The organism is Streptomyces sp. McG3, from assembly GCF_018619185.1.
Lineage (GTDB): Bacteria > Actinomycetota > Actinomycetes > Streptomycetales > Streptomycetaceae > Streptomyces.
Genome location: NZ_JAAXYC010000031.1, coordinates 1 through 43,977, shown reverse-complemented (window position 1 = coordinate 43,977; position 43,977 = coordinate 1). Strand labels below are relative to the sequence as shown.

The 43,977-nt window shown below is 69.0% G+C and carries 44 protein-coding genes and 4 pseudogenes; 39 read left to right on the top strand and 9 right to left on the bottom strand.

The window, feature by feature from the left end:
- Positions 1 to 243: 243 nt before the first annotated feature.
- A pseudogene (locus HET64_RS08115) lies at positions 244 to 411 on the bottom strand (pirin family protein); the annotation flags it as partial.
- Between the two features lie 88 nt (positions 412 to 499).
- Between HET64_RS08115 and HET64_RS08110 the strand changes: the two are divergent.
- Complete coding sequence (locus HET64_RS08110) at positions 500 to 1,654, top strand: tyrosine-type recombinase/integrase (protein ID WP_251144963.1); 1,155 nt, start codon at positions 500 to 502, stop codon at positions 1,652 to 1,654.
- A 60-nt stretch (positions 1,655 to 1,714) separates the two neighbouring features.
- On the opposite strand, the gene HET64_RS08105 is transcribed toward HET64_RS08110, so the two are convergent.
- Positions 1,715 to 1,906: an AlpA family transcriptional regulator gene (locus HET64_RS08105; protein ID WP_215103369.1), complete on the bottom strand. Its 192-nt coding sequence runs from the start codon at positions 1,904 to 1,906 to the stop codon at positions 1,715 to 1,717.
- Between the two features lie 227 nt (positions 1,907 to 2,133).
- On the opposite strand from HET64_RS08105, the pseudogene HET64_RS40025 reads away from it, so the two are divergent.
- Together HET64_RS40025 and HET64_RS08100 are read left to right on the top strand one after the other, a co-directional pair.
- Positions 2,134 to 2,548, top strand: a pseudogene (locus HET64_RS40025) (IS5/IS1182 family transposase); the annotation flags it as partial.
- 76 nt (positions 2,549 to 2,624) lie between these two features.
- Positions 2,625 to 7,055: a hypothetical protein gene (locus HET64_RS08100; RefSeq protein WP_251144962.1), complete on the top strand. Its 4,431-nt coding sequence runs from the start codon at positions 2,625 to 2,627 to the stop codon at positions 7,053 to 7,055.
- Positions 7,056 to 7,384: 329 nt separating this feature from the next.
- Here HET64_RS08100 and HET64_RS08095 read toward each other — a convergent pair whose 3' ends face one another.
- Positions 7,385 to 8,173, bottom strand: coding sequence for a DUF5677 domain-containing protein (locus tag HET64_RS08095; protein WP_215103368.1), 789 nt, complete (start codon positions 8,171 to 8,173; stop codon positions 7,385 to 7,387).
- Positions 8,174 to 8,347: 174 nt separating this feature from the next.
- On the opposite strand from HET64_RS08095, the gene HET64_RS08090 reads away from it, so the two are divergent.
- Positions 8,348 to 9,283 (top strand): DUF5655 domain-containing protein, encoded by a 936-nt coding sequence (locus HET64_RS08090; protein WP_215103374.1) that lies wholly within the window; start codon positions 8,348 to 8,350, stop codon positions 9,281 to 9,283.
- A gap of 97 nt (positions 9,284 to 9,380) precedes the next feature.
- On the opposite strand, the gene HET64_RS08085 is transcribed toward HET64_RS08090, so the two are convergent.
- Positions 9,381 to 10,127 carry a DNA methyltransferase gene (locus HET64_RS08085; protein ID WP_215103367.1) on the bottom strand — a complete coding sequence of 249 codons (747 nt, stop codon included), beginning with the start codon at positions 10,125 to 10,127 and terminating at the stop codon, positions 9,381 to 9,383.
- 578 nt (positions 10,128 to 10,705) lie between these two features.
- On the opposite strand from HET64_RS08085, the gene HET64_RS08080 reads away from it, so the two are divergent.
- From HET64_RS08080 to HET64_RS07945, 28 genes and pseudogenes are all read left to right on the top strand, one after another.
- Positions 10,706 to 11,833, top strand: a complete 1,128-nt coding sequence (locus HET64_RS08080; protein ID WP_215103366.1) for a C40 family peptidase — start codon at positions 10,706 to 10,708, stop codon at positions 11,831 to 11,833.
- Positions 11,834 to 11,924: 91 nt separating this feature from the next.
- Entirely contained in the window at positions 11,925 to 12,233 is a 309-nt protein-coding gene (locus tag HET64_RS08075; RefSeq protein WP_030578070.1) for a DUF6112 family protein, read from the top strand.
- Positions 12,233 to 12,919, top strand: a complete 687-nt coding sequence (locus tag HET64_RS08070; RefSeq protein ID WP_215103365.1) for a hypothetical protein — start codon at positions 12,233 to 12,235, stop codon at positions 12,917 to 12,919. The genes HET64_RS08075 and HET64_RS08070 overlap by 1 nt, the downstream gene beginning before the upstream one ends.
- Before the next feature lie 27 nt (positions 12,920 to 12,946).
- Positions 12,947 to 14,329 carry a type IV secretion system protein gene (locus HET64_RS08065; RefSeq protein ID WP_215103364.1) on the top strand — a complete coding sequence of 461 codons (1,383 nt, stop codon included), beginning with the start codon at positions 12,947 to 12,949 and terminating at the stop codon, positions 14,327 to 14,329.
- A 144-nt stretch (positions 14,330 to 14,473) separates the two neighbouring features.
- Complete coding sequence (locus HET64_RS08060; protein ID WP_215103363.1) at positions 14,474 to 15,946, top strand: SCO6880 family protein; 1,473 nt, start codon at positions 14,474 to 14,476, stop codon at positions 15,944 to 15,946.
- A gap of 36 nt (positions 15,947 to 15,982) precedes the next feature.
- Positions 15,983 to 16,435, top strand: a complete 453-nt coding sequence (locus HET64_RS08055) for a DUF6238 family protein (RefSeq protein WP_215103362.1) — start codon at positions 15,983 to 15,985, stop codon at positions 16,433 to 16,435.
- 25 nt (positions 16,436 to 16,460) lie between these two features.
- Positions 16,461 to 17,966 (top strand): ATP-binding protein, encoded by a 1,506-nt coding sequence (locus HET64_RS08050; protein WP_215103361.1) that lies wholly within the window; start codon positions 16,461 to 16,463, stop codon positions 17,964 to 17,966.
- A 338-nt stretch (positions 17,967 to 18,304) separates the two neighbouring features.
- Positions 18,305 to 18,937 (top strand): hypothetical protein, encoded by a 633-nt coding sequence (locus HET64_RS08045; protein ID WP_215103360.1) that lies wholly within the window; start codon positions 18,305 to 18,307, stop codon positions 18,935 to 18,937.
- 133 nt (positions 18,938 to 19,070) lie between these two features.
- Positions 19,071 to 20,222, top strand: coding sequence for a hypothetical protein (locus HET64_RS38875; protein WP_251144961.1), 1,152 nt, complete (start codon positions 19,071 to 19,073; stop codon positions 20,220 to 20,222).
- A 94-nt stretch (positions 20,223 to 20,316) separates the two neighbouring features.
- The gene (locus HET64_RS08030) at positions 20,317 to 21,084 is read left to right on the top strand and encodes a hypothetical protein (RefSeq protein WP_215103358.1); all 768 of its coding nucleotides are present in this window, start codon (positions 20,317 to 20,319) and stop codon (positions 21,082 to 21,084) included.
- A 26-nt stretch (positions 21,085 to 21,110) separates the two neighbouring features.
- Positions 21,111 to 21,608, top strand: a complete 498-nt coding sequence (locus HET64_RS08025; protein ID WP_215103357.1) for a hypothetical protein — start codon at positions 21,111 to 21,113, stop codon at positions 21,606 to 21,608.
- Positions 21,609 to 21,812: 204 nt separating this feature from the next.
- Positions 21,813 to 23,087: a hypothetical protein gene (locus HET64_RS38870; protein ID WP_251144960.1), complete on the top strand. Its 1,275-nt coding sequence runs from the start codon at positions 21,813 to 21,815 to the stop codon at positions 23,085 to 23,087.
- A gap of 89 nt (positions 23,088 to 23,176) precedes the next feature.
- Entirely contained in the window at positions 23,177 to 23,500 is a 324-nt protein-coding gene (locus HET64_RS38865) for a hypothetical protein (RefSeq protein ID WP_251144959.1), read from the top strand.
- A 45-nt stretch (positions 23,501 to 23,545) separates the two neighbouring features.
- Positions 23,546 to 23,869 carry a hypothetical protein gene (locus HET64_RS38860; protein ID WP_251144958.1) on the top strand — a complete coding sequence of 108 codons (324 nt, stop codon included), beginning with the start codon at positions 23,546 to 23,548 and terminating at the stop codon, positions 23,867 to 23,869.
- A gap of 95 nt (positions 23,870 to 23,964) precedes the next feature.
- Positions 23,965 to 25,750 (top strand): annotated as a pseudogene (locus tag HET64_RS08005) (type IV secretory system conjugative DNA transfer family protein).
- A gap of 227 nt (positions 25,751 to 25,977) precedes the next feature.
- Positions 25,978 to 26,235: a hypothetical protein gene (locus HET64_RS08000; RefSeq protein ID WP_308369905.1), complete on the top strand. Its 258-nt coding sequence runs from the start codon at positions 25,978 to 25,980 to the stop codon at positions 26,233 to 26,235.
- Entirely contained in the window at positions 26,232 to 27,401 is a 1,170-nt protein-coding gene (locus HET64_RS07995; RefSeq protein WP_215103355.1) for a DnaB-like helicase N-terminal domain-containing protein, read from the top strand. Before HET64_RS08000 ends, HET64_RS07995 begins: the two co-directional genes overlap by 4 nt.
- 40 nt (positions 27,402 to 27,441) lie before the next feature.
- A complete protein-coding gene (locus tag HET64_RS07990) occupies positions 27,442 to 28,023 on the top strand; it encodes a hypothetical protein (RefSeq protein WP_215103354.1) in 582 nt (193 codons plus the stop codon).
- A 1-nt stretch (position 28,024) separates the two neighbouring features.
- Positions 28,025 to 28,207: pseudogene (locus HET64_RS38855) on the top strand (DNA cytosine methyltransferase); the annotation flags it as partial.
- 121 nt (positions 28,208 to 28,328) lie between these two features.
- A complete protein-coding gene (locus HET64_RS07985; RefSeq protein WP_374105546.1) occupies positions 28,329 to 29,225 on the top strand; it encodes a DNA cytosine methyltransferase in 897 nt (298 codons plus the stop codon).
- A 93-nt stretch (positions 29,226 to 29,318) separates the two neighbouring features.
- Positions 29,319 to 29,918, top strand: a complete 600-nt coding sequence (locus HET64_RS07980; protein WP_215103353.1) for a DUF4913 domain-containing protein — start codon at positions 29,319 to 29,321, stop codon at positions 29,916 to 29,918.
- The gene (locus HET64_RS07975) at positions 29,915 to 30,682 is read left to right on the top strand and encodes a glycosyl hydrolase (RefSeq protein ID WP_215103352.1); all 768 of its coding nucleotides are present in this window, start codon (positions 29,915 to 29,917) and stop codon (positions 30,680 to 30,682) included. Before HET64_RS07980 ends, HET64_RS07975 begins: the two co-directional genes overlap by 4 nt.
- Positions 30,679 to 31,149: a hypothetical protein gene (locus HET64_RS07970; protein WP_215103351.1), complete on the top strand. Its 471-nt coding sequence runs from the start codon at positions 30,679 to 30,681 to the stop codon at positions 31,147 to 31,149. The genes HET64_RS07975 and HET64_RS07970 overlap by 4 nt, the downstream gene beginning before the upstream one ends.
- A complete protein-coding gene (locus tag HET64_RS07965; RefSeq protein ID WP_215103350.1) occupies positions 31,146 to 31,808 on the top strand; it encodes a hypothetical protein in 663 nt (220 codons plus the stop codon). The genes HET64_RS07970 and HET64_RS07965 overlap by 4 nt, the downstream gene beginning before the upstream one ends.
- On the top strand, positions 31,805 to 32,605 hold the full coding sequence (locus HET64_RS07960; RefSeq protein WP_215103349.1) for a large ATP-binding protein: 801 nt from the start codon (positions 31,805 to 31,807) through the stop codon (positions 32,603 to 32,605). The genes HET64_RS07965 and HET64_RS07960 overlap by 4 nt, the downstream gene beginning before the upstream one ends.
- Before the next feature lie 23 nt (positions 32,606 to 32,628).
- Positions 32,629 to 33,471, top strand: a complete 843-nt coding sequence (locus HET64_RS07955; RefSeq protein ID WP_215103348.1) for a helix-turn-helix domain-containing protein — start codon at positions 32,629 to 32,631, stop codon at positions 33,469 to 33,471.
- 124 nt (positions 33,472 to 33,595) lie between these two features.
- Positions 33,596 to 34,540 (top strand): DUF317 domain-containing protein, encoded by a 945-nt coding sequence (locus HET64_RS07950; protein WP_215103347.1) that lies wholly within the window; start codon positions 33,596 to 33,598, stop codon positions 34,538 to 34,540.
- Positions 34,541 to 34,599: 59 nt separating this feature from the next.
- Positions 34,600 to 35,091, top strand: a complete 492-nt coding sequence (locus tag HET64_RS07945; RefSeq protein WP_215103346.1) for a hypothetical protein — start codon at positions 34,600 to 34,602, stop codon at positions 35,089 to 35,091.
- A gap of 4 nt (positions 35,092 to 35,095) precedes the next feature.
- Here HET64_RS07945 and HET64_RS07940 read toward each other — a convergent pair whose 3' ends face one another.
- Entirely contained in the window at positions 35,096 to 35,386 is a 291-nt protein-coding gene (locus HET64_RS07940; RefSeq protein ID WP_215103345.1) for a hypothetical protein, read from the bottom strand.
- Positions 35,387 to 35,601: 215 nt separating this feature from the next.
- Between HET64_RS07940 and HET64_RS07935 the strand changes: the two genes are divergently transcribed.
- The 5 genes from HET64_RS07935 to HET64_RS07915 all read left to right on the top strand — a co-directional run bounded on the left by HET64_RS07935 (position 35,602) and on the right by HET64_RS07915 (position 37,725).
- A complete protein-coding gene (locus tag HET64_RS07935; protein ID WP_215103344.1) occupies positions 35,602 to 35,949 on the top strand; it encodes a DUF317 domain-containing protein in 348 nt (115 codons plus the stop codon).
- A 111-nt stretch (positions 35,950 to 36,060) separates the two neighbouring features.
- Positions 36,061 to 36,405, top strand: coding sequence for a winged helix-turn-helix domain-containing protein (locus HET64_RS07930; protein WP_308369901.1), 345 nt, complete (start codon positions 36,061 to 36,063; stop codon positions 36,403 to 36,405).
- 132 nt (positions 36,406 to 36,537) lie between these two features.
- Positions 36,538 to 36,777, top strand: a complete 240-nt coding sequence (locus tag HET64_RS07925) for a hypothetical protein (protein WP_215103342.1) — start codon at positions 36,538 to 36,540, stop codon at positions 36,775 to 36,777.
- A gap of 32 nt (positions 36,778 to 36,809) precedes the next feature.
- Entirely contained in the window at positions 36,810 to 37,022 is a 213-nt protein-coding gene (locus tag HET64_RS07920) for a hypothetical protein (protein ID WP_215103341.1), read from the top strand.
- A 307-nt stretch (positions 37,023 to 37,329) separates the two neighbouring features.
- Positions 37,330 to 37,725 carry a hypothetical protein gene (locus HET64_RS07915; protein WP_215103340.1) on the top strand — a complete coding sequence of 132 codons (396 nt, stop codon included), beginning with the start codon at positions 37,330 to 37,332 and terminating at the stop codon, positions 37,723 to 37,725.
- Between the two features lie 599 nt (positions 37,726 to 38,324).
- Here HET64_RS07915 and HET64_RS07910 read toward each other — a convergent pair.
- From HET64_RS07910 to HET64_RS07900, 3 genes are read right to left on the bottom strand one after another with little or no spacing between them, the layout of a single operon-like run.
- Entirely contained in the window at positions 38,325 to 39,344 is a 1,020-nt protein-coding gene (locus HET64_RS07910) for an ATP-binding protein (RefSeq protein WP_215103339.1), read from the bottom strand.
- Positions 39,341 to 41,407 carry a Mu transposase C-terminal domain-containing protein gene (locus tag HET64_RS07905; RefSeq protein ID WP_215103338.1) on the bottom strand — a complete coding sequence of 689 codons (2,067 nt, stop codon included), beginning with the start codon at positions 41,405 to 41,407 and terminating at the stop codon, positions 39,341 to 39,343. Before HET64_RS07905 ends, HET64_RS07910 begins: the two co-directional genes overlap by 4 nt.
- Positions 41,404 to 42,165, bottom strand: a complete 762-nt coding sequence (locus HET64_RS07900; protein ID WP_308369899.1) for a TnsA-like heteromeric transposase endonuclease subunit — start codon at positions 42,163 to 42,165, stop codon at positions 41,404 to 41,406. Before HET64_RS07900 ends, HET64_RS07905 begins: the two co-directional genes overlap by 4 nt.
- A 151-nt stretch (positions 42,166 to 42,316) precedes the next feature.
- On the opposite strand from HET64_RS07900, the gene HET64_RS07895 reads away from it, so the two are divergent.
- Positions 42,317 to 42,535 carry an esterase gene (locus HET64_RS07895; RefSeq protein WP_308369898.1) on the top strand — a complete coding sequence of 73 codons (219 nt, stop codon included), beginning with the start codon at positions 42,317 to 42,319 and terminating at the stop codon, positions 42,533 to 42,535.
- 243 nt (positions 42,536 to 42,778) lie between these two features.
- Positions 42,779 to 43,102 carry a hypothetical protein gene (locus HET64_RS07890; protein ID WP_215103336.1) on the top strand — a complete coding sequence of 108 codons (324 nt, stop codon included), beginning with the start codon at positions 42,779 to 42,781 and terminating at the stop codon, positions 43,100 to 43,102.
- Between the two features lie 324 nt (positions 43,103 to 43,426).
- Here the strand turns inward: HET64_RS07890 and HET64_RS07885 are convergent, their stop codons facing one another.
- A complete protein-coding gene (locus HET64_RS07885; RefSeq protein ID WP_215103335.1) occupies positions 43,427 to 43,831 on the bottom strand; it encodes a hypothetical protein in 405 nt (134 codons plus the stop codon).
- Positions 43,832 to 43,977: the final 146 nt, after the last annotated feature.

Below are 43,977 nucleotides of genomic sequence, written 5' to 3'. Positions count from 1 at the left end.
GGGCGTGAGGGGCGGGGCGTGATGTACGAGCCCGACCGCGTCGCCTGCTCCGGGGCGCTCAGGCGCTGACGGATGCGGCAAGCCCGACAAGAAGCTCCTGCGGGCCGCCGCGGCCCCGGCCAGAGCCGACCGCTGCCTGCGCTCGGCAGGACGGGGACTCGCACCGAGGTCGTCGCGGACCTGCCGGAGCGAGGACCTCGGCCATCCCCGGGCCGCCGGCCAGGTCTCGGACGTTCCCGTGGATCAGCGCACCCTCCCCCGCGGCTTCAGCGGCACCGCCGGCAACTCAGGGGCAGGCAGCGGAGCCCCGTCGTAGCCCTTGACCTGCCCGAACCGGGTCCCCTCCATCCAGTCCCGGCGGGCCTGTTCGATCTCCTCCTGCGAACGTCCGATCCAGTTCCAGAACATAACATCGATTTTCCGTTTCATCCCAGCTCAGGGGCTTGATCGATCATCCGGGGTCAGCAAAAGGTCAGCAAGACGCCCGGGAGTCGACAACATGGCCACCATTAACCTCGTCCGCGGCATGGGAAGCTTCTTCAAGGAGTGCGAGCACCCTGAAAGCCGATGGCCGAAGTGCCCGCACGATTACAAGATCCGCTACCGCAACGCGGCCGGACGGCAGGCCGAGGAATCCGGCTTCTCCACCCAGGAGAAGGCGAAGGCCCGCCTCGCCGAGGTCTACCAGGCCCGGAAGAACAGCCCACAGAACCAGCACAAAGCCGAGCGCATCCAGAAGTACGGCCCGATGCGGTTCGAGCAGTACGCCACCGAGTGGAAGGCCAGCCAGCGCGACCTCAGCCCCAGCTCCCGGCGACACCTTGACTCGCTGCTCGTACACCACCTCTACCCCGCTTTCCGGAGCCGCCGGATGGGCACCTTCGACCACAAGGTCGTCGAAGCCTTCATCCAGTCCATGGAGCGCAACGGCGTCGGCCTGGCCACTCAGTCCAACGCCTTCGACAAGCTCAAATCGATCCTGCTGGACGCCCACCGGCTCGGCCTCTACGACGACAACCCGCTCGACGGCGTCAAGCCCCCGCAGTACGACCCCAAGCGCGCCGTCATCCCCTCCCCCACCCAGCTCCACGGCATACGCACCGCCGGCGACGACGTGTTCCGCCTTGTCGCCGGCCTCATGAGCGGCTGCGGTATGCGCAACGGGGAAGCGCTGGCCGTCAACATCAACAACATCGTGGCCGACGACGTGTACCGGATAACCGAGCAGGTCAACCAGACCACGAAGGCCTACGCCCCCCTCAAGCATCGCAAGGTCGGCGACTACCGCGACGTCCCGCTCCCGGCACAGGTTAAGCACTCCATCCAGTGGTACGCGGACACGTACGGCACCATCGACGGCTACCTGCTCCGCAGCCCGCGAGACCTGACCAAGCCGATGCTCAACTACTGGATCGGGAACCAGTGGCAGCGCATGAAGAAGGCCGGCCTCGTCGAGATCCCCGAAGGCATGGTTGTCTACGGCTTCCGCCACTTCTTCGCCTCCAACTGCCTCACCCACAACATCCCCATCACCGACGTCGCGGAATGGATGGGCCACCGCAGCCTCGACATCACCTTCAAGATCTACCGCCACCTCATGCCCGGCTCGATCGGGCGCGCCGCCAAGGTCCTGAACCTCGACCTCGCCGCCTGAACGTGCGAGGCCCCCTCCGCGGCCAAGGAGGGGGCCTCGCACACATCGGATCAAGCGACCTCAACTGCCCGACAGCCGCTGCTGTTTCACCCAGGCTTGAACCTCCGCCACCTTGAACTGAAGCTTGGCGTTCCGCCCACTCCCGAACTTATACGGAACGAGGCCCGCGCGGACGGCTTCGCGATACACCCACGGCACCGACATGTTCAGATACTTCGCGGTTTCCTTGGCACTCAAGAAATTCTGGCTCACTGGGCTTCCTCTCGACGACAGTCAGCAACTGCCGGAGAGAATCACGCGCGAAGAGCCGTTTGGCTAAACCGAAAGTCTACGCTAACGAGCCTTCCACACCCCCAAATAGCCAATGATGAAGGGGGCGGCGGAGCCTGGAGTCGCCAGGGGCGGGACTTGGTCAGGTCGCGGGTAAACCCCAGCCTAAAGCGAACGGCAGAAGGCTGCGGTACGGGTAGTTCCCCTGCATGGGTGGGGTGTTGAGAGCTGAGCTGTTGTGGGTGGAAACATGCACTGGGGTTGCGGATTCGGCAGTCTGATCGACTACCGGACGTCGCCCAGGAGCGGGACGGGGGTGGGCCCGCCAGAGGGCGGCCATTGGTCCTTGCGCTGGCGGACCAGGTCCTGCTGGTGGCCGTGCACAACCCAACCAACCTCGCGATGCGGCAGCTCGCGCCGCTGTTCGGATGCTCACCGACCACCGAGTGCCTGGTCATCCAGCCGCTGGGGCCACTTCGGGCAATCGAGCCCGCGGCACGCTCCGCCAACGCAACGGACCGCCCGTGGATCGTGGGCCGACTCTCCGCACCCGTGCAGGTCATCGTCGACGCCGACACCAGACTGGTGATCGCAACGGCCCGTCCCGCGCCCGGCAACACCGCGATGCCAAACTACGGTGACAATTCGTGCATCACGCACAGGGCGAGGACGGGAAGCCGTCCGGCAGCAAGGGGGACCGATGGCTCCGGAGCCAGGCGGCAAAGCGGATAAGTTGGGCAATCGCTACGAGAGCATGTGGACGATCAGACATGCCCTCTACGTCCTGCGCGGTGAGGGCGAATCGATCACTCTCGAACCGGACGGCATCCTGGGCGAGGGAACCGAGTTCGTCTACCGCTCCAACGGCCGAACCGAGGTACATCAAGTCAAGCGGCAGAACCGGAATGCCAATAGCTGGACTGCGGCTTCGCTCCACGAGAAGGAGATTTGGCGGCATCTCCGCACACACGCCGAGGCCGGTCACGACTTCCACTTCGTGTCCACGGTACCCGCCCGGCCACTCCAGGAGCTCAGCGACCGGGCCCGCAACTCGGATGACTATGCTTCCTTCGTTCGTCACCGGCTGGCGGCCGAAGATCTTGAGACAGCCTTCAAAAAACTCTCCTCCTCGAAGATCTACGGCACCCCCGAGGCGGCATGGCGCATGCTCCGCTCTCTGTGGGTGGAGTGGCCCGACGAGCGGGACATCATCTCGATGAATGCCACCCTCGCGGAACAAGTCCTGGCCGGCGCCCCCGGCCACGTGGCAGCCCTCGCGCTGGGGGATCTTCTCAACGACGCACTGGGCGTTCGTCTCGACGCCGCGGCCATCACCGCCCGGCTCCCGAGGTACAGGCTGCGGCGCGTGCGTCTGCTGGACGGCGGGACCGTGGCCGACGCGGTAGGCGAGGCCACACAGCGCTGGGCAGCGAGCGCCGAACGGGATCTCCTCCAGCAGGTCATCCCCCGCCCGGAGGCTGCCCTGCTGACGGAGCGAGCGGCCGACGGCCCCCAGCTCACCCTGCTCACGGGCGCCGCCGGGGCCGGCAAAAGCGCCGTGCTGTACCAAGCGTTCACCGGTCTGAACGTCGAGGACACTCCGGTGCTGGCGTTCCGGCTCGACCGACTGGGCGCCTTTTCCACCACGACCGAGCTGGGCAAGCGCATCGGCCTGACCACATCGCCTGTCAGCGCGCTCGCCACCTTGGCGGACGGGCGGCCGTCTGTCCTGATCGTGGACCAGCTCGACGCCGTCAGCGTGATGTCTGGGCGCATCCCGAACACCTTCGACGCCGTCGCCGATCTGGTGCGTGAGGCGAGTGCCTATCCCACCATGCGGATCATCCTCGCCTGCCGGGGGTTCGACGCCGAGCACGACCACCGCATCCGACAGCTCACCGATCCGGAGCGCTGCGCCCGCGTCACCGTCGGGGAGCTCGACGACGAACAGATCGACTCGGCCATTCCCGCCATGGGGCTCGATACAGCTGACATCGGCCCTGATCAGCGGCGGCAGCTGCGGTCTCCGCTGCATCTGGTACTACTCGCCCAGGTTGCCGACAAGGAAGGAGCGCTGACCTTCCGGACCACTCAGCAACTCTTCGATTCTTTCTGGAATCACAAGGAGAGGGAATGCCGACGCCGCAATCCAGACGCACGATTCCAGGAAACGGTCTCCACTATCGCCGAGGCCATCAGCCGTCGACAGCAGTTGTCAGTCCCTCACACCATCCTTGACGGAGACGGTCTCTCTGTCAGCAGGGACACGTTGGTTTCGGAGCACGTACTCGTGCATGACGGTCAGCGGATCGCCTTCTTCCACGAGAGCTTTTTCGACTACGCATTCGCACGCGGCTGGGTGCACCGCAACGAGACCCTGGTCGCTTTCCTCACAGGCAGCGAACAGGAGCTCTTCCGACGCAGCCAGGTTCGCCAGATTCTCAGTCATTTGCGGGAGTTGGATCGCGAGCGGTTTGTCGAGGAGTTCGAGGCGCTGCTGTTGTGCCAGGACATCCGCTACCACATCAAGGAAGCGACACTCGCGCTGCTCGGCAGCCTGGAGACGCCGACGGCCGAGGAGTGGGAGGCCGTAGCACGAGTGCTGGAGACTCGGCCCGCTTACCTGGATCGTCTGGTGCACACCCTCACCTGCGTCGGCTGGTTCGCCTGCGCCGACGCCGATGGGGTGATCGAGGACTGGCTCGGTGGGCACGATCCGCAGGCGCGTGCGTGGGCGCTCAGGATCATGACCGGCGCCGTCAAGCAGTACCCCGATCGCGTGGCCGAACTCCTGGCGCCCCACACCGCGCATCCGGAATATCTTCCCTGGTTGCTCGGGATCACTCGTTTCGCCGAGGTTGGAGACAGCAGGCCGCTCTTCGACCTGCTGTTGAGCGCAGTGCGGGCCGGCCGGTGCGCGGCCTACGAGCGCCCTCTCTGGATCTCCGTACGCGACCTCGGCAAGCAGCAACCGGAGTGGGCGGTCGATCTGCTCGTCGCCCATCTCTCTGAGCGACCGGACGCTCTACGGCTCGACGATCACCGACGAGTCACCGCTCTCCTCAGCAAGGATCACTTTGCCCTGCGCTTGGTGGAGCACGCCTCCACCGGTGCTCCCGCATCCTTTTGTACCCGTCTACTGCCCGTTCTTCTGAAGGTCATGGAAGCCACCGCTCATCCTGCGCGAGCCGGCTGGCCTGTCAGTGACGGCCACTTCGCCTTCCGCTGGCCGGACCAGGAGGCCGGGGCGTTGGACTCTGCCCTGCTCAACGGTGCGACCGCGGCACTGCGAGCCAGTGCCCTTGACTCCCCTTCTCAGCTCCGCCCGCTCCTGGAGGAACTGGTGGCCACCCCGTACGAAACGGCACAGTGGCTTCTGTACCAGGCTCTGGATGTTGCGGGAGAGGCCCTCGCCCCATGGTCGGCCGAGCTGTTGCTTGAAGGCCGGCACCGCCTGCTGGCCGGGTATGCGAATCACGCGGTCTGGGGTGCACGCCAGGTCATCCGCTCCGTCAGCCCTTGCCTCCCCAGCGAAACCCTCCGACAGCTTGAGGCAGCCGTGCTCCACCTCCGCCTTCCCCCCAAGGAGGAGCTCTCGCCCTGGGACGAGTTCGCACTGTTGTCCGCGTTGCCCGAGCCGAAGCTCTCGGAGCGAGGGGCTCGGCGCCTGGGGGAGCTCCGCCGCCATGGTGGTGTACGCGAGCCAGAGGAGCCGACGGAATTCACCGTAGGAACCATCGAGTCTCCCATCGCCGAAGAGGCAGCCCGGCGGATGACCGACGCCCAGTGGTTGCGGGCCATGAGAAAGCACCGTGAGGACCACACCGACTGGAAGACTCACACAGGGGGCGTCGGTGAGCTGCGCCAAGTGCTCGAGAGCCAAACGGTTGAGCAACCTGAACGGTTCGCCCGGCTCGCGCTCGACCTGGACCGCGAAATTCACCCCGCGTACGGCGCTTCACTGCTCTTGGGGCTCGGCAAGGCCGAAAAGCTCCGCGACCCGGCACCGGTCTTCGCCGCGGTAAGGCATCTCGGCAGCCTGGGGCTGCCAGAGCACGATCGTTGGCTCGGCCGACCGTTCCAGAAGTACCTGGGGGCCGTACCGCCTGATCTGGTCGAGCTCATCCTCAACAGGGCTCTCCAATCCGACCACCCGGGAAACGAACCAATTGAGCACAGCAACCCTGATCTGTACTTCATCGGCATCAACACAGTCCGAGGAAGTGCCTCCGAAGGCTTGGGCGATTTACTTCTCTACGACTCGGACGGCTCCCGCACCGCGCTTGTGGCTCCCCATCTGCATCGCATAGCGGCCGATCCGTCCCTTGCAGTCCGCTCCTGCTCCGCCCACATCCTCCTCGCCGCCATGCGCCATGCCGGCCCTCAAGCCACCGCAGCGTTCCACGTGCTCATCCGAGCAGATGATGCACTGCTCGCCACTCCGCGAGTGGTGCGCCTCACCGTGGCCGTGGGCTACGAAGATCCTTCCGTGGTCAAGCCGGTGATCCAGCGAATGCTGTCATCCGCCGACGAAGATGTACGGCGCTCGGGCGGATTCCTCGCGGCGCTGGGGGCGATGCAGTGGGACATGCCGGTCCTGTTGCGAGCGGTCCTCGAAGGTGACGACAGCGCACAGCGCGAAGGGGCCGCCGATCTGTGTGCGCAGAGGCTCTCCAGCACCGGCGATCTCGCCCTGGCCCACGAAGCGCTCAGCCAGTTCTTCCACGACCCGAACCAGCAAGTGCGTGAGGCCGCAGCAGCAACAGCTTCAGCCCTGCGGGGCCGACGACTTCGCCCGTTCCGGAAGCAACTCACCGACCTCATGGCTTCGCCGGCCTTCAGCCATGCTCTCCCCCAACTGTTGATCACTCTGGAACAGGCGCCTGATCGAGTCGACGCTCTGATCCTGCAATGCGTCCGTCGCTTCATCGAAGAGCACGGCGCTGATTCCGGGGACATTTCCACCCGTGCAGCAGCAGACGCACACCACATCGGCGAGATACTTGTCCGCGCCTACACTCAAGCTGGCACCGCCTCACGCCGCTCCGACATCCTGAACCTCCTGGATGAATTGCTCCTCAACGGGGCACAGGGGTTGACCGAAGCAGTCAACAGCGTCGGTCGCCCATGAGTCAGACCACACGGATCAACACCAACCCGAAACCTACGCATTACGAGACCGTGAGCGATCATGCTACGTGATGCCTGGCCGTACTACAGAGTGACGTTTTACCTGATCAGAGCATGCGCGGCTGGTTAGTCTGTCCTCGCTGAGGTTACGTCGTCCAAAGGCGTCCGGCCATGGGAGAACGCGTCCATAGCGTCAGCATGGGGCTTCACGCAGCTTGTGGATCCTCTACAGCAACCTGCCTGCGCGCCTCTGCACGCGTCCGCACACCCCCTCCTGCGGGGCCGCGCCAGACCGAAGGGCTACGCAAGGGAATGCCCTGCCGGCCGGGCCTACGGGCGCGGGGCAGCACAGGACTTACGACGGGGCCGCAGATCACCAGAGATCCCCAGGTCGCCCATCGCCTTCTCCAGTAACTTCCTCATCGGGTCGCCCTTGATCGTCGGCCCTATCGCCTGTGCTGCGGTGAACACGGAGACCGCCATGTACACCTGATCGGTCAGGCTGTCCTCGGTAGCTTCGGCTGTGAACCCGACGCGCCCATCGGCCCCAACCGTGATGAAGGCGTTCGCCGTCTGAGCAGAGGTGTGGGCGTATGCGCTGTGCATCCGGTACAGCGGGTAGGCCATCGGAACGTTGTACGCGGCAACCATGTTGGCGAAGGACGTGATCTCACCCACCAGTTTCTGGTGCCAGCGGCGCTCCTCCGAGGTCTCAAAGACTCGAAGGACGACTGGGCGAGGAGACTCGGGGAGCGGATACTTGATCTCCACCAGGTTGTTGGTGAAGGACTGCTGCTGTTTTTCCAGGTAGGTGTGGACCGCCTGAACGGCGGCGGGACCGTTGTCGACGAGCCAGCTCATCGCGAAGGCGTGGGCGAAGAGGTTACGCGCCAACGGCTTGACCTCAACCGTGAAGCCCTGTCGGTACAGGTGAATCATCGCTGCAGCCGTACTGTGGGTGAACAGCCACCAGCCCATGAGGAGCGGGAAGATCTCCCTATGCTCCTCCAGCGTCATCACCTCGTCGCTGAGCACTTCGTTGGCACTGTCGAGAAAGCTGGGCAGCACCGTATCGACACGGCGCGCACACTGCCGGTTGGCGCCGAACTTGTACGTCATGACTCTGACGGTACGGACCGAACAGCCGGACCACCGCCGAATTTCGATTCCGCGGAGGTGGCGCTGGCGTCCTCGGGGCTTTCCGAAGCCAGTTCACGCGAGTCGACCGCAGGCGGAATATCGAGCGCGTTCGTTTGATTGGTTCCCTTGCAGAGATCGCGGGAGGGGGCGCTGGTGGCCGAGCTGATGTTGTTCCGGCAGGGCGTGGACGGGCGGGACGTAAAGCTGACCGGATCGACGGTGGCACTGGAGGTGGAGCTGCAGCGGCGGGTCGAAACCGGTCTGGAGCAGATGCTCGGTATCCGGTTCCTGGCGTCGGAGTACACGACCGGGCCGTGGCACCGGGGGCGGATCGACACGCTGGGGCTGGACGAAAACGGTGCCCCGGTGGTGATCGAGTTCAAGAAGGGCTCCGACAGCGGGGTGCTGTCGCAGGCCGTCTCCTACCTGTCCTGGCTGGACTCGGCGCACCACGAGTTCGAGGCGCTCGTCCGGAGGGTGCTGGGCGCGGAGGCCGCCGAGTCGATCGACTGGCGTCGACCGCGGATGGTCTGCATCGCGGCCGAGTTCTCCCACCACGATCGCGTGGCCGTGCAGCGACTGCCCGAGCGGATCGACCTGGTGCGCTACCGCGTCTTCGACGGCGGCCTGCTGAGCCTGCTGCTCGTCGACTCCTCGCCCGGCTCCCCGAACCCCGCTGCGTCCCGGCGGCACCGGGAGCGGGAGGCCGCAGTCGTCAACGCGCCGACGGTGCCGGTAGATCCAGCGCCGGGAAGCGCCAGCCTCGTCCCGGAGTGCCTGCGGGACCTGTACACGGAGCTGGACGACGCCCTAACGGCATGGGGCGAGGTCGAGGTGGCGGCCCTGCGGCATTACATCGCCTACCGGCGGCTGGTGAACGTGGCGTCGGTGCTGTTCCGTCCGAGGCACGAGGTGATCCTGGTCTACCTCAGACTCGACCCAGGCTCGGTCGTGCTGGAGGAGGGCTTCTCCAGGGACATGCGCGGCATCGGGCACCTGGGGACCGGGGACGTGGAGCTGCGACTCGCGTCGGCGGGTGACCTGGAGAGGGCAACGCCGTTGATCCGGAAGGCGTTCGAGGCGGCCTGACGTAAAGAGAAGGCCGGCTGGAGCATCGGTTCTCGATGCTTCAGCCGCCCTTCGGCGTCTGCGGCCCGTTGGCCCCAGGCTCTCTTCGCTCTCATGATCATGCCTCCGGTCCGGCCAGGGCGACGTCGTCCTGGGTCAGCTCGGCGTGGAGCCGCTGCTCGGCCACGTCGGCGTAGTGCGAGGACAGTTCGACGCCCACGAAGCGGCGGCCTTCGCGCAGGGCCGCGACGCCTGTGGAGCCGCTGCCGGTGAACGGGTCGAGCACCGTTCCGCCTTCGCGGCAGATCTGTACGAGCTGCTGCATGACCTCGACCGGCTTCTGGGTGATGTGCACCCTGCCCTTGCGGGGCTGGGACGCGATGAAGTGGCCGGGCAGGTAGAGGTCCCGGCCCTTGGCGAGACTGCCCTTGACTCCCCAGGTGATGAATTCGGCGGACTGCTTGAACCCGCCCTTGCGGGGCCGGCTGGCGGGCTTGATCCACGGGATAGTTCCGCTCCAGGTCCACCCCGCCATCTGCAGAGCGTCGGACGTCGTCGGTTCCTGGCGCCAGTCCGAGAAGACGACGGCGACCGCGTGCTCGGTCGATGCCCGGTATGCCTCGGTCAGCAGCTCGGTCAGCCAGGAGCGGTACGAGCGCTGATCACGGTTCTCGCCGGGGAAGGTGGCGAGGTCGTGCGCCGAGTTGCTGGTGACGTACTTGGCTCGCGCCGTACGACCGGTGCGCTCGGAGCTGGTTCGGCCGCCGCTGTTGTACGGGGGGTCGGTGATGACGGCGTCGACGCTCTCGTCCGGGAGGGTCTTCATCACGGTGAGGGCGTCGCCTCGGTGCAGCGTGTAGCTCATGTGGAGGGCCTCTTTCAGGGCATGACGGGGCTGTTTCCGCTCCGGACAGTGCGCAACGGCGTTCGTCTCGGGCGGGGTTGTTCCGGAGGTTAGCCGTGATCTCCGGCCGGGCCTAACGAGGTGTGCCGTGCTGCGGCGCCGGGTCCGGGAGTCGTTTGGTGCGGCCGGATTCCCGGTCTACTGTCTCGCCGTGTCACCGGGACGAAGCCTCGTTTCATCCCGGCTGACCTGTGCTTATCCGTGTTATCTCGTCCTATCGAGCACCCCGGGGTGGCACGCTTTCCCCTCGTTCCACGCGCTGTCAGGAGGCCAGGTGTATCGCCTGAGATTACGAGCGCGGCTGGCTGCCGCGCTTGACCGGAGACCGGTGTCCGGGAGCTACCAACTCCCGTGACCCGGGCCCGCCCTGAGAGGCGGACGCACATCGGCGCGGTGCCGACGGCTTTGCACGAGAAGTCGGCACCGCGCCTCCTACGAACACGAGGAGCCGCTGCGATGCAGCATGCCCTGATACGCCCGCACCCCTCCACGCACACATCTCTCGGCGTACCCCGCCCCGCTGTTGACCGGCGGTCGCGATGAAGAAGGCCCTGGGAGCCGTCGCCGGTCTCTGCGCCACCGGATCCCTGCTGGCCCTACCGCTCCTCGGCTACGCCGCCAGCAACGCCTCAGCGGCCACCTGCCCCGTCGGCGGTGAGCAGTCGGTGGACAGTACGGCCGTCGCCAAGCAGGTGAAGGCGATTCTGGACGGGGGCGAGAAGGACTCGGTGTCCGTGCCGGGCCTGGACGCGCCCGCCGAGCAGATCCCCAACGCCAAGACCATCCAGGCCACCGGCGTCGCGATGAACATCCCTCCCCGGGGGCAGGTCGTTGCCCTGGCCACCGCTCTGCAGGAGAGCGGCCTGCGGAACTTGAACTACGGCGACCGTGACTCATTGGGGCTTTTCCAGCAACGCCCGTCCCAGGGCTGGGGCTCGGCGACCGAGGTCCTCGACCCGGTCCACGCGAGCACCAAGTTCTACGAGGGGCTCAAGAAGGTCTCGGGTTGGGAATCCCTGTCCGTGACCCAGGCCGCCCAGGCAGTGCAGCTGAGCGGTTACCCCGAGGCGTACGCGAAGTGGGAGCCCCTGGCGACCGCTCTGCAGCGCGCGATCGAGCCTCTGCTCACGAAAGGCGACGACGCGTCGTCCGCGCCCTCCGGCCCCGGAGGAGTTCCGGCCGCTGCGGGGGCCTGTACGACCGGTGCGGACGGGACCGACTTCGGAACCATCCCGCCCGGGTCGGTACCCGACGAGTACCAGATCCCGGCGGACGCTCCGGCCAAGGTCCAGACGGCGATCCGCTGGGCTCTGGGCCAGCTCGGCACCCCGTACCAGTGGGGTGGGAGCTGCGCTGATTCGCACGGCAAGGATCCGATGGGCCGGTGCGACTGCTCGTCCTTGATGCAGGGCGCCTACAAGGCCGCCGGGGTCTCCCTCACGCGGACGACCTACACGCAGGTCAAGGAAGGCAAGCCGGTAGCGGTCGGCTCCGTACGGGCGGGGGACCTCCTGTTCACCGAGGGGTCCGCCGCCACGCCGGAGCACGTCGGCATGGCGATTGGCCACGGGCTGATCGTGCACGCGCCGAAGACCGGTGACGTCGTGCGCATCACGACCCTCGCCTCCTGGAAGCCGCAGATCCTCGCGGCCCGCCGCGTCGTCTGACCCGGCCTCTCCTCTCCTCTCTTCCTCTCTTCTCGCGCCGCTGCTCCACCTCTCGGGCTTCGGCGTGCACTAAATCGAACTGGAGTTCGCTATGTACTTGGCCGACAAGGTCATCCAACTCGCCTACGACCCCGGCATCAAGCCGAACGAGGGCGGGCTCCCCGGCCTTTCCGTCCTCAAGCAGGTGATGGGCTCCATCAACCTCTTCGGCCTCGTCGCCATCGTCGGCGCGCTCGCCGTCAGCGCGGGCGTCTGGGCCTGGGGCCATCACAGTGGTGGGCACCAGGCGGAGGCGAACGGAAAGAAGGGCGTGCTGGTCAGCTCTGGAGCTGCCCTCCTGTTGGGGGCGGCGAACGGGATCGTTGCTTTCTTCAGCACGCTGGGAACGCAGGTCCGCTGATGCCTGCCCACTCCTCCAACCCCGGCGGCGCATCTCGCGTGCGCCGCCGGGCGCTGCTCGGCACCGCCGTCCTGGTGGTGCTCGTCGCCCTCGCCGGCCTGCTCGCCTTCCTCACGCGCGACGCCAGGGCCCCCTCCACGCCCGCACCACACAGCAGTTCGACGACACCGCGTCCTTCCGGCGCGGTGCCATCGGCATCGCCGCCTCCGCACGCAAATCACCGGCCTCTGCCTCGACCGCCGAAGACGCACGACCCGATCGCCTACGGGAAGGCGGCGGCAGCGGCGCTGTGGTCGTACGACACCCGGGCCTACTCCCAGCAGGCGCTGCTGTCCGCGCTGCGCGGGTGGATGACCGGAGAGAAGAAGTACGTCGACACCGCATCGGTCGCCAAGCTCGTCCCGTCGCCCGTGCTCTGGAAGCAGATGGCGAACAACGGTCAGCGCGCCAAGGGGGTCGTGAACGAGGGGCACTTCCCCGACTCGTTCACCCGGGCTCTCCAGGACGATCCCGGCGCGATCACGCAGACCTACCTGTACGCCGTGACGGTCTCCGGCAAGCAGTCGATCGCGTGGAAAGGCTCCCCGGCCGGAGGCGCGGAGAGCCGCGTCACCACCCTCGCGGTCCAGTGCCGCCCCTCCTCTCCCTGCACGCTGGCCGGTGTTCTGCCGGCCGTCGCGCCCTGATCCCACCCTCAGAAAGGAGGTATCGCCATGGGAGTCTGCGACTTTCCGCTGATGGACAAGGTCTGCGGAGCCGTCGATTTCGCCAGCAACCCCGCCGGGGCCGTCACCGACGGCATCGGGGCGTGGATCGCGAAGTCCGCGGGTGAACTCGCGGCGAGCGCGGCGGATCTCGCCGCCGACGCCGTGAACTCGACCACCGCGATCGACCTCAACGCGCAGTGGTTCAGGACCAACTACGAACTACTACTTCCGATCGGCCTCGCGCTCACCGTCGGCTTCTTCTGCATCGCCTTGGTGTCCGCCGCCTGGAGGCGGGACGAGCGCGCCTTGGCGCAGGCTGCGGTCGGCACGATGACCGGCGTCCTGTTCAGCTTCTGCGCCGTCGCCTTCACATCCGTCGCGATCACGGTCGTCGACGTGCTGTCCGACGGCCTGTTCCAAGCAGCGAACACCTCGGTGGACGACGCCATCCGCCGCATCATCAACGTGCAGCAACTCGGAGCGATGTACGGCCTTGGCTGGGGCGTCCCGTCCCTGGTCGCCTTCGGCTGTGCCATCGGCGCGTTCATGTACTGGTGCGTGATGGTCGCGCGGAAAGTCGGGGTGCTGATCCTGGTCTCCCTGGCGGTCTTCGCCGGGGCTGGCGGCGGCTGGGAGGTGGCGAAGCGCTGGCGTCGCGGCTGGATCGAGGCCACCGCAACGCTCGTCGTATCCAAGCTCCTGATGACCGTGGTCTTCCTCATCGGCGTCTCGGCGATGGGCAAGGCCGACTCCCAGGACGGCATGGCCGCTCTCTCCGACGCACTGGCCGGACTCGTCGTCATGATCTTGGTATTGCTCTGCCCCTACGCGACGTACAAGTTCATTCACTGGGCCAGCGACGGCGGCAGCAACGACGATCTGCACCGCACCGGCGTCGCCGGAGTGGCGGTTGCCGCAGGCGCCGCGAAGACGGCCGGCACCCTCGCGATGCAGGCCGGCACCGGCACCCCCGCCCCTCAGGGGCCCAGCGAGGTTCCCGGCGCGGGGAGCGACGGTGTCACCTCCGGCATCAACCCCACCGGCGGGAATCTGAGCAAGGAGGGCATCGACTCCGGACCGCCGAAGGCACGGACGAACTTCCGGTACGGCGAGAACCCGGACGCGTCCGGTGACAAGGGACGGGCCCTCATCCAGCGGCCCGGCATCCCTCCGCTGATCAACCGGCCCGGCGGCACGGAAAACGCCGAAGGCGAGGACGGCTCCGCAGCCCAGCCCGCTGCGGTCCCGATCCCGGGCGGGAGCATGCCACGCGTCGGCTCGGCCTCCCCGGGCGGCCCCGGGTCTCCGCCCCCGACCGGCGCCGGTCCGTCGCCCACCGGGTCCGAGACGAACTGGGTCTTCCCGACCCATCCGCCGTCCGGATCCTGACCCACCACGAGTACGGGGGCGGGCTGCCACCCAGCAGTCCGCCCCCGCCTCCCCCGATCACCACCGAAGGAGCCCTGCCATGACCTCCAGAAGAGCGCCGCGCCCTCCGCCCTGCCGCACTCGCACCCACTGTCTGGACCCGCCATGTCTGCCCGATCCCAGGCCGAAACAGCCTCGGCCACCGTCAAGTTCCCGCACCGCAGTCGCCGAGGCGTGCTGCTCGGCCTGACCGTCCCCCAGCTCATCGTCGCCGGGCTCACCGGGCTGCTGCTGCTCGCCGTGATCATGACCCGTGGCGTCGTCGGCGCACTCCAGCTCATCCCGCTGTGGAGCGCCATCGCCCTGCTCGTGTTCGTCCGCAAGCGCGGTCGGTCCCTGGCCGACTGGACGCCGATCGTCCTCCGGTACGCGCTGCGCCGGATGCGGGGCCAGTTGATCTGGCTCGCCCGCCCGTCCCGACGTCCCGTACGCGAGGGGCACCTCAATCTGCCGGGCACCTCCGCCAGCCTACGTGTGGTCACCGCGCCCGACCGGCGGTACGGCGCCGTGCACGACCCCCACACCGGTTCGCTGACCGCCGTCGTCAAGGTCTCCTCCCGCGCCTACGCGCTCCTGGACCCGGGCACGCAGAACGCGAACGTCGCCGGTTGGGGCCGGGCGCTCGCCGCGCTGGCCCGTACCGGGCACGTCGCCCGCATCCAGGTCGTCGAGCGTACGGTCCCCGACAGCGGCGACGCCCTTCGCCGGTACTGGGAGGAACACGGCCGGCCCGACACCCCGCTCGCGGGCCCGATCTACACCGAGCTGATCCAGAGCGCAGGCCCCACCGCCGCGCCGCACGAGGCGTACGTCGCCATCAGCCTGGACGCCAAGGCCGCCCAGCGGCTGATCAACCGGGCTGGCGGCGGCCTCACCGGCAGCTTCAGCGTCCTGGCCCAGCTGACGTCGACCTTCGAACAGGCCGCGCGGACCGCCGGACTCAACCCCACCGGCTGGCTCACTGCCCACGAGATAGCAGCCGTCGTGCGCACGGCGTACGACCCCAAGGCCCTGCCCGCGCTGGACCGCTGGTCCGCCTCCGGCCGACCCGAGGCCGAGCCCGCTGCCGCAGGCCCCGTCGTGGTCGTGGAGAAGGGCGACCACATCGTCTCCGACTCCGCGTTCCACTCCACCTACTGGGTGGAGAACTGGCCCCGCACCACCGTCGGAGCCGGGTTCCTGCACCAGCTCCTGTTCACGGCAGGCGTGCGCCGCACGCTCTCGCTCGCCTACGAGCCGGTGAGCGTGGACGCCGCCCTGCGCGATATCCAGCGCAAGAAGGCGAGCGTGGTCGCGGACGCCGCCGAGCGCGCGCGGCGTGGCCAGGTGGAATCCGAGGCGGACGCGATCGAGTACCAGGACATCCAGGCGCGTGAGCGTCAACTCATCGCCGGCCACGCGGATGTGGCCCTGACGGGTCTGCTGACCGTCTCCGCCGACTCCGAAGAGGAGCTGCGCTCCGACTGCGCGGTGGTGGAAACCGCGGCGGTCGGCGCCGGACTCGACCTGCGTCCGCTCACCTGGCAGCAGGCCAGCGCCTTCACCGCTGCTGCGATGCCACTCGCGCTCGCGGCCTGACGCCCGCGCCTCCCCGCGTCCGGAAAGAGCACCCTCATGTCCCGTAACCCTGCCCCGCCCGCGCAGGACTTCGTACCCTTCGCGACCGCCGCGCTCGACTTCCACCGAGCGCTCAACCTCCCCGCCGGCCCGCTCGTCGCGTCCCGGGACGAGCTGGACGCCCTACACGCCCACCTCGTGTCCCTGCACGGGCTGCTCGACGCGCACACATCACGCACCGGGCCCCTCGTACCGGTCGCAGGCGATCACCTCCACAGTGCGCGCACCCGCATCTGGCAGGCCGCCGACCACATCCACAGCGCCTACCACGCTTCCCCCCGGCCCGGCTCCGGCGACCTTCCCGCACGGGAAGCATGCCGCCCCGGACTGCCCAAAGGCGCTCCGGAACTCACCATCTGCCAGCGCCACCAGCGAACCGCCCGCCTCGTACGGCGCCACTCCACCCCCGCCGATCTGCGCGCGCCGTTCACCGGCCAGATCCGCCACTGACCACTCACCCCCCGGAGAAACGTTCATGCCCAGGACCCGCGCCAGCGCCTCCCACCTGTTCGTCCCCCGCAAGGCATCCCGCGCCCAACAGCGCGCGGCCCGTGCCGGTTTCGCCGCCGCCCGCCGCCAGGCACAACTGGCCGGGGCGCCGCCCAAGCACCGCAAGGAGGCCGCCCTCGACCCGGAGCTGCGACCGGTCTACCCGGCGTCGGGGCGACCCGGACCTGCCTCGGCGCGCGGTAGCAAGCTGCGGCTGCCCGCTCACCGGATGACGACCGCCACGGTCAGCGGCGCCTACCCGTTCCTCGCCGAGGGCGGCCTCGGCTCGTCCGGGATCTTCATCGGCAGGGACGTGCACGCGGAGGGCGCCTTCTGTTACGACCCTTTTGCCCTGTACAACAGCGGGCGGATCGAGGGCTTCACCAACCCCAACGCGGTGTTGGCGGGAATCATCGGCATGGGGAAGTCGGCGCTGGCGAAGTCCATCGCGACGCGCGCCATCGCCCACGGATACAAGATCTACGTACCCAGCGACCCGAAGGGCGAATGGTCGAACGTGGCACAGGCTCTCGGCGGCCACACCATCGCCCTGGGACCGGGGCTCCCCGGACGTCTCAATCCTCTGGATGCCCCGGCGCGGCCCGCGTCGGTGACCGAAGAGGACTGGTCCGCCGAAGTACGCAAACGGCGTCTCGCGCTGCTGGCCAGCCTTGCCCGTACCGTGCTGAACCGCGATCTGCTGCCGATGGAGCACACGGCCCTCGACCTCGGCCTGGACCTGGTCGTCGCCGAGGCCAAGGTTCGCGGCACGGTGCCGCTCCTCGGCGGCATCGCCGATGTCATGGGCTCGCCGGACCGCCTCGACCGCGGCTTCGGCAGCCCCGCCGGCGGGATGGGTCACGCAGCTCAGGACCTTGCCCACGCCCTGCGTCGGCTCGTGCATGGAGACCTCAGCGGGATGTTCGACGCCCCCTCGACCGTCGCCTTCGACCCGACGACGCCGATGCTCTCGATCGACCTCTCCCGGCTCGGTAACTCAGGCGACGACACCGGTCTGGTTCTGGCGATGACCTGCGCCAGCGCCTGGATGGAGTCCGCTCTCGCAGACCCTGGCGGCGGCCGACGCTGGGTGATCTACGACGAAGGATGGCGCGTCCTGAAGCACATCGCGCTGCTGGAACGGATGCAGAGCCAGTGGAAGCTCAGTCGAGGGCTCGGCATCGCGAACTTGCTGGTCATCCACCGGCTTTCCGACCTGCTCAGCGCGGGCGACGCCGGATCGCGCGGCCGGGTACTGGCCGAGGGGCTCCTCGCGGACTGCAGCACACGCATCATCTACCGGCAGGAGAGCGATCAACTAGTAGCGGCAGCAGCACTGTTGGGGCTTACTGGAGTAGAAACCCAGGCCGTCTCCTCCCTCACCAAGGGCAGGGGCCTGTGGAAGGTCGCCGGTCGGAGCTTCGTCACCCAACACCTCCTCCACCCTTCCGAACGCGAACTCTTCGACACTGACGCACGCATGTCGGGATAGCTCAACCGCTGCTAGCCGCAGTCGAGTTGCCTGCCTTCACGGATCGCCTGCTTCCCGAGACGGGCTGCACCCCTGCGGTGATTCTCAGTGTCAGCGAACCGCCGGACGACTGGAAAGGCCGGCCCAGCCCAGCTCACCACCGGGCCGCCGTGCCGAAGCCCGCGTTCGGACGCGGTTCCGCCGGGACGCAGAGGAACCCGTCGGCGTCCACCCGCCGCCATCCCCCTTCGCTGCCGCATTCGCGGTGGCGCCGCCACCGGAACCAAGGACTCAACGTGCCCACCTCGTCCAGCTCTCCCTCACCTAACGAAGATCAGTCACAGGCAGGCAACGACCACATGGCGTGGCGGCAACACGTCCCGGCACTGGCCTCCGCTTCTGCCGGTATCAAGCAGGCAGAAGACGCCTGGGACACCGTCTCGGACTACTTCTGCGACCACGACGGTTGGCCGGTGGACGAGAAGGGCTACGCGGACGGCAAGGTCGTACGCGACGCCCAGGCGTGGAAACACGTCGAGGTCTTCCTCGCTCACGGTCCCGAGGTATTGGCCGGGGTCCGAGCTGCTGCTACTGGTGCCGATTACCTCGGGGGGCCGATCAGCGAGGACCTCCGGCGCCTGAGCAGCATCGACGCCGCCTTGAAGCGCGCCGGACAGATCCAGCGCGAGTGGGATGACGTCATGACGATCATGGACGGCTCCCTCCCCGGCACTCGGGCGCTCTACGAGGGCCGGGCCCAGGAGATCCGGAACGCCGAGGGCTGGCACGACGCGCACGAGCTGTCGCTGCACGGCCCGGCGCTGGTGCGGGCCGCTGAATACGTGACCTCTCGGCCGGAACCCGAGCAGCCCTCGCAGACCGAGCGGGCGCGGGTGGCGCTCAAGCGATCGGCCTCCGGCACCAGCACAGCTCCACCAACCCCGCCCCCTGTGCCTCCGGCGTCGCCGACGCCTCCCCATCGGTCCCGCTGACGCCACTACCACCGCATGCCGGCTCGGCCAAACCTGCCGATCTCCGGATCCTCATAACACCGGTACCCATACACGTGCCCCTCACGTTGACCCGTGTCGTCGACTCTGGGGCGCTCAGCCACGGAGACCATCGATGCCCCCCGATCAGCCCCTGGTTACCCTCCAACGGGAGGGCGCGCGTGTCACCGCGCGTACAAGCGGGCCCGCTGCCTCACGGGCGCCGGACAGCGACCCGGAGCAGAAACGCGGGTACGGGCACCTCACCTCCCCCCTTCGGCAACGCGGCCTGGTCTGCACCGTCGAGTACGGCCTCAGCGACTACTTCGTCCATGCCTCGCTTCCAGACGGCAGCGACGTGATCATCTCGCCGCCGCAGGAACCGTCCAGCGAGCACCCACCCGGGTATCCCGAGAGCTGGCTCGTCACCCGCCACCGCAGCGATGAGCCAGCAGCCTACGAAGTGATCTACGACTCGGAGCCGGACGGCCCGCACGCCCGGCACCGCGGCGACGTCACAAGGTTGCTGGCCGCCGTCGACACCCGTCTGGATCAGCTCGGCGTACCTCCACGACCGACGCCGAAACGGTTCGCTCACGACATCGCCGCCGACGCGGTGCTCCACCGCGTGGGCTTCGTCCCCGCTGTCGAGTTCGGCGGTGGGCACTACCACCGGCTGCCCTCTGCCATGACCGACCCGGAGGAGCAGCGGCTGGTGGTGACCCGGGCCTTCGACATGCTGCGGGCCGACGGCTTCGATATCTCGTGCGACCCTGACCTGCTGGAACACGAGATGCCTCCCCCCTTGATCCCGGAGACGAGCCTCGGCGACCGCCTCGGGTTTCTGGCCAAACACATCCAGGCGTCGACGCATACGCGCGACATGGTCGCCAACCTGAGCGAAGTGACCGCCCCGGGCGACGGCGTTCTTCAGCGGGTCGTAGAGATCCTCGACACGACGGCCGAGTGGTGGGAAGGGTTCGGCGAACCAGCCGATCACCGCTACGCACAGCGTCTGCGTACCATCGCTGAGAGCCTTGACTCCTACGCGATCGAGCTGCGCGCGATACGCGGCGATCTGGCCGACCGCCATGCCGTGCGCCCCGGGAAGAACCGGGTCCGCGAGAACCAGGTCGCTGCGTCGACGCCTGCGTCACCACGGGTACGTGCTGCTCTCGCGCCCTCGCCGACGGCTGCGCAGCGTTGTGCTTCCTCGGCACTCCCTGCCACGGCGGCGGCCGTTCGCCCCGTACCTCCGGCCCGCCCCTCGTCCGCCCCCGGTCGCTGATCGCCTCCCTTCTCGGAGTCCTCCGTGCCTCGTACCACCAGAGCCATCCCGGACCTGGCCCCTGCCCTGCACGCCCACACCGGATGGATCAACCATGCCCACCCATTACCAATCACTTCCCGATGTCGCCTTCGGTCACCACCCTGACCACGGCATCGTCGCCGCGAACCCGAAGCAACTCGTCTCCACCGCGTGGATGTTGGTTCGGTTCGACTTCCACCCCGTACCGGACCAGCCGACGCTGTACGCACTGGCTGATCAGCAGCGTGACGGACCGGGGCGTACCTCCCGGGCAGTCACGCTGCTGCGCGAGGCCGGCTACCAGGTCGACGTGGACGCCGCGTACGACCCCTCGCTGGCGTCCCGTGCCAATTCCACCCGTGGCCGGGCCCCGCGCGCAGATCCCGAGGTGGCGTTCGCCGAGCATCCGCAGCTCGGCATCGTTGCGGCCACCAGCGACCACTCCTCGGCGCTCGGCGGCCAGCTCATCCTGGAGGAGCACGGCTGGCGGCTGGACCCGAATCTGGACATCTACACGCTGCCCGTCACCGCCGACCGCACCGAGTCCGTGCAGAAGGTCGCCAGCGCCACGGTGGCGATGCAGCGGTCCGGTCTCCAGGTCGCTGTTCATCCCCGCCTCGCCCACGACGCGGCGCTGCGCCGCGCTCCCGCGCCCACGAGCGCCGAGCGCCTCCTCCCCGGTCAGGGCGCCACGCCCAACAAATCTCGCAACGCCGCCGCGCTCGCAGCGAGCCCAGCGCGCTCGGGCCTCCGGGACAAGGCGCCGACTCCCGCCGTCGCTGCCTCCGGAGCTTCGGGTCGCCCCGTCGCCCCGCGCATCGCGTTCTCCCGAAATCGCTAACTCACCTTCCGTAAGGAGCAGTTCTCATGGCTGTGAAGACCATCTGGCCCATCACCCACTCGTGCGGCCACCACACCGAGCGCGACCTGTCCGGCCGGGCGGCCGATCGCCGCGCGGGCTTCGCCGAATGGCTCGCCGAGCAGGAGTGCACGGACTGCTGGCGGGCCGCCAAGGAGCGGGACGGGCAGGACAAGGCGGCCTGGCTGGAGGCCAAGCGAGCCGAAGAGCAGGCCGAGTCGGAAGCCTGGTCGGAGCAGTACCGGATGCCTCCGCTGGAGGGTACCGAGCGGGCCGTCGCCTGGGGCGTGCGCTGTCGTCACCAGATCCTCGCCGCTGCCTACACCGCCCTGGTCCTCGAAGGGGAAACCGATGAGAGGGAGTGGGAGGCGATCGAGGAGGCCGCGCGCTTCGTCACTCGCGCCGGTTGGTGGATCGACCAGCGCTCCTCCGAGCCCGGAGACCTCGCCGAGCTGCTCCAGGCCGCCACCGAGGACGACCGGCCGACGGAGAACCCTCACTTCTGACGACCCCGCCTCCGCTCCTCGACACGTACCAGCGGCAGCCAGGCGCACTCGAACGTGTCGCCTCACGTGGCCCCGATGCCTCGGGATAGGCGGCGGCATCTACCAGCGAGCTCCGGCCGGTCCAAATCGCGGATTCTGCGGATCCTCTTCGTCTGACGACCCGAACACCCGGCTCGTGTCCACTACTCCTTCGAGGTAGACGCCGTGATCGCACACCTGCAGCGTGCCAGCAACACCGTGGGGCTGCTCTCGTACCTGTACGGTCCGGGCGAACGTGGCGACCACGTCAGCCCTTGGCTGATCGCGGGCGAAGGTCACGGAGCCCCGATCGAACTGCTTGCCGAGCCCGGCTCGCTGCCCTACTTGGCGCACGCCCTCGACGCACCCGTCGAACGGCTCGGTACTCGTGTACCCGCGCAGCCGACGTGGGTCTGCTCGGTTCGCTCCGATCCTCGACAGCCGGACCTCACCGACTCGCAGTGGGCCGCTGTCGCCCGGCGCTTGGTGGACGTCACCGGGATCGCTCCGGAAGGTGATCCGGATGCCTGTCGGTGGATCGCCGTACGTAACCGGCCACGGCAGGTGCACGTCGTGGCCACCATCGCTCGCGAGGACGGAAGCCTCCACAACGGCTATCGCGACGCCTTCCGTCTGCAATCCGAGTGCCATCTTCTCGCCGCCGAGCTGGGCCACCTGCCCATCGCTCCGCAATCGACGCCCGGCACCCAGGAGACCCGCATGCCTTCCCCCTCCATCACCATCACCGCCGAGCCCAGCGGCAGCGTCTCGGCCAAGGGCGCCAGCGACGACCTGTCCGCCACACTCCTCAAGCACGCCGGCTTCCAGCAGATCGACGACTGGTACGGCCGACGTCACCGCCTCCCCACCACTACCCCGACCGATGACCGGGCGGCCATCGCCACCCACGCTGCCGAGATGCTCCGCGCCGCTCGCTACGGTGTCGACCTCGACCCCGCCCTGGACACCACCAAGGCGTTCACCTCGGCGAATCTGCTCGGGCCCTACGCCGCCGGAGCAGAACTCCGCCGGCTCACCGAACAGATCAGGTCCGCCGAGACCGGCGCCGACCTGAAGCAGGCTCTCGACCACCTCCTCGATCCCGAGCACGGCGCGCTGGAGCGCATCCGGGAGGCGCTGGAGGCGGCAGGCGAGCAGATCACCGATCTCGACGATGAGGCGTTCCAGCTCGCCGACCGGTTCGGCTTCGCCGAGGACTTCGTCCACTCGGCCATGTCGGAACTCGTTGATTCGGACGACGAGTTGCTCGGTGTCGGCCGTGCGCAACAGCCCTCGGACCAGGCGCAGACGCGCTCTCGATGGCTCCCCCAGTTCCGAGGCGCCGCCGTCGCCGCTTCGCCTGCAGCGGCCAAGGCTCAGGTCTCCGCGTCTCCCGACTCTCGATCGACGCAGCCCAGCGCGGCCAGCCTCCCGCCGCGCGCGCCAGGCCCCCGACTGTGACTCAGGTCGTCCTGGCCGCCGCCAGCCGCCGACCCGTCGCGCGCCCGCAGTCGACTCGCCCGTCCACGACCACTACCCAGGAGGGCAACATGCCCGAGCACTACGCCAGCATCGGCGAGGCCGTCGGCGCTGCCATGCAGCACAACATCCGGCTCGCCCGGCGCAGCGAGGCGCCCGGCTCCGACAGCCCACTGCAGGCCCGGCACCTGCCCAGCGCTTCCGCCGATCCGTACTCCGTCCGCGGAATGATCTCTCGTCTTCACGAGGACGCCACGCCCGGTGAAGTGGCCGGGATCATCGAGGAGATCAATGGCGCGCTGGTCGGGGCTCTGCCTGAACTGACCGAACTCGTCGCCGCTGCCGCCGACTGGACCCGTGACCGCCTGGAGTTTCCCGCCGACCCTGAGGTCTAGCACCCCACTTGGGAGACCTGGAAGGTACTGGCCGCCGCCCACGAGATGCTCCGCGACGTCCACGAGGAGTTCGCGGTCGCTGCGGACGGGGTCGCCGCGTGCCCGGCCGAGCGGGCAGACCTCCGGCATCACGAGAAGGTCCGCACCCTGCGGAGCCGGGAACTGCTCGACGACGTCTTCGGTGCCGGCTCGGTCGCCCCGGACCTGGTCGCTCGCACCACCGAGGGGAATCTCGATCCCGAGGTCCGGCGGCAGGCAGTCGCCCTCCAGGTCTCGCCAGTCGCGGCCAAGGCCGGTGTCGAGACCAGTGCCCCGGCGCCCGCCACGCCGCCCCCGCCCACGGCACGGCCTGCCAGTCACCAGCGCTGAAACGTTCCCCTCCGGCCGTCAAGGAGCAGACCCGTGAACGACAAGAGAGCCGAGCGCGCCCCGCCATCGCCCGCTCGCATCCTCAAGGAACCGCCGTGCCCCCACGTACCAGTGCGCCCTCGACCACCACCGGGTCGGACGCGCTCCTCTACCTCCTCTTCGGCGTCCTCGGCGCCGCCATATCCTTCGGCTCCCTCGCCTGGCTGACCGGCAACGTCACCAACTCCCTTGTCGGCACCGGACCGTGGATCCCGTTCCGCGCGACGGACGCCCTGCTGCACCCCGAGATGCTGTGGCCGACCCTGAGCACCACCGCGCTGCTGGTCGGCGCCCGCCTCGTCCCCGGCCTGATCACCCTGGCCCTGGCCACCACCGGCCTCGTGCTATGGATGCGCTGGCGCTCCGGCTCCAGGACCGGCCTCGTCCGGAAGGGCGAGCTGGCGCCGCTGCTGGACAAGGAGAGCACCGCGAAGGCGAAGAGCCTCCGCCCCTCCCTCAGCGACCGGGAGCGTAAAAGAGGTCGCGCCCGCCGACCGCGGCATCCTGCTCGGCACCCTCGACCCCGGTCGGGCCGAGGTCCGGGCTTCCTGGGAGGACGTGATCGTCGCGATCATGGCTCCCCGAAGCGGGAAGACATCCGGACTGGCGATCCCCGCAATTCTCTCGGCTCCCGGCCCGGTCCTGCTCACCAGTAACAAGGCCGCGAACGACGCCTTCACCGCGACGGTGGACGCCCGCGCCGAGGTCGGCACCGTCTGGACCCTCGATCCGCAACAGATCGCGCACCACCCGCGCGATATGTGGTGGGACATCCTGGCCGACGCCCGCGACCTGGCTGGGGCGAAACGCTTGGCCGGGCACTTCGTCTCCGCGAGCGTGGACGAGTCGTCGGGCTCCGACTTCTGGTCCACCGCCGCGAGCAACACCCTCGGCGCGCTGTTCCTGGCCGCCGCCAGCCACCGGCGGCCGATCACCGACGTCCTGGCCTGGCTCGCCACCCCGGCCGACCGCACCCCGGTGGACCTGCTCACCGACGCCGGCCACGACGCGGTCGCCGCCCAGCTCCAGGGCACCGTCTCCGGCGCAACCGAAACCCGCGACGGCATCTTCGAGACCGCGAGGCAGTACGCGAGCTGCCTGCTCGACCTGGATGTCGCCGCCTGGGTCACGCCGAACGAGGACCTCCCCGAGTTCAAGCCCTTCGCCTTCGCCACGTCTCGCGACACGCTGTACCTCCTCAGCAAGGACGGCGGCGGAAGCGCGAGCGCGATCATCGCGGCGGCGGCCGACGCCGTCATGCGCGCGGCGGTCATCGTCGCCGAGCGCTCCGGCGGACGGCTCGACCCGCCTGCTCTGTGCGTCCTCGACGAGGCCGCGAACGTCTGCCGCATCTCCGATCTCCCCGATCTCTACAGTCACTTGGGCAGCCGGGGCGTGATCCCGATGACGATCTTGCAGAGTTATCGGCAGGGCCAGCGGTGCTGGGGCGAGGCCGGGATGGACGCCCTGTACTCCGCCGCCACCGTCAAGATCATCGGTTCGGGCATTGATGACGCCGACTTCGCCGATCGTCTCAGTCGGCAGGTCGGTGACCACGACGTCCAGACCACCTCGGTGTCGACCAGCGAGGGTGGCAAGTCCACCTCGGTGAGCATGCGTACCGAGCGGATCCTGCCGCCCGACGCGATCCGCGCCCTCCCGAAGGGCAAGGTGCTGCTGCTGGCCACCGGGATCCGCGTCGCCATGCTCAACCTCAGGCCCTGGTACAAGGAGCCCTCCGCCAAGGTCGTCGGGCCGGCCTCCGCCCGTGCCACGAAGGCGATCACCGAGCGAGCCCTCGCCAAGACCATCGGCCACGACGACTTCGAGCTGTCGGCATGATCGCCCCGTCCCCGAGGCGCTTCTGCATAGCAGCCGGCGGCCTCTGGATCAGGCACCGATCGACCGGGGCACTGTCCACGAGCGTTCGGGGCGACGGTCGACGTCTTCGACGCCGTCGCGGACGCCACCCCGGAGAACGGCGAGCCGGACCGCTGTTCCCTGCCGATCCCGGCGCCCTCGTCCAGGCAGTCGGGCGCCCCCACCTCCCCGCGTTCTGGAGTCCCATCGTGTCCTCGCGCAGTAACTACTCCTCCGTGCCCTTCTCCGTGCCTCGCTCCGGACGGCTCGCCGGGTCGCCGGCCGTACGGCGTGACGGCAAGTGGTGCCTAGTCGTCGGTTCGGGTTCGGTCATCGCTACCGATCCGGCCTTCACCGGCGAGCTGGACCGCTTCGCCGCGTTGATGGCCGCCGCCGACCAGTCGGTCGCCATTCTGCGCACCGCGCAGGGCGATCCGCTGGCTTCTCGTAGCCGAGGGCGACGATGAACCCGCTGTTGCGGGCGGAGCAGGCAGTCCTCGGCTCGGTACTGCTCGACCCGAACCAGCTCGCGCACCTGGACTGGCTCGCGCCCGATCACTTCGACCGTCCGGTTCACCGGGCCTTGTTCACCGCGCTGCGGAAGCTCCGACACGACGGTCACCCGGCGGCAGCGGCTGATGGTCCGGTGCCTCTGTCGTGGGTGACCGACTCCGTCGTCGAGGCCGACCGTCACGTCCGAGGGCTGACCGCGGTGTACGCCCACACCCTGGTCTCGGCCTGCCCGCGTCCCGAGCATGCTCCGGTGTACGGCCGCATGGTGCTGGAGGGTGCGATCCACCGGACCGTTGCCGAGCACGCGATCCGTCTCCACCAGGCGGCTCGGGCCGACGTCCTGCGGGGAGAGGCCGAGGGTGCGCTGCGGTCGGCGGATGTCCTGGCCGGGGTGCTCACCGATCTCGCGCGGCGCTGGGGTACCGAACCGCGTCCGGTCGCGCCGCCTGCCCCGCCGACCACCGTTCCGACCACGCCGACGGTTCAGGCCGACCAGGTTGCCGAGGACGAGCGTTTCCTGCTCGCCGTCCTCGCCGAGCAGCCGAAGGGCATGGAGGAGGTGGTGGGCTGGTTGCGGCCGGGGGACTTCGCCGACCCGGGTCACGGGCAGCTCTACCGGTGTCTCGGTGCCCTGCACCACCGGGGCGAGCCCATCGACCGGATCACCCTGCTCTGGGAAGCCCAGCGGCGGGGCCTTCTGGCGGACGGCACGCTGTCGGGCGAGCAGCTCACCGCGATCTGCGACGGCGTAGGCCCCGGCAGCGCGGAATGGCTGGGTGAACGGGTCATGCGGTCCTCCGTGACCCGCACCGCAGCCGCTTCCGCCCGCGCCGTCCGAGCCTTGGCCCAGGTCGAGGCCCTGGGCCCCGGGCCACTGATCAACCACGCGCTCTACGCGCTCGGTCCGCTCGACGAGGTGCGCACCCGCTGGCAGTTGGCGACCGGCGACCCGTCTCCGGCGCCGAAGGCCCCAGTTCCTTCGGACAACGTGCCTCGCCCCGCCCAGGTGCAGGCCGCCCTCGCCCGCAGCTCACCAAGCCTTCCCTCGCCGCCCTCGGCGCTATCCCGAGGTGCGCCCAGGTCAGCCGCCGTACGACCACGGTCCCTCGGCCCCAGCTGAAGCCTCCCCCGTACGTCACTCCTCTCCACTGGACCTCATCGTGAACACCACACCTGTATCCGACGCCCGAGCCTTGCGCTCCGCAGCCGAGAACTTCGACGCTCTACGCGGCAAGCTCCCGATCCCCGGAGATCCTCTCCGCGGACCGGACAGCGTGACGGTCGCCAAGCAGATCTCGGAACTCGGCAAGAGGATCACCGCCCTGGGCGACGAGATCCTCTTCCGCACCGCGTCTCCGGACCTGGACGATCACACGGCCAGGGTCGTCATGGGCTTCGCCGTCGCTGTGGAGCCCGCCGGGGAGGTGGCTTCCGCGCTCGGCTCGGTGGCGCACCAGCTCTCCTTCCTTGAGCGAACCGAGCACCTGCGCGACCAGCCCGACGCGATGGATGCGCGCGAAGCGGCAACGCTGGTGATAGGTGACGCGCTCGGTCTGGCGGACGCGTCCCTCCGGGACGCCTCCTACTCCCTTTACGCTGCGGCGGCAGCGGCGTCGCCTCCGTCCCGGCAGCTCCGGGCCGCCCGCAGCCGGTCCACGACCGCGGCCCCGCTTCCCGCCGCAGCTCCCTCCACCGTTCCACCGGCGGCTGCTGCCTCGAGCCGGACCGCACGGGGGCGGTGACATGCGGACCGCCATCGTGCACCCTCCGCTCATCGGGTCGCTCTGCTCGGGGTACGGAGGGCTGGACCTGGGCGTGCAGTCCGCCCTCGGCGGGACGCTGGCCTGGCACGCCGAGGTTGATCCGAACGCCTCGCGCATCCTGGCCCGCCACTGGCCGGGCGTCCCGAACCTGGGCGACATCACAGCCGTCGACTGGTCCCTCGTTCCCCGGGTGTGTGTCCTGACGGCCGGCTTCCCCTGTCAAAGACGTCTCGGTCGCCGGCCGTCGGGCCGGTCTCAACGCCCAGACCCGCTCCGGGCTCTGGCTGCACGTCGCCCGTGCGGTCGAGGCCCTCCGTCCCTGCCTGGTTGTGATCGAGAATGTGCGCGGCCTCCTCACCTCCCCCGCCGGTTCCCCTGGCGACGTGGAATTCTGCCCGTGGTGTCTGGGAGACACCGCAGGTCAGCCTCCTCTGCGGGCACTCGGTGCCGTACTCGGATCCCTGGCCGACCTCGGGTACGACGCGAAGTGGCTCGTGCTTCGTGCCTCCGACGTCGGGGCCCCGCACCGCCGCGAGCGGACCTTCCTCGCCGCCTGGCCCACCGGAGACCCTGCTGAAGACGCCGACCAGCAACATCGGGAAGAACGGCGGCTCGCAGCATCCGTCGAAGCGGAAGAGCGGGGGGCACGGTCCGAACCTGGCCGACGAGGTCGAGTGGCTGCTGTTGCCGACCCCGAAGGCGTCGGACGGAATCAAGGGCTCGCCGAACCAGCGGCACGGCAACGGGGACATGACCCTGCCCAGTGCGGCGGCGTCGCTGCTGCCCACGCCGAGGGCCAGCGACACGGGGACTCCGGGCCGCCGCCCGGGGAAGGGGTGGCGTCCTCCCTTGTCGGCGGTGGTCCTGCCGCTCTGGACGGAGGAGTCGACGGAGTCCGCGGAGCGGACCGGCGATGGGGGCCGTACGCAGCAGCGATCACCCGATGGGAGATGCTCACCCGTCCCGTCCCCGAGCCCACCGATGCGGCCGGTCGGCTCCGTGCCGACTTCGTGGAATGGCTGCAGGGCCTCGACGACGGCTGGGTCACCGCCACGCCGGGACTCGGACGACCGGCGCAGCTCACCGCGCTCGGCAACGGCGTCGTCCCTCAACAAGCGAATCGGGCAATGCAGTTGATGGCACCGCCCTTCCCTCGCTGTCCTCGCTGCGCGGGCGGATAGCCCCCTACTACCGGACTTTTCCGGCCGCGCCAAACCGCGGATTCTCCGGATCCTCTCGGGCACGTCGCCGTCTCACAGATGGAGCACGCCCCGATGTCCGACACCAGCCCGACCACCCCCGGCCCCGAGCCGTTCCGCATCCCCGACGGGGATCTCGACGACCTTGCCAGCACCCTCGCCAAGACCATGGCCGAGGTCAGGCAGCACGGCGCCCTCCTCGACCGCCTCGGCTCCGACCCCGTACCCGTTGCCAGCCAGCACACGGATGACGTTCCGGAAGCCGAGGCGGCCGACGCCGCGCAGGGGGAGGGCCCCGCCTCGGTGTTCATCCTCGCCCTGGGCGGGGAAGCGTACGCCGCCGAACTCACCGCACTCAGCGACTGGGTGAACTACCTCCTCCTCCCCGTCTACGGCCGAGAGATCAGCTCCTCCCGTCCGTGGTGCGCGCGGTGGGACGAACACCCGGAGGCCGTCGCCCGGCTGCACGCGCTCTGGCTCGCGTGGCAGCAGCTCACTGATACCGAGGCCGGCCTGTCAGGTCCTTCGACCTGGCACCGCGACCACCTGGACCAGGCGCTGGTCCACCTCCGGGCCCCCGACGGCCCCTTCGCCGCGTGTACGACGAGCCCGACCCGGCCGAACCACCGAGTGCTGGTCACCCCGGCGCCCGAACAGTCGGAAGCGACGGAATGAGCACGGAACTCGACTTTCACCTCGACGATCTTGCACCCGCCGACGCTGACTCCGAGTACGCGGAGCAGCAGTTCTGGTCAGGCGACCTGAGGGTCCTGACCGAGCACCACACTGCTCCTCACGGCTCGCACTCTTACGTCGTCGCTCACGACGGGTCGGTCACGTGGGGTGTCCCCGGCGAGCCGCAGGTAGCCGCGATCAAGGTGGCGCGGGATCTCAGCCTCAACACGTTCACCATGGAGACGGCCTACCACGCCACGGTCCCCTTCGCCCAGAACTGGTTGATCGAGCACGGCTGCCCACCCGAGCAGATAACCGAAGTAGGCGCTGGATTCTCCACTCCCGCCGACGATCTCACCGTTCGTATCGAGGCACAGATCCGGGAGTCAGGCGCGCGGTACGAGGTCATCGAGAGCCAAACCTCGGACTACGACCCGTGCGAAGCATGGACGTTGACCCGTGACGGTGAGGCCGCTCAGGCACCCGTTCGCCTCTTCCTCGAAGAGGGGGACTCCAACGCCCACACGTACACGCTGCGCGAGGGTGCCTTCCCCGATGAGGAGACCGCTCTCCGCTGGCTGGACGACCGCAGCACCCCGCTGCCGCAGCCACCGGAACACCTCGGTGAAGCTGCCGTTCTCCGGACCCGTGCCGCCCTCGCCCGCTCGGCAGGCGGCTCCGAGATACCGAGGACCGCCTCTGGTGCCCACCAGTCCGCGGCAGCCGTACCGGTACAGCGTTCGGTACAGGGGAGGCTGCTGTGAGCGCCCGCTTCGCCTTCGCGGCGCATCCCGACGCCATTGAGGATCTGCGGAACCTTCCCGATCGCATCCGTGATCTGGCGCTGCTGGAGCTGCAGAACCTGGTCCACGGAAGCGACGACTGCCTACCCCTGAAGGGGCGTCTCGCCGGATACCACAAGGTGTACGTGGATCCGTCCGTCGCCTACCGGATGGTCATCCAGTTCCGCCCGGCCCCGCCCAGCTCGAACCACAAACGCGAGGTCTACCTCGTTGCCGCCGGAAGCCGGAAGGACTACGCGGTCTACCGCTCCGCTCACCTCCGTACCGGCCCTGAGCGAGGTACCGAGGCGGACTCCCGTACGGCGGCCCGGGTGCAGGCCGCCCGCGCCCGCTCGCCCCTTGCGAACCAGTCGACGGCTGCTCCGTCGACCTCTCCAACAGCAGTCCAGTCTCCGGCCTCTGCCTCTCGAAAGGCTCCCCAGCGATGACCTCCGATCACGCCCCGCTCACGCGTGCCGAACTGGCGAGCCTGCTCACCGATGCTGCGCACCGCGTCTCCGGGATCCTCACCGCCGACTATCCGACGGCCGCCAGCCGCTCCTACCTGCACCCCGTGCTCGGTGCTCTGTCCGCCGGGCCCCAGGTGATCTGCGAGCTGAACGACCGGCTCGAAGGGTTCGTGGCCGACGACCCGCTCCCCACTACGCCGGCAGGTCTCTTCACCCTGGCCTCGTACGCCTCCGCCCTGGGATGGCTCACCGAGTCCCTGGCCGAGCTGACCGCTTCGGTCGACCGGATCTGCACACGCGTCGGCATCCCCACGGAACCACCGGACCCCGCCTTCTCCGCACCGGCCAGCGTGGAGCAGGGCCATGACTTCAGCTTCAGCGCGCTGGAGTTGGAGGCGATCCGTACTGCGGCCAACGCCGCCGGTCTCGCGCCGGACGACTACGTCGAGGTGCTCTCCGAGTCCTTGCTCGCAGCCTCCCGGATCACCGACGCCTGCATGGAAATCTCCGGCGGCCTTCTCGAAGACGCTACGTACGTCCTCGACGAGGTGACCGACCACGTCCGGCTCGGCGACGGTCCCGACAGCCTTCCTACGCTGGTCCGCTCTCTGCTCGCCCGGATGGAGACGGCCAAGTGAACCCCTACGACCCGAACACCGAGCCCGGTACGCACTTCGTCGCCGACACACTCGGTATCTCGAACGTCAACATGCTCAACGCCACTTATCGCCCTGCCGATCCGCTGTACCGAGCCTCGACTCGGGTGATCGCGTCCGCGTACGAGCTGAACGAGCGACACGACCGGGTGACGGTTGCGGCCAAGGATGCTCTCCGGCTTTTCGAACCCATCGGGCGCGGCGAACTCGGCAGGGCCCGCGTCTCGTACGCGCTCCTGCGGACATCGATTCCGAAGCTCGGAGAACTCCTCACCAAGCAGGGTCGGGCCTACGACCAGCTCATCGACGCCGTCTCCGCGTACCAGCGCCTTCAGCCCGAGCACTCGACGACGAATTCCCACGAGGCCAACCGGGAACAGCGCTCCGGCAGGGACGACGACTGGGCCATCGAGGGCGATCGTCAGCTCAAGGCTCTCGAAGTGGTCGAACTTGGCGGTCTGCGCCTTTGCCGTACCGCGATCGGCGAGGAGCCCTACCTATCTGACGGGACGGGCCGACGCCCGCAGCCGCTTCCTTCAACCGTCCGCCGAATGGTCGCCGACGGGCTACTGCACCAGGACACCAGCGAGAACCCGCACCGGCCAGGACAACTCCTTTCGCTCACGTCCCACGGCGAAGCCGCCCTTCGCGCGGCACGTACGGCGACATCGCGCGTGTCCGCAGCCCTCGGCCGTAGCCACGCCCCGGCGAGCCCCGGGCCCCTCGCCAACTCCGCCGCTCGGCCTGCCACCCCGACGGTGCGCAACCCCGCCCGCTGACCCCTTCCAGAAAGGACGCGCCCATGTCCACCCGGATGAAGCGCCCCGCCTTCCCCATCGGCGCGGTCGATGCTCAACGCGTCGAGGACGCGCTCTCCCTCTTGTGGCCGAAGTGGACCGCCTGGTCGGCGATGACCCTGGCCCAAGAGAACCATCCCATGCGCATCCGCGACGTCGCCGCCCAGCTTCCCTTCGTCAGCGAGCAGCTCATCGGCAAGCGTCTGGCCACGATGCGCGCTGACGGGCTGGTCACTCGGGACGACGACCGTCGCGGTGCTCCGTACCGGCTGAGCACGCTCGGCAAGTCACTGGCTCCCGTATTCCACACCCTTTCGGACTGGTCCCATGCCTACCTCCCGCTCGGCCAGATGGCCGGTGCCGAACGCGTCGAAGACGCACTACGCCGTCTACATCATCGGCACTCGACCGCCGTGATTCAGCTCCTCGACGCGGGCGGCCCGATGCGATACGCCCACATCGCCGAGGAGGCTGGCCTGAGCAACAGCCTGAGCGGGCAGCAGCTCTCCCGGCTTCAGGCTGCGGGCTTGATCACCCGAACAGGCCCGCGCCACGGCGACCCTTACACGCTGACCGATGCCGGTCAGGCGCTGGGAGCCGTCTACGCGACCGTCGAGCACTGGAGCGAACCCGTCACCATGTTCAAGACCTCGCCGAGCCCAGTCCGCGTCGCAGCGGCCACGCGGACCCATACGAATGTCCCGCTGACGGGGGACGGTGCCCGGACCGCAGCGGCCCTACGTCGAAGTGCCGCCGCACCGAACGACCTCTTCAGCCACGCGCCACAGCCGCAACTGCGGGTGTCGGCGGCTGTCACCGCCCGATCGGCCCCAGGCCGGGGGCGGTAATCCGGGTGCTGGTGCTGAGAGCCAGTGCCGTCTCACCGCTGCCACCGCGTCCGCGTGCGCCCCAGCACTTCACCCTGCTGGCTACGCGGGTGCGTTCCCCTCCTACGTGCCCGGAGTCTCGACCATGAGCGTCCAGCAGCCCAACGACAACTATCTGTACCAGAAGGTACTGGTCAGCCCGATGTACCTGGCCGGTTCCAACGGGGCCGGAGACGCCGGCTTCGCCCCTGTCGCTCACTGGCCGCACCACTACCTCGATGACGGTCCCTGCCAGCTCCTCGTCACGTCGCCCGACCAGAGGATCCGTATCGGCTGGTTCGGCGACGACTTCGAGCTGTGGAAGATCGCCGCATCCGAGGAAGCCGTCTCCTCACCCCGCTGGACAGCGACCTTCAACCATGTCACCCCGGCCGAGATCGTCGCCGGGCTGACCACCGCTCTCGCTCACGACTACGCCGAAGCCGATGCGTACGAGGGCAACGGGCGCTATCTGGCGAGCCCGTCATACCGCTGGGCCGACGCCGTCCAGCCGCTGACCGATGCCGACTGGACCCGCCACGGCGGGGCCGAACTCGGCACCGCCGAGATCATCGCCCCGGACGGACAAGCAGGCGTCCTCATCGACAACCGTCTCTCCCGTCATGATGACGAAGCCGTCACCCTCTGGTCGGGTCCACCCGGTTGGGGCACCCGTGCGGAGGCCATCTTCTCGGCCCGTACGCCCACCCACTTGATCGCCGCGACGGCAGCCGTCATGGCCGATCGAGCCCCGGTGGTACGCGAGCGCCACCAGATCCACCGTGAGGTGGCACACCTGGTCTCACTCACCCCCGTCACCCCGAGCACGCCCCAGGTTCCCCGGGCTCCCACTCCCCTCGACGTACGCCGCACTGCTGTCACGCAGGCCGTCCAACGCGCCGCGCGATTCCCCCGGACGGCCGCCGACCTCCGGGTCATGGCCGCCCGAAGCCGCACGTCGGCTTCGGCCCTGAACCCGTCCGGGAGTCCCGCGCCTGCTCTCGCGGCCAGGCCGTCGGCCAGCGCGTCGACCCCGCGCCGCAGCCGCTGACCCCTGCTCCTCTTCCGGAGCACCGCCTCCACCCCCCTTCGACTACCTGGAGTTCCGCCATGCCCGACGCCACCGCACTCGACCAGGCCACAGCCATGATCGAGGAAGCCTGGGGCCGTCCGATCGAAGCTCTGGAGTCGATCGCGGTCCGCCGCCCGACCGACGGCCCTCTCCTACGCTCGGTCATGCACATCCGCTCGGCCCTCCTGGTCACCGCCGACAGCTCCGTGGCCGTGCACCAGGAGCGCCTGCACGCCCTCACCCGGCCGGGCCGCGCACCGGCCTTCTACGACCTGCGACGCATCACCAGCTCCGCAGCCGACCTTCGCGTCGCCCAACCCGAAAGCCTTACGGCCCTTCAGGCGATCAGCCCTGTGGTCCAGGCGCGTGAAGCCGCCGCGACGGCGGACCGGGCCCCAGCAACCCGGTTGGCGCAGGCCGCTGTTGCCCGCTCCGGGCGCGATCAACACGTCCTCGGCCAGATACCGGACCAGCCCGCTCCTCCGGCCGTCGTCGGGCCGCCGGCGCCTGGCCCGGGGCCAGGTCGCTGATCGATCAATCGTGGTCCTCGTCGCGGTGGGCGGGATCTCTCTGGTCCACCGTGCGCATCCAGATGCCGGAGCCCACCGCGCGGGCCAGCTCCTCCACCGTCAACTCGACGCGATGTCCGTCAGCGCTGCGGTCCAGGACCACCTCGCCGTCGTCCCACCGCGCCTCCGTCTGGACGCCGACAGCCCACTGGCCGTCGGCGACCATCGCGATGTCGCCCACCGTCCACGGTCGCCCGGCGGCGCAGACCTTGTGCTCCAGCCCGGTCCCGACCTCGTGCCTGCTCGGCTTCGCCATCCCTGCTCCCCCTTCGACCCCGTGCGGCCCTTTGCCGCAACCCCAGTACGACAACTCCCTTCGCCGTTCCATTCCCGGCGCACGGCCCTGATGGCGTCGGCCAGTTCGCCCACGGCAGACGCCGCTTCCTGGGAATCGACTACGTACTCCGCCACATCCCATGTCAACGTACGGGTGTTGGGAAAACCGCAGGTCAACGAAGGGATCGTTCAACCGTGACCACCTCCACCACCCTCCTGCCCGCCGTCGTCCGGCCGGCCCAGGAAGACCGCTGCTGGCTCTCCTCCGACCACTGCGCCGGTCCTGTTCTCGGCCTCCTCAACAGCCTCGGCTGGGCCGTCGTCGACACCCCGGAGGCCAACGTCCACGCAACCAGCCCGGACGGTCACGTCTACGTCGGCTGGCTCCCCGAAGACCCCGCCGCCTGGAAGCGCGACATCGTCTGGCGCGTCTTGGTGCTGCCCGCCGACGGCGCTCCGTGGGTTCAGGAGTTCGGCATCCACACCCCCTCCGAAGCCGTCGCCGGATTCCTCGCCGCCCTCGTCGCCCACTCCTCGCACTGACCGCCGAACGACCAGAGCGAGCCGACAACGACCCGCCCACCCCGGCAGACCCGCCGATCCTCTTCTTCCTGACCGAAAGGCGTTGAAATGACGTTCTACTCCGATGACCTCGTGAGAATCGCGAACCACATCGTCGGCTCCGGCACCGCCGTCTTCGCGGCGTACGACGCCATCGCGGGCTCCGGCATGGCCTCGCGCGGTATCCCTCAGGTCTGCTGCGGGGTGTTGCTGGTGTACACCGCCGGGATCTTCCAGGACTACCTCCGCCGACGCGACACCCGTGTCGTCGCCTGCCTGTCCGCGAACCCCAACGCACCCCTCTCCAAGATCAGTTCCGCTACTGGGCTGAACCACGATCGCGTCGCCAGCTCGCTTCAGCGCCTGATCACCGACGGCCTGGTCATAGCGGAGACCGGACCCTCCGCTCCGGCCCGGCTCTACCGGCTGGCCCACTGACTCCTCCGTCACCGGGCCGCCCGTCGCGCCGTGGCACGCCAGCGGCGGCGCGACGCCTTCGCATGACGGCGTGCTCCCCACACCTGTCGCTCCGGATGCCCGTCTACACCTCCCACGAGGAGCCGCCTCACCATGACCTTCCGCGCCCCGCTCACCAACCATCACGCCGACGGCACTCCCTGCCCGGCGGACCACAAGCACACCAGCTCCGGCAAGCCGCTCCACACCGACTGCCCCGGCCGCGCGTACACCCGCGCCGTCTGCTCCTGCGGCTGGAAGAAGGAGGAATCCGGCAAGGGCTACGTCAACGAGTGCCGCAAGCGGCACCTCGCCAGCCACGCCGAGGGGCAGAACGCCCCCTCGGCATCCTGACCCCTCATCCCGTACCGCTCTCGGAGGTCCTCTTGCCCCACTACCTGACCGTCGGACACCTGCTCCGCCAGCTCCAAGACCTGGACCCCGGCCTGCCGATCCGCCTCGCCATCAACCCCGACTTCCCTTTCGCCCACTACCTGGGAGCCGAGATCGTCGTCCGGGACGGCAAAGCGTTCATCGCCGACGACGGACAGGAGGACTACCTCCCGCCCTCCGTCAGCGATGCCCTGGCCTGGGCCTGACCGTCACACGAACCACCTCGGAGGCTCATATCCCGCCGCGATCCCGCTCACCGCAGCCCCTTCCGCTGCACCGCTTTGCCGTACGCCCGATGCCAGACGACGTGCGCGGTGCGCTCGTCCAACGCGTCTCCGGCCTGCCCGACGGGCCTGACCTCTGACAAGTGATCTTGACCGATTGCCAGGAGAGTCTGATCGCCTGTTCAGCGCAACACCGGACACAACGCCGCCACAGGATGAGCCTCGCGTTACCCGGTCCTCTTCATCTCGTTGAGCCGAGGAAAGCCAACACCTGACCCCGGAGGCCGCCGTGCTCGCCCGAATCACCGTGAAGAAGACCCACCGGGTGCCGGTACTGGCGGGAGCGGGTGCTGCGCTGTTGCTCGCCGGGTTTGTCGCAGGCATCGCCACGACAGCGCAGGCGGACTCTCCGGTCTGCGGCCAGACCTCAGCCAACATCGTCGGCGCCTACTACGGCGAGCGGGCCCTCGTCGAATTGAAGGCAGACGGTACCGGCGAGTTCGCGGCGAACGTCGAGGACGAAGCCACGCCGCTCACGTGGCGCATCGACGACTCGGCGGTAGTGGTCCGGTATGACAACTCCGACTACGTCCTGATCCCCGGGTGCGCGGGCAAGAAGGTCAGGCCCGAGACGCTGATCGGTGGCTCGGGCCAGTACATGTGGGTACTGCACCGCAACGCCTGAGTCAGGTGGCTCGACCGGGCGGTTTCGACTGCTCGCGGTTCAGGAGGCTTCGTCTTCCACTGCGAAGGGGTTCTCGTAGAGGTCGAGTTCGGCTTGCTTCGTGCGGCGTGCTCTCTCCCGGCAGCGTGGCGAGCATGTGTCGTGCTCGCGCCGCTTGGTCGTGGATCTGACGAATCGCGTTCCGCAGGCAATGCAGGAGAGAGTTTCGCGCTGGCCAGGAATGATGCCGCGGCTTGAGGGAGCGCTGTTCACGAGGTCGCTTCTTCGTCGGCAGCGGACGGAACACCACCAGGGCGGCGGCCCGGGGGTGCTGTTCCGGGGCGCCCTGCCGCAGTACTCACAGACCAACTGGACCGGTGAGGGCGGCGGCGTCCTCTCCAGGACTTCCTGGAGTTCGAGGCGGTCCTGTCCGGCCGCGGCGGCGAGTCGTGACCAGCTGAGAGTGCCGCGTTCGGTGGGCGGCTTGCTGAGGCAGGCGCTCAGGTAGGCCGGCTTGAGGTAGTTCGCCTCGGCGAGACGGCTAATGAAGGACTCGGGCCCCTCGCAAGGACGGGGAAAGACCTGGATGGGAAGCTCCACGACTGGCCGTTCCAGGCCGTTCACCGGGTTGTTCTCCTGGGCTGGGGAGCCTGGGTGCTGGCGGTGACGTCCAGGGGAATGGCGTCGAGTTCCGCTTGGGTGATCTTCTCGGTGCCGGTGAGGATGGCGTCGATCGCGGCTCCGCGGATCTGGTGGGAGAGGGCGCCGATCATGCCGCCGGTGCGGTCGTGGAGATAGCGGTCCAGGCCGACGAGGGTGCCCGGCTTGTGGCGGTGCAGCAGCAGGGTGTCCTCCATCGTCTTGACCAGGCCCTTCCACTCGTCGTTGTAGGGGAAGGGGTGGGTCGGGATGAGGGTGAAGCGGCCGGCGATCTGTGCGCCGCGGGTGCCCGAGAGGATCGAGCTGTGCTCGATGTCGATCCCGGCGTAGATGAACGTCGCGGGGATGCGCTCGGAGAAGTACTTGAGGGTGTCGGAGACCTCGGCTCCCTGGCGGGTGGTCAGGGAGATGTTGTGGACCTCGTCGACGATCACGAGGCCGGTGCGGGCGGTGGTGCAGACGCCGACGACGGCCTCGATGATGTCGGTGGTGTTGAGCCGGCGGTGGACCGGCAGGCCCAAAAAGCGCGCGAACTCGGCGGCGATCATCCGGGCCGTCGCCGCCGGGGGAACAGTGATGTAGAGGACGGGGATCCGGCCGTGGGCGTCGGGGTGGACGTGACGGTCGTTGAGCTCGTGGGCCAGGCCGAGCTGGGTGAGCGCGATGGTCTTCCCGGTGCCGGCCGGGCCGGAGACGATAAGGCCCCGGCGGGCGCTGATCGCGTGCCGGTTGAGCATGACCAGGCGGCGGCCCGTGGTGACGGTGTGGCGGACCGTGGAGGTGGCCACGACCATCAGGCGGGCGTGATGGTCGATGCGCAGGTCGTCCAGCTTCAGGCGGGTTTCCCTGGGAAGCTTCGCGTACGACTTCGGCGACGGTGCCGGTATGTGGGGTGGCTTCGGGCCGCCGGCCACGAACCGGCGCCAGCCGTCCTTCGTAGTCAGGTGCTGCCCGGCGTCGTCGGTGTCCGGCAGCGTCATCGTCGTCTCCAGGGATCTTCGAGCGGGTCGAACAGGCCGAGCGGGATCACGTCGGCGAGCTTCTCCTCGGCCTTCGCCGGCTCGGGTGCGGGGGCAGGCTCGTCAGCGGTCTGAGCGGACAGCGGGGTCGACGGCCCCGCCGCCCTGGTCCGGGCGGCGACCCTGCGGTCGCGCCTGGTCGCCTTGGGCTTCGGTTCGCCCGCCGGTCCGGCGTGAGCCCGGGTGAGCAAGGAGGCGACGGCGTCGGCGATCTCCGCCTCGGTGGAGCCGGGCATCTGGTGACTGACGTGGTCCCAGGCCAGATCGCCGAATGGCACCGGTGCCCGGTGCAGCTGCTTCCAGGTCGCCTGGATCCACGGCCGCCCTTCGCCGCGGTGGTCGCGTACCCAGATCTGGGAGACGTCGTAGGGGTCACGGTGGACCTCCCACAGCCCGCGCTTGGCGCGGATCCCGGAGTCCTGGCGCCTGATCGGGGTCAGGCCGGGGCTGTCGTAGATCCGGTTCTTGACCCGGATCCCGTAGTCGTTGACCGCCCGCCAGTCCGAGGGCAGCAACTCGACGTAGTCCTCGCCGGTGAGCGCGACGGGAACGTAGCCGCAGGCCTCGACCAGCGCCGCGTACCTCTGGTTCGGGGTGAACAGCCGGCCCGGGTGGGCAGGGTCGCGCAAGCCGTCGTGCGGCCGGTTCTGCCAGTGGGCGATGATCCACTCGTCCAGGAGCTCCTGCAGTTCCAGCAGCGACCAGATCCGCTCGCGCTCCGGGTGGCGGCCGCGGTGGTCCGCGCTGCGGCCGGTGTAGCCGGGCAGGAACTGGACGAACAGCGTCGCCACCGAGCCCAGCATCGACTCGATGTGGCCCTTCTCGAAGCCGGAGCCCTTGTGCGCGGGCTGGAAGTCGATCTCCAGGAACCGGCAGGACGACTTGAAGTTCCGGGAGATGAACGCCTTCCCGTGGTCGCAGACGATCATCTCCGGGACGATCACCGGGCGGGCCGCGGCGTGCTCCAGGCGCTCGTCCAGGCTCAGCAGCCGGCGGTGCGGCAGCACCGAACGGGACATCCTCAGCACGTCCGCCCAGCCGGGACGCATCAGCTCCGGGGTGACCGTCCGGGCCAGCAGCACGCTCGCGTCGACCGCCTTCGTGGTGGGCCGCAGCACCGCCGCGGTCAGTGTCCGCGTGGCCACGTCGATCATGGCCGTGAGCTCGACCCGGCCCGGGACGCCGTCGTCCAGCAGGACCATCACGTCCAGCGGGGTCGAGTCGATCTGCATGACCTCGCCCGGGGCGAACGCCGGGAGCTCGCCGAACGGGGCCTTCGCCCCATGGGCCTTGGAGCGGCGGGTGCTCGCCGCGCTGAAGGTGTGGGTGCCGTCGGTCAGCTTCGCCAGCAGCCGGTAGAGGGTGCGCTCCGAGGGCACCTCAAGATCCTGGGTCCCAGGGGTCTCGCGCAGGATCTCTCCGGTCCGCCAGAGGAGGAACGATCCCGTCCTGGTGGAGGCGTCGACGGCTTCGCTGATGGCCGTGCGCATCGCCGCCACTACCCGCTCGTCCACCGAGCCGAACGCGGGCCGCTTCGCGGCCTGGCGGTGGTCGACCAGGCCCAGCACGCCCTCGACCTGGTAGCGGCGCCGCAGGTTGGCGACCGCGCTGGCCGACACCTTGTCGCCGGCCGCCGTCAGCTCAGCGGCCTTGGCCCGCTGGCGGGCCGTCAGCGAGCGGTCCGGACCATATTCCAGCCGCGGCGTGGTGTCCGGACCGGCCTCCGGAGGCCGCCCGTGCAGCACCTCGAGGATGTGCCCCTCCCACCACAGCGCCTTCTCGACCGCCTTGGCCGGGAACGTCTCCAGCCGTGACGAGGCCGGAAGCGGCATCCGGACCGGGATATCGATGACGGCGAAGTCCGCCTCGCCCGTCAGGTCCTCCACCGCCATGACGCGCTGGCCGGCCTCCGTGTCCGTCAGCGTCACCGTCCTCGCCGTGACGCCTACGACGGCGCGGACCTGCCCGGCGAAGCGCACCCAGGCGCCGACCTGGATTCCGACCGGCCGCTGCAGCCCGCTCATCGTTCTCCCCTCGTCGTCACGACGAGGCTGTCGGATGACAGCAGCCCGCCCTCAAGATCGGCACGCAGCACGCCGGACCACAGCAGGTGGAACAGGACCGGCAGCACCAGCAGCGGGTCGCCGACCCCCACCGCCCCGGGCCTCAGCGGGACCGGCTCCTCGAACACCCGCAGCAGCCGCTCGGCGACGTCCGCTCGCGCGCAGCGGCGCCGGCGGTAGCGCGACAGCCACCGCACGTTCGCCATCAGCACCGGATCCGGCTCGCCGACACGGACGAACTCCCAGCCCACCGCCTGACAGGCCCGCTCGGTCTCCTCGAACGACTCGGCGGCCGCCCGGTCGATCCGGTCGCCGGCCCGCACGTCCACGACCCGGCCCCGGCCGTTTCCCAGCCGCACGAAGAAGTCGGGCGCGTGCCGACGCCGCCGCTTCCCGTCGTGCCAGTGCAGCCAGAACGGCTGCGACGCGATCCCGACCACGTCGGGATCGCGGTCCAGCAGGATCAGCCGATCCCGCTCCAGCCACGACTCGTAGCCCACGTGGGCGCCCATCGTGGCCGAGTAGTACAGACCGGCGAAACTCTCCCCGCCCTTGGCCCAGCGGAACTCCCGGACCGGATCGGCCCTCTCGAACCGACGGTTCCAGCCCTGGCCCAACGGCAGCCGACGGCACTGCCCGGACTCGACGAAGCCCAGCTCAAAGGCCGACAAGACGGCATCGCCGTACGCCAGCGCGGCAACAGCCACGGTCTCCCCCACACAGACGAGACCTCACTGGTCAAGATCAAGTGGCAGAAACCTACTGGTCATCAAGATCACTTGGCAAACGAACAAGGTCGTCTGTCAGAGGTCAGGGCCGCTCGACATCTCCTGGCTCGCCGCCGATACCCCGAGACTCCCTCAGGGCCGCGTGCGCCTGCACTGGGAGCCCGCCTCCCACACAGGTTGGGACGTCACCGCCCACCTGGGCCTGGCCACCACCGAGGTGCACCTCGCTTCCTGGCCCGCCGCCCCGGACGACTGGCCGCACCTGGTCCGCCCCACCCTCCACGAGGTGCTCGGCCTCTGCGCCGCCCTCTCGGTCGCGACCGCCGCCCTCGACCTCTCGCACCGCCTCGCCCACATCTGACCGAACCGCAGAAGGCCGCCCCACGCCGATCAGGCAGGGGCGGCCTTGCCGTACGCCCAGCCACCTGATGCGTACTCTCGTCCTGACCGACATGGAGGATCCGATGTCCGACGAAAAGCGGCTCTGGGGATATCGAGGAGGCGCTGCCCACCGGGGCATCAGCGTCCGCACCGCCCGGAACCGGAACAGCCTGGGCAGCCTGTCTCCCTCTGGCTCAACACCGCCTCCCGCGCGAGGAACCTCATGACCAGGCTGTTCATAGGCTCGGCACTGCTCAGCGCTGCCGGGGCGGTCACCGCCATCGTCGCCGCTGTCCAGGACAACTACGCCGTCTGCAGCGTCGCTCTGTTCGCCGTAGCGTCCGGTGGCATCGGTGCCTACGTCGTCAGCCGGTACCAGGATGCCGCGAACGACCGCGCCGTCCTCCACCGACTACGAGCGTCTCCCCACCAGCCCGTCGACGTTCTCGCGAGCGAACTGGGGCTTCGCCCTGCTGCAGTTCGGCTCAGCATCTACCGCTTGACCAATTCCGGCGAGCTTCGCTCGAACGCCGGTTCCTCTGAATAGGGCAGGTTGGGCCTCTAGGCTCAGGGCATGACCGCCTCACCCATGCCATCGCCACCCTTCCCCTCACCGGACAGCGCCGTGCTCCGACTCGTCGTCGGCAACGCCATCGCGTCGGTCAGAAGCGGTGAAGCCTCGGTGGAGGAGGCGATCCTGCACGCCGCTGTCCATGGATGGTACGAGGGCCACACTCAGGGCGAGGACGAGTGCCCTGGCTGCAGCTTCCGGGGCCAGCTACCGAGAGACGGAATCGACAACTGACCAGTTATGACGAGAAGGGGCGACACCAATCGGTGTCGCCCCTTCTCGTTCTGCGCTCGCGCTCGCCTAGTCGAGGTACGTGCTGGCGAAAACCCCGTCGAACCCCAAGGCGGCCAGGCCCTGCTCGACGCTGGGGTAGATCGTTCCGTCCGGGATCGCGATCAGGGCGTCGAAGTCGGCGCGGCTGATCTCGGGTTCGAGCCACTGGTTGCTGCAGCGGCAGCAGACCCAGACGTTGCGCCCGTGGTTGATGAGCAGCCAGTCGCGCCGGGCGCGGCAGGCAGTGCACGTCACCGGGATCCCGCGAAGGGCGAGTTCGCGAGGGTGGCTGAGGCAGCGCGTCGCGCCGGGGCCGCTGGGCGGCTGCGTCTCGTATGCGAGTTGCAGCAGGGGATCGGTGCCGGCGGGGAGGACCGGCTGCGCGGGTGTCGACTCCGCGGGGCGGTCGGTGGTTCTGAGCACGAGCGTCATCTCCCGGTCGAGGTCCTTCTGTTTCCATCCATAACAGCCGGTGGAACCGGTTGTCCAGGGACTTCTCGGAGTCCGGCGGGCCGGTGACCCGCGCGCCGGATCTCCGTCAGCGGCGTGGTGGGTGGTTTCGTGGGGCGGGGCCGGCG

Bases quoted from the DNA above. Each gene is read 5' to 3' on its own strand.
- HET64_RS07995 (WP_215103355.1), top strand. From the start codon at position 26,232: ATGAACCCGCTGTTGCGGGCGGAGCAGGCAGTCCTCGGCTCGGTACTG.
- HET64_RS07975 (WP_215103352.1), top strand. From the start codon at position 29,915: ATGAGCACGGAACTCGACTTTCACCTCGACGATCTTGCACCCGCCGAC.
- HET64_RS08060 (WP_215103363.1), top strand. From the start codon at position 14,474: ATGTCTGCCCGATCCCAGGCCGAAACAGCCTCGGCCACCGTCAAGTTC.
- HET64_RS08100 (WP_251144962.1), top strand. From the start codon at position 2,625: ATGGCTCCGGAGCCAGGCGGCAAAGCGGATAAGTTGGGCAATCGCTAC.
- HET64_RS07980 (WP_215103353.1), top strand. From the start codon at position 29,319: ATGTCCGACACCAGCCCGACCACCCCCGGCCCCGAGCCGTTCCGCATC.
- HET64_RS07905 (WP_215103338.1), bottom strand. From the start codon at position 41,407: ATGAGCGGGCTGCAGCGGCCGGTCGGAATCCAGGTCGGCGCCTGGGTG.
- HET64_RS07910 (WP_215103339.1), bottom strand. From the start codon at position 39,344: ATGACGCTGCCGGACACCGACGACGCCGGGCAGCACCTGACTACGAAG.
- HET64_RS38875 (WP_251144961.1), top strand. From the start codon at position 19,071: ATGCCCCCCGATCAGCCCCTGGTTACCCTCCAACGGGAGGGCGCGCGT.
- HET64_RS08025 (WP_215103357.1), top strand. From the start codon at position 21,111: ATGGCTGTGAAGACCATCTGGCCCATCACCCACTCGTGCGGCCACCAC.
- HET64_RS08055 (WP_215103362.1), top strand. From the start codon at position 15,983: ATGTCCCGTAACCCTGCCCCGCCCGCGCAGGACTTCGTACCCTTCGCG.
- HET64_RS08045 (WP_215103360.1), top strand. From the start codon at position 18,305: ATGGCGTGGCGGCAACACGTCCCGGCACTGGCCTCCGCTTCTGCCGGT.
- HET64_RS07965 (WP_215103350.1), top strand. From the start codon at position 31,146: ATGACCTCCGATCACGCCCCGCTCACGCGTGCCGAACTGGCGAGCCTG.
- HET64_RS08075 (WP_030578070.1), top strand. From the start codon at position 11,925: ATGTACTTGGCCGACAAGGTCATCCAACTCGCCTACGACCCCGGCATC.
- HET64_RS07945 (WP_215103346.1), top strand. From the start codon at position 34,600: ATGCCCGACGCCACCGCACTCGACCAGGCCACAGCCATGATCGAGGAA.
- HET64_RS38860 (WP_251144958.1), top strand. From the start codon at position 23,546: ATGCTCCGCGACGTCCACGAGGAGTTCGCGGTCGCTGCGGACGGGGTC.
- HET64_RS08030 (WP_215103358.1), top strand. From the start codon at position 20,317: ATGCCCACCCATTACCAATCACTTCCCGATGTCGCCTTCGGTCACCAC.
- HET64_RS08065 (WP_215103364.1), top strand. From the start codon at position 12,947: ATGGGAGTCTGCGACTTTCCGCTGATGGACAAGGTCTGCGGAGCCGTC.
- HET64_RS07940 (WP_215103345.1), bottom strand. From the start codon at position 35,386: ATGGCGAAGCCGAGCAGGCACGAGGTCGGGACCGGGCTGGAGCACAAG.
- HET64_RS07955 (WP_215103348.1), top strand. From the start codon at position 32,629: ATGTCCACCCGGATGAAGCGCCCCGCCTTCCCCATCGGCGCGGTCGAT.
- HET64_RS07890 (WP_215103336.1), top strand. From the start codon at position 42,779: ATGACCAGGCTGTTCATAGGCTCGGCACTGCTCAGCGCTGCCGGGGCG.
- HET64_RS38865 (WP_251144959.1), top strand. From the start codon at position 23,177: ATGCCCGAGCACTACGCCAGCATCGGCGAGGCCGTCGGCGCTGCCATG.
- HET64_RS08050 (WP_215103361.1), top strand. From the start codon at position 16,461: ATGCCCAGGACCCGCGCCAGCGCCTCCCACCTGTTCGTCCCCCGCAAG.
- HET64_RS08110 (WP_251144963.1), top strand. From the start codon at position 500: ATGGCCACCATTAACCTCGTCCGCGGCATGGGAAGCTTCTTCAAGGAG.
- HET64_RS07885 (WP_215103335.1), bottom strand. From the start codon at position 43,831: ATGACGCTCGTGCTCAGAACCACCGACCGCCCCGCGGAGTCGACACCC.
- HET64_RS08070 (WP_215103365.1), top strand. From the start codon at position 12,233: ATGCCTGCCCACTCCTCCAACCCCGGCGGCGCATCTCGCGTGCGCCGC.
- HET64_RS08085 (WP_215103367.1), bottom strand. From the start codon at position 10,127: ATGAGCTACACGCTGCACCGAGGCGACGCCCTCACCGTGATGAAGACC.
- HET64_RS08080 (WP_215103366.1), top strand. From the start codon at position 10,706: ATGAAGAAGGCCCTGGGAGCCGTCGCCGGTCTCTGCGCCACCGGATCC.
- HET64_RS07950 (WP_215103347.1), top strand. From the start codon at position 33,596: ATGAGCGTCCAGCAGCCCAACGACAACTATCTGTACCAGAAGGTACTG.
- HET64_RS08095 (WP_215103368.1), bottom strand. From the start codon at position 8,173: ATGACGTACAAGTTCGGCGCCAACCGGCAGTGTGCGCGCCGTGTCGAT.
- HET64_RS07925 (WP_215103342.1), top strand. From the start codon at position 36,538: ATGACCTTCCGCGCCCCGCTCACCAACCATCACGCCGACGGCACTCCC.